The organism is Terriglobales bacterium, from assembly GCA_035487355.1.
GTDB lineage: Bacteria > Acidobacteriota > Terriglobia > Terriglobales > Acidobacteriaceae > QIAW01.
The window spans coordinates 1-41269 of record DATHMF010000042.1 but is presented as its reverse complement, the minus strand read 5'-3'; the positions used below and the strand labels follow the sequence as shown (position 1 = coordinate 41269).

Annotated in this window: 32 protein-coding genes; 15 read left to right on the top strand and 17 right to left on the bottom strand. The window is 55.6% G+C overall.

Annotation, left to right across the window (positions count from 1 at the left end; genetic code table 11):
• The 6 genes from VK738_09535 to VK738_09510 all read right to left on the bottom strand — a co-directional run.
• The coding region (locus tag VK738_09535; protein ID HTD22883.1) for a hypothetical protein at nucleotides 1-187 on the bottom strand (187 nt) is incomplete at its 3' end.
• A 139-nt stretch (nucleotides 188-326) separates the two neighbouring features.
• Nucleotides 327-1862: a zf-HC2 domain-containing protein gene (locus tag VK738_09530; GenBank protein HTD22882.1), complete on the bottom strand. Its 1536-nt coding sequence runs from the start codon at nucleotides 1860-1862 to the stop codon at nucleotides 327-329.
• Complete coding sequence (locus tag VK738_09525) at nucleotides 1855-2433, bottom strand: RNA polymerase sigma factor (GenBank protein ID HTD22881.1); 579 nt, start codon at nucleotides 2431-2433, stop codon at nucleotides 1855-1857. Before VK738_09525 ends, VK738_09530 begins: the two co-directional genes overlap by 8 nt.
• 119 nt (nucleotides 2434-2552) lie before the next feature.
• A complete protein-coding gene (locus tag VK738_09520) occupies nucleotides 2553-3182 on the bottom strand; it encodes a hypothetical protein (GenBank protein ID HTD22880.1) in 630 nt (209 codons plus the stop codon).
• Nucleotides 3183-3239: 57 nt separating this feature from the next.
• Nucleotides 3240-3920: a hypothetical protein gene (locus tag VK738_09515; protein HTD22879.1), complete on the bottom strand. Its 681-nt coding sequence runs from the start codon at nucleotides 3918-3920 to the stop codon at nucleotides 3240-3242.
• A gap of 162 nt (nucleotides 3921-4082) precedes the next feature.
• Nucleotides 4083-5888 (bottom strand): glycosyl hydrolase family 28 protein, encoded by a 1806-nt coding sequence (locus tag VK738_09510; protein ID HTD22878.1) that lies wholly within the window; start codon nucleotides 5886-5888, stop codon nucleotides 4083-4085.
• Between the two features lie 219 nt (nucleotides 5889-6107).
• Here VK738_09510 and VK738_09505 point away from each other — a divergent pair, with 219 nt between their 5' ends.
• Nucleotides 6108-7868: a 30S ribosomal protein S1 gene (locus VK738_09505; GenBank protein HTD22877.1), complete on the top strand. Its 1761-nt coding sequence runs from the start codon at nucleotides 6108-6110 to the stop codon at nucleotides 7866-7868.
• 98 nt (nucleotides 7869-7966) lie between these two features.
• Nucleotides 7967-8881, top strand: a complete 915-nt coding sequence (locus tag VK738_09500; GenBank protein ID HTD22876.1) for a DUF1684 domain-containing protein — start codon at nucleotides 7967-7969, stop codon at nucleotides 8879-8881.
• 833 nt (nucleotides 8882-9714) lie between these two features.
• Here the strand turns inward: VK738_09500 and VK738_09495 are convergent.
• A complete protein-coding gene (locus VK738_09495; GenBank protein ID HTD22875.1) occupies nucleotides 9715-10488 on the bottom strand; it encodes a hypothetical protein in 774 nt (257 codons plus the stop codon).
• Between the two features lie 296 nt (nucleotides 10489-10784).
• On the opposite strand from VK738_09495, the gene VK738_09490 reads away from it, so the two are divergent.
• A complete protein-coding gene (locus VK738_09490) occupies nucleotides 10785-10946 on the top strand; it encodes a hypothetical protein (GenBank protein HTD22874.1) in 162 nt (53 codons plus the stop codon).
• Between the two features lie 112 nt (nucleotides 10947-11058).
• Here VK738_09490 and tsaA read toward each other — a convergent pair whose 3' ends face one another.
• Nucleotides 11059-11496 (bottom strand): tRNA (N6-threonylcarbamoyladenosine(37)-N6)-methyltransferase TrmO, encoded by a 438-nt coding sequence (gene tsaA, locus VK738_09485; GenBank protein ID HTD22873.1) that lies wholly within the window; start codon nucleotides 11494-11496, stop codon nucleotides 11059-11061.
• 301 nt (nucleotides 11497-11797) lie between these two features.
• Between tsaA and VK738_09480 the strand changes: the two genes are divergently transcribed.
• Nucleotides 11798-16360: a hypothetical protein gene (locus tag VK738_09480; GenBank protein ID HTD22872.1), complete on the top strand. Its 4563-nt coding sequence runs from the start codon at nucleotides 11798-11800 to the stop codon at nucleotides 16358-16360.
• Between the two features lie 91 nt (nucleotides 16361-16451).
• Here VK738_09480 and VK738_09475 read toward each other — a convergent pair whose 3' ends face one another.
• A complete protein-coding gene (locus VK738_09475; protein ID HTD22871.1) occupies nucleotides 16452-16829 on the bottom strand; it encodes a DUF309 domain-containing protein in 378 nt (125 codons plus the stop codon).
• A 6-nt stretch (nucleotides 16830-16835) separates the two neighbouring features.
• Nucleotides 16836-18785 (bottom strand): OmpA family protein, encoded by a 1950-nt coding sequence (locus VK738_09470; GenBank protein ID HTD22870.1) that lies wholly within the window; start codon nucleotides 18783-18785, stop codon nucleotides 16836-16838.
• Between the two features lie 314 nt (nucleotides 18786-19099).
• Between VK738_09470 and VK738_09465 the strand changes: the two genes are divergently transcribed.
• A complete protein-coding gene (locus VK738_09465) occupies nucleotides 19100-20065 on the top strand; it encodes an IS1595 family transposase (GenBank protein ID HTD22869.1) in 966 nt (321 codons plus the stop codon).
• On the opposite strand, the gene VK738_09460 is transcribed toward VK738_09465, so the two are convergent.
• The gene (locus VK738_09460) at nucleotides 20062-20247 is read right to left on the bottom strand and encodes a hypothetical protein (protein ID HTD22868.1); all 186 of its coding nucleotides are present in this window, start codon (nucleotides 20245-20247) and stop codon (nucleotides 20062-20064) included. The genes VK738_09465 and VK738_09460 overlap by 4 nt on opposite strands.
• A complete protein-coding gene (locus VK738_09455) occupies nucleotides 20244-21074 on the bottom strand; it encodes a hypothetical protein (GenBank protein HTD22867.1) in 831 nt (276 codons plus the stop codon). The genes VK738_09460 and VK738_09455 overlap by 4 nt, the downstream gene beginning before the upstream one ends.
• Nucleotides 21075-22036: 962 nt before the next feature.
• On the opposite strand from VK738_09455, the gene VK738_09450 reads away from it, so the two are divergent.
• From VK738_09450 to VK738_09425, 6 genes are all read left to right on the top strand, one after another.
• The gene (locus tag VK738_09450; protein HTD22866.1) at nucleotides 22037-22714 is read left to right on the top strand and encodes a sigma-70 family RNA polymerase sigma factor; all 678 of its coding nucleotides are present in this window, start codon (nucleotides 22037-22039) and stop codon (nucleotides 22712-22714) included.
• Complete coding sequence (locus VK738_09445; protein HTD22865.1) at nucleotides 22707-22901, top strand: twin-arginine translocase TatA/TatE family subunit; 195 nt, start codon at nucleotides 22707-22709, stop codon at nucleotides 22899-22901. The genes VK738_09450 and VK738_09445 overlap by 8 nt, the downstream gene beginning before the upstream one ends.
• Nucleotides 22902-23083: 182 nt before the next feature.
• Complete coding sequence (locus VK738_09440) at nucleotides 23084-24418, top strand: vanadium-dependent haloperoxidase (GenBank protein HTD22864.1); 1335 nt, start codon at nucleotides 23084-23086, stop codon at nucleotides 24416-24418.
• A 124-nt stretch (nucleotides 24419-24542) separates the two neighbouring features.
• Nucleotides 24543-25658, top strand: a complete 1116-nt coding sequence (locus tag VK738_09435) for a hypothetical protein (GenBank protein HTD22863.1) — start codon at nucleotides 24543-24545, stop codon at nucleotides 25656-25658.
• 224 nt (nucleotides 25659-25882) lie between these two features.
• Nucleotides 25883-26932 carry a 3-oxoacyl-[acyl-carrier-protein] synthase III C-terminal domain-containing protein gene (locus VK738_09430; GenBank protein HTD22862.1) on the top strand — a complete coding sequence of 350 codons (1050 nt, stop codon included), beginning with the start codon at nucleotides 25883-25885 and terminating at the stop codon, nucleotides 26930-26932.
• A gap of 46 nt (nucleotides 26933-26978) precedes the next feature.
• Nucleotides 26979-28547 carry an iron-sulfur cluster-binding domain-containing protein gene (locus VK738_09425; protein HTD22861.1) on the top strand — a complete coding sequence of 523 codons (1569 nt, stop codon included), beginning with the start codon at nucleotides 26979-26981 and terminating at the stop codon, nucleotides 28545-28547.
• Between the two features lie 400 nt (nucleotides 28548-28947).
• On the opposite strand, the gene VK738_09420 is transcribed toward VK738_09425, so the two are convergent.
• The 4 genes from VK738_09420 to VK738_09405 form a co-directional block, all read right to left on the bottom strand.
• Nucleotides 28948-29382: an SMI1/KNR4 family protein gene (locus VK738_09420; protein ID HTD22860.1), complete on the bottom strand. Its 435-nt coding sequence runs from the start codon at nucleotides 29380-29382 to the stop codon at nucleotides 28948-28950.
• Nucleotides 29383-29868: 486 nt separating this feature from the next.
• Nucleotides 29869-30063: a hypothetical protein gene (locus VK738_09415; protein ID HTD22859.1), complete on the bottom strand. Its 195-nt coding sequence runs from the start codon at nucleotides 30061-30063 to the stop codon at nucleotides 29869-29871.
• A gap of 582 nt (nucleotides 30064-30645) precedes the next feature.
• Nucleotides 30646-31653: an L-histidine N(alpha)-methyltransferase gene (gene egtD, locus VK738_09410; GenBank protein ID HTD22858.1), complete on the bottom strand. Its 1008-nt coding sequence runs from the start codon at nucleotides 31651-31653 to the stop codon at nucleotides 30646-30648.
• 1 nt (nucleotide 31654) lies between these two features.
• Entirely contained in the window at nucleotides 31655-32935 is a 1281-nt protein-coding gene (locus tag VK738_09405; GenBank protein HTD22857.1) for an SUMF1/EgtB/PvdO family nonheme iron enzyme, read from the bottom strand.
• Nucleotides 32936-33318: 383 nt separating this feature from the next.
• Here VK738_09405 and VK738_09400 point away from each other — a divergent pair, with 383 nt between their 5' ends.
• The 3 genes from VK738_09400 to VK738_09390 all read left to right on the top strand — a co-directional run bounded on the left by VK738_09400 (nucleotide 33319) and on the right by VK738_09390 (nucleotide 34619).
• Complete coding sequence (locus tag VK738_09400; GenBank protein ID HTD22856.1) at nucleotides 33319-33786, top strand: GNAT family N-acetyltransferase; 468 nt, start codon at nucleotides 33319-33321, stop codon at nucleotides 33784-33786.
• A gap of 135 nt (nucleotides 33787-33921) precedes the next feature.
• Complete coding sequence (locus tag VK738_09395) at nucleotides 33922-34146, top strand: hypothetical protein (GenBank protein ID HTD22855.1); 225 nt, start codon at nucleotides 33922-33924, stop codon at nucleotides 34144-34146.
• Complete coding sequence (locus tag VK738_09390) at nucleotides 34143-34619, top strand: GNAT family N-acetyltransferase (protein ID HTD22854.1); 477 nt, start codon at nucleotides 34143-34145, stop codon at nucleotides 34617-34619. Before VK738_09395 ends, VK738_09390 begins: the two co-directional genes overlap by 4 nt.
• Before the next feature lie 53 nt (nucleotides 34620-34672).
• Here VK738_09390 and VK738_09385 read toward each other — a convergent pair whose 3' ends face one another.
• Nucleotides 34673-35170 (bottom strand): hypothetical protein, encoded by a 498-nt coding sequence (locus tag VK738_09385; GenBank protein ID HTD22853.1) that lies wholly within the window; start codon nucleotides 35168-35170, stop codon nucleotides 34673-34675.
• Between the two features lie 407 nt (nucleotides 35171-35577).
• Between VK738_09385 and VK738_09380 the strand changes: the two genes are divergently transcribed.
• On the top strand, nucleotides 35578-41269 hold a 5692-nt coding region (locus VK738_09380; protein HTD22852.1), incomplete at its 3' end, for a hypothetical protein.

The window sequence follows — 41269 nt, the reverse complement described above, 5'->3', positions numbered from 1 at the left end:
CGGTGAAGAAAGATGAAATCTTTTGCCCTCTCACCGCAGTGGTAGATGACTCATTCACAAAATAACCATTCGCCGAGTATCCGGCAAACAGTTCAAATTTGGAGCCATCGCTGCCACGCGCACTCTGCGCTACCACCGGCGAACAGCAGGCCCCTATCAGCAGCATGATCGTAAACCTTTGCAGCATAGCATTCTCCTTATCCATCCATTTCGAAGCAAGCGAGGTGGTTGAAGCGCGCAGATACACTTCACGCTCCGCTGAGTTCAGTAGCATTTCGGTTAAGGTTGAAAGGCCGCCAGCTAAAACAGTTGGCGAAGAGTTGCGGCTAGCCTCCCGGCTTGGAAGATGCAACCGGCTTGGTTTTTCTCTGCTTGAGGATGCCGAGCTTAGTTCCCAATGCCTTTAGTGGACAAAGATGCATCGGGGGCGGTGGCTGTGGGTTGGTGATAATTACCGTGGATGAGGTGAACGCCTTGAACGGCCGCGGTTTTGCAAGGTCAGGGACCAGCATCGGAGCTACTGTTGTCCCTTGCGGTTGCAATCCGGGTAGTAGTGGTTCAGTGTCGTCGGGTTCGAACGTCAGAGTAATACCTGTTGATGCATGCGTTCGAGGAACTGGCGATCCCGAAGCAGCCATGGCAGACGGCCATGCCGGCGCAGATGCTACGGCTCGGGCCGCTGGTAGAGTATGACTCGGTGCATCGGGTGTGTTTTGCAGAGTAGCAGGGGCCGCAACGTCGGTTGATGCTTTGCTGTTTGCCGCGACCGCTTGCTCAGGCACAAAAGCAGGTGTTAGGGCAGATGCGATCACAGGTGCAGAAATTTGCTCAACTGACTTTGGGCTGGCTGGTCTCAAGCTGGATGGCAGACTGCTGGGTGACAGAGTTGCCGCCGCCGCTGCAGCCCGCAGCAACGCTGGGGCTGATGTGCCAAAAAGTGAAGAGTCAAGCTGCGAGGCGGGTAACAATTCAGAACTTACTTGGCTGATCTCGTACTCACGGTCGCGAAGCCAAAGGTGCACAGCAATGGGAAGCCAGTCGGTTGCACTCACAACCAACTGCGCTTTTCCAATGGCATCCCCCTCGGGCTGGCCGCTGGCCACTGTGGTCAGGGTCAAATCCGCCGAACCGCTGCGCGCAACCGAATCATGTTTCTCGACCAGCGAGGTTTGCCACCTTGCATACGCCGTCGCTGAGAGTGGCGACTGCCAGTCAAGATTGTTGGTCTGATAAACGCGCTGCAGCTCGCCGGTAATTTCAGCCGAAGAAGAAGTTTCGTGGAAGCGGTGGTGTGAATCATCTTGCCACGATTCATAGTTGATGGTCTTGTCTTTATCGTTGTTCGCCGCGTCCTGGCCATGCGCTCCCGATTTGCGACGAATCTGCAGCCGTTCATGAATCACGCGTCCTTGCGCACCCGAGAGACTCTTGCTTTGGGCCACAGTTGCCCGTGCCAGTAGTTCATTCGCGGAAACAGTCTCATGCCAAGGTTGCAGGATGAAGCAAATTACCGTCAGCGCCAGCACAACCGCCATCGCTGCCAGGCCGTAGCCGGGCCTCAAGATTGCGCGCCAGCCCTCCAGCAGAGAGCCCACTTTCCAGCGTCTCTCCCATGCTTCGATTCGCACATCGAGCGGCTCCCAGCGGCCCGGCGGTGCAGGAGCGGGTACGAGCAGTGCGAAGTCACTGCGAAACTGGATTAATGTATTGATTCCGCTTTGCAGGTTTTTGAGTTCAGCCTGGCAGTCGGGGCAGCCGGTAATGTGCGAGCGCACCCGGTTGCAGACGCCGGTTGCCAGTTCGCCCTCCGCATAGAGCAGCAACTCGGTTTGATCAACGGGATGTATTTTCACGCTACTCATGCATAGCCTTCTTCAATCCTGCGATTGCTCTGCGCAGAAACTCGGCCACTGTGGGCAGGCTAACAGCGAGAATGTCCGCGATCTCACGATAGCGAAAGCCTTCGGCGCGCAGGTGCAGGCACGCCTGCTGTTGTGGAGAGAGCCCGCGAATCGCAGCCTCCAGGCGTAAAGCTTTCTCGCGATGAAGCAGTGCCTCTTCCGGCGTGCCTTGCGGGTCAGCTTCGGAGCGCAGCCAACGGGCCACGTCCTCCTCGCTTGCTGCTGGCCGGTAACGCCACCAGCGCCTTTGATTGAGTGCCAGGCGAGAGGCCACGGTGAACAGCCATGCCCGAACATTTTCAATCTGCGTGCGATTGCACAGCGCGACATACAACTTAAGGAATGTCTCTTGTGTAAGGTCCTGCGCCTCGGCTGGGTTTGTTCCCAGCGCGACCAGATACCGGTAGATGGCGTCGCGTTCCTCGCGGTAGCAGCGGCCGGCCAACTCACGCGCTCTCACGGCAAGCTCGGCCCGCGAAGCCGGAAACCCGGCAGCAATCGAACTCGCGATGTCAATGTAGAGGTCACTCATACGGTTCTGGATACCGTGCTATCTGGAATGACACGCGGAGCCAACGATTTTATGACACTTTGGTTCTTGATCTGGCAAAAACAGGCTGGGGAGGTCGAATCGAGTGAACGGTATTGGCGTCAGGCTTCCTCTTCGATGCCGTCATCCTTCCACTGATGCCCGCAAGCATCGCAGCTCCAGTTAAACTTCGAGTCATTCGTGGAGCCCGTTGCCGGTTCTGCGTCCCGGCCTTGAAAGACGATTTCGGAAGAATGGCACTTGGGGCACACGGCAACGTAGTCTTCTTCTTCTGTTTCCTCTGGTTCCGGTGGCGGGGCTAGATTGAGTGCGCGGACTGCGCGATCGAGGTCAACGGTGCAAACTTTGAGAGCGAGCCCATCGTCCAAGGAGGAGTTGAACGCGTCCACGTTTTCGAGATTGTCTGGGCCCCAGCAATATGGCACTCCGGCGGCGTCGAGGATATCCTGCAGCCTGTGTGCTTCTGACAAGTCCGATGCTTCCCGTACCGTCACCAGAGGAGAATCTAACAGGTCGTCGGATTCCAGCGTTTCGGCAGCGGGAGCCGGTGGGGGCGCATCTCTCAGTTTGATGTTCAGACCGCGTTGGGAAATCTCCGATTCGAGCGTGCTTCTGGCAATTTCCGTCAGTTCGTAGCCGTAGTCGGCCACCGCCTGAAGCTCATCTTCGTTCATCTGCGCGTACTGCTCTCTGAGCCTGCGCTCTTCTTCTCCCGGGCCAAGATGATTCATGGCTGGTAATGATACGTGGGCGGCTCACGCTCGGCAACACTCTGTGATGGGATCACGTTACGGCGACGGCTTCGCTGGAGGAGTGAATTTCAATCCCTCGATGGCCGATTGCAATTTGGGAAGATCAGCGGGAGTTGAAGTCGCCCCGACTAATAAAAGGATGTATCCGTTCGACTCCACCACATAACCAGCTTCGTGTGAAGCTTCCGCATCCGGATCACGCACCAGCAAACGATAGGCTGGTCTTCCTCCCAGTTGGATCGAAGTTAAGCTGTCCGCCGGAACCATGCCTGCGCTCCCCGTACTGCCGTTCAACATGACTTCCGCAAAGTTTTTCAGCGGATACTGGTCGCGATTGAGATACTGCGGCGCTAACTTGAACCCCGCCAGAAAAATCGTGCTCACGGCCGGAGCTGTTGCGGCCGCTTCCGGCTTCGTTTTTAGCGCGATATTGATTTCCGGAGTCCCACACAGCGGCCCCTGGCATCCGGAACGAGGAGTGGTTTGGCTGTCTTCTATACCTTCTGCCTGGCGCGTTGTCTCCTGGTCCAGAAACTCCCATTCGCCGGTGAGTGCGATGGTCATGTCGAGAGCGGGGTTCTTGTAAGTATTTCCACCCACAATGCTTCCCTTGTCGTCTGGAATGGAGGGAGGAGTCGGAGCGGCAGACTTCTTGTTCGCAGCTTGGGCGTAGAGCATCCAGGGGATACAAACTAAGAGGGCGATTCTGAACAGCATGATTCTCATGAATATATAAATGGTAGCACTTGGACAAAGCTCGCGATTCAGGCAAAGACCCTCAGAGAATCGCTAAAAGCCAATACGAACCCAACCTCAACGGCAACTTAGCACCATCTTCAAAGCCCGGCTGTCCCGTAATGGGAAGCCGAGCCTATTTATCTAAATACGCAGCTTCACAGCTTTTTGCGGAGCGTCGGCTTTGAAGGCCACCGGCGTTGCTGCTTTTGACAGATCGCCCCCGTCAACCGTGATGCCCTGGCTGTCCGCACCTTCCACCTGCAGGAAGACCGCGGCCGGCGTCAGCGCGCGCGCGGCGCTCAGCAAGACGTCTCGCGTTTCAATGAACCGCAGCAACGACTCAGCCCGCGGATTCGCTTGTGCACTGAACCCATTCACTGCGGCGTCTTCCACGTGGTCGAATACCATCGCCGGCCGCAGCTCAGGCGAACTTACGTCAAAGCGTACGTTGCTTAGAGTAAGCGCGCGCACGTTGCGAGCATAGAGGCCATAGGCCGGCAAGACGCCGGTTTCGTAATACTCTCCGGTGATCTTGGGTACGTCGCGCACTGCAGCCTCTTCTGCTGTGCCACCGCCCGCAAAGGTGACGTGAACATCGTTGAAGCTGATGTTCTCCAGCACGCCCTCTCCGGAGCGGTTGACCGCGATGCACGATTTGATCTCCCCCGGGTTGTAGCCGCTGGTGAACGGCACATCGGGGAACTGTACCGGAACGGTCACAGTAGCGCGAATTCCACTGAAAGTAATATTGCGGACAACCCCTCCTTGGCCCGGCGGCGTGCCTGAATCTTCGAGCTGCGCGCCGGTGGGAACACTGGGTGGTGTACCCGGCTGACCGTTAGCTTGGGCCTGGGTCTGAGATTCAGTCTGGGGCGGGCGCCGCCGGTTTCCTCCCAGGCCGATTGAGATTGGTCCGGTCACGTTCTTCATGACCAGATTGGAGAAGGAAATATTTTCGAAACGCGATCCCGGTCCGCAGCGCATCTTGACGGGGCAGCCGTAGGTGTCATAGATGAGGCAGTTGGAGACCGTAATGTTTTCCGCCTCGCCGCCGCCGAAGCGAAACACCGACCAGCGCGTGCTGAACGAGCAGTTGGTCACGGTGACGAACTTGCAACTGCCAAAGAGGGCGCAGGCGTCGTCCTGGCATTCCACCGTGCAGTTGCTGAGATGGACGTGTTGCGCGCTGATGAAGTGAAACCCATCATTGTTGTGGTTCACGCGGTTGTAGATGCGGATTCCATCCAGCTTCACGTAACTGCTCTGAATGATGCGGACCGAATGATAGGCGCCCTGGAAGAGATAGATGTCGCGTACCGTGAAATTCTTGCATTGATGAAATAGCAGATGATACGGACGATTGTTGCCCCCGCGACCCGACGGCGGCGGAACGCCGCGCGTAGGACTGCGAAACTGTGTGCCCTGGCCGTCAATCGTTCCCGGCCCTTCGATGGTGAAGTTCTCGGCCCCGACGGCGAAGATCAGCCCGACGTTTCCGTCGCCCAGCGTCGAGTCTCCACTGAGCGGGATAGCATCGGCGGCATGGTACTGCTTGCCGTCGTCACTGCCCATCAGCTTGCCTTGCGCCGCGATGTGCAGCGTAACGTTACTCTTCATCTCGACTGTTCCGATGACGAACACGCCCGCGGGTACCAGCACCGTGCCGCCCTGATCTTTATTACATATGTCAATCGCCGCCTGCACCGCAGCCGTATCCAGCGTCTTGCCGTCGCCTTTAGCGCCGAAGTCGCGGATGTTGTAAGTACGCGCACCAAGATCGTGGCCGCCAGCCGTTGTGTGAGTCGTATGAGCCGCTTGAGTTGTCTGCGGTTTCGTCTCTGCCGCTCCTGCTTTGGTCACGGCCAGCAAGCCCGAGCCCAGCGTGGCTCCCGCGGCCAGGTGAAGCCACTTGCGTCTTGAGAGGGATGGATCGTTTGAGTTAGTCATAGTCCTCGTTTTATTGTTTGAAACGGGTGAGTCAAAAAAAAGACCGACTGAGTATCGCACGATTGACGAATTTGGAAAGTAAAGGTGACAAATAAGTGTAAAGGCGACAAATAGACAAATAAAAATTCCGCAGCGCCCTGGGGCCCCGTCCGAAAGCGGATGCTCAGGCACGGTGTTATCCTATTGAGATAACCCCACAACAGAACTGTAACCTCTATTATGTCTAACCCAAACATTCCCGAATCCCAACCGATAACCGAATCAACTCAACCGGCCGCTGAAGCCCCCGCTGAAACCGGCGAGTCATTCAAAGACATTCTTTCTCAGTACGAGAAGAGCCGTTCGCGCAAGCCCGAAGAGGGTGGCAATAAAGGACGCGAAGGCACAGTGATTGCCGTCTCCGCCGAGTCGGTGTTTCTCGATATCGGATTCAAGACCGAAGGCATTCTGCCCTTGACGGCCTTCCAGGGCGGCGAAGCCGTGAAGCCCGGCGACAAGCTTACGGTCTCAGTGAAGGGACGCGATCCCGAAGGCTACTACGAGCTTTCGCGCTTCAAGGTCGAGCAGCCGACGGATTGGTCATCGCTGGAGAAGGCCTTCAACGACAAAGCGACCATTTCGGGAACGGTCATGGCAGTGGTTAAAGGCGGGCTCAGCGTGGATGTAGGTGTGCGCGCCTTCATGCCGGCCTCGCGCACCGGAACGCGCGATGCCGCCGAGATGGAAAAGCTCGTGGGGCAGGAGATCCGCTGCCGCATTACCAAGCTCGATGTCACGGAAGAAGACGTGGTCGTGGACCGTCGCGCCATTGCCGAAGAAGAAGAGCGCGCGACCAAAGACCGCCGCTACTCGGAACTGAAGGAAGGCGAGACCGTGAACGGCACAGTCCGCAGCCTGACAGATTATGGCGCGTTCGTTGACATCGGCGGCGTTGACGCGCTCCTGCACGTCGGCGACATTGCCTGGGGCCGCATCAACAAGGCGGCAGACGTGCTCACGGTCGGGCAGCAGATCGAAGCCAAGGTGCTGAAGGTTGATACCGAAAAGCGGCGCATCTCGGTGGGAACGAAGCAGCTTCAGCCGCACCCCTGGGATTCGGCGCCGGAAAAGTATAAGACCGGCGAGCGCGTGCGCGGCGCAGTGACCCGCGTAACCGACTTTGGAGCGTTTGTGGAACTCGAGCCCGGAGTCGAAGGGCTGATCCACATCTCGGAGATGTCGTGGGCAAAAAAAGTGCGCAGGCCTAGCGACCTTGTGAAACCGGGCGAAACCGTGGAAGCGGTGATCCTGGGAGTCAACCCGGCCGAGCGCCGCATCTCCCTCGGACTCAAGCAGGCACTGGGCGATCCCTGGGTCGAGGTTACGCAGAAGTTTCCCGCGGGTTCAGTGATCGAAGGACCGATCACCAGCGTCACCAAGTTCGGGGCCTTCGTGCAGCTCGCCGAAGGCGTCGAGGGCATGATTCACGTCAGCGAAATCAGCGCCGAAAAGCACATCAATCATCCGCAAGACGTATTGCGGCTCGGGCAAACGGTCAAGGCCCTGGTGCTCGAGATCAACAAAGAAAAGCGGCTCATGCGCTTGAGCATCAAGCAAATGGTCCCCAGCAGCCTCGATGAATATATCGCCGAACACAAGCAAGGCGATATGGTCACCGGCCGCATGATCGAAGTTTCCGGCGGAAACGCACGCGTGGAGTTGGGCGAAGGCGTGCAGGCCACATGCTCAATATCGAAGCAGAAGCCGGCAGAACAGCAACCCGAAACGGGAACATCATCGGCGAATCCCGAATTGAAACCTGATCTCTCTTCGCTGACTTCAATGTTGCAGGCGCGTTGGAAGGGCGGTGCATTGCCGAGTAGCGGCAGCTCTACAAGCGGTGCTTCCAAAGCGGAAGCCCTCCAGACCGGGCAGATTCGCAGCTTCCGCATCGCCAAGCTTGATCCGGAGACGAAGAGGATTGAATTGGAGCTGGCGTAAGGGCTGTTCACCACGGAGGCACAGAGGCACGGAGAAAAACGAATTCAACCTTCGTACAGTTTCATTCATGCTTCCGGGCCTTATACAATATTTCTACTATGAAGTTCTGGGCCACGGCTGTCTCTCTCTTGCTTGCCTCAAGTTTTCTGTTTGCGGCCACTCCGGCCGCGCCCGATGCCGATTATGTGCAGTCCTTTGAGAAATTTAAGGCGCACCGCATTGATTCGCTCAAGAAAAACTGGATCCCGCTGGCCGGCCTGTTCTGGCTCAAGCCCGGTGTGAATACCTTTGGCTCTGCTCCTGACAATATTGTCGTTTTCCCAAAAGGGGAAGCACACGCCGGGGAGTTTGATCTTGCTGCCGATGGCCAGGTCACACTCAAGCTGCTGCCGGGGGTGCACGTCACGGTTGACGGCAAACCTGCCGAGACGGCCACGCTCGTGCCCGACTCCGCCGATCATTACACAGATGTTGCAATGCAGGAGCTGCGCTTCCATGTCATCGTGCGCGGCAAGAGAGTGGGCATCCGGTTGAAAGATACCGCGAGCGAGGCAGCGCGCAACTTTCACGAGATTACATTCTTCCCGCCAGACCTGAATTATCGCGTGATCGCGCGCTGGATTCCCGCCGATGGCAAGCGAATGATCAATGTGCCCGACATCCTGGGCGACGTCACACATCAGAAAGTTACGGGCACGCTGGTCTTCCAACTCAACGGAAAAGAGCTGCACCTGACCGACCTGGGCGACGACCCTTCCAAGGGATTGTTCATCGTCTTCAACGATCCCACGCTCAAGACTGATACCTACCCTGGCGGCCGCATGCTCGATCTTGACCCGCCGGTGAAGGGCACAGTCGTGCTCGACTTCAACCGCGCCTATAATCCGCCGTGCGTGTACACGCCCTATGCGACCTGTCCGATAGCGCCCAAGGAGAACCGGTTGACGGTGCCTATTCTGGCCGGGGAAAAATTCGAGCGCGCGGCACATGCTGGAACAGTCCACAGTCGTTAGTCCTCAGTCCTCAGGAAAAGTCTTGGCTTCGCCATTTCGGGGAGATCGCGCCGGCCCCACTTGCTGGAATAGACCGTATTGAGACTAAGTCTCCAGTAATCAATGGCATGCCGAAGAAAAATGGTGTACTTGCAGCTAGTGGGAAGGCAGTTCTCAGTTCTCAGAAAGCTCGCCGCAGGTTTGTGCGGATTGGGGTACCCCCCTGCTCGCTTGGGGGTCTCGAAGAGAGTCCTCCGTCCTCCGTCCTTAGGAAAGTCTTGGCTTCGCCCCTTCGGAGAGATCGCCGACCCCACTTGCTGGGTTAGGGCTCCCACCCACTTACTGGCAGGTGTTTTGAGTGTCCCAAATCGCGTTTTGCCCGCGTCATTACTGACGAAAATCGATCTGGGGTGGGGGACTTGCTGAGGCAGTTCTCGGTTCTCAGTTCTCAGAAAAGCTTGCCGCAGATTTGCGCGGATTGGGGGGCCCCCCTGCTCGCTTGGGTCGTGAAGCAGTTCCGGGAGCCGGGGAGGAGTTGCTTTTAAGTTTTCAAAGACCTCTTGGGCGCAAAAGCCCCGCATGCTGGCATGCTGAATACACTTTCAGCCCAATAATGAGCCACGAGCCGGCAAGAATCAACAGTGTGATATCACTTTAGTGCCTTCCTTACGCAACTCTGCGATCCCATGCAGGGCAAAATCCAGGCACTTCCAGGCAAAGACGGCCGTCGAGATCAGCAGGAAAGACAAAACCCTACCGCGGATTGCGCGGATTCACGCGGATTTTGGCCGGGTTTGCGGGATTGGCTCACAAAAGAGGAATACTGTGGGTTCGGCCAAACTCCGGCCGCCTCCTTACAGCCACAACATCAATCCGGTAACGACGACCGGAAGAAATCCGAAAAACCTTACCCAACGCATGCGAGGCAGATTATCGGGATTAGCGCTGATGATGAAAAACATGGCCAAAGCAACCAGCAGCGAAAGCAGAAGGTTTACTGTAAGCACGCTCTTGCTGTGGGCAAAGAGGGGACACATGAGCGTAGTGCAAAACCCAAGCACTCCGACGAATTCCTCCCAATTTGGGGGCAGTGATTTGGTCATAATCGGTATGCCCATGGCAATAAGCTCGGATTTTGCTATTTCGCAGCTCTCGATTTCCCGGGGGATGAGTAGCCAGCGATAGCGGTTCGGTGTGCGCAGGTAAAATCCTCCACCCCCGAAAAGAGAGGCATCTTCGGCGCGCTGTATTTCACTTCGTTCAAGCTGCCTGACCGGCAGAGAAGAAGAGAACATGCTTATCCGTTCGGGAGAAATCTCAACTTTCATCTTCCTGAGCGATTCTTCCAGCTTCCCACGATAGTTTTTCCAGCTCCGAATGTAGTTGATAAGCGGATGAAGAAATACGCCGAGAAGCACGGGGACCACCCAAGTTGGGAGCCAATCATGTGCGCCAAAAAACCAGACTGAGACATAGAATGCCAACAGGCAAGCGAGCACAGTTAGGGCGATGACGCAAACCCGGCGGCGGATCATTAGATTGCGGCCAACCATGTTTTCGATGTGCTGCTCGCTGTAGCCGTAGGTCGCCATGCGGTGAATTTTAGCAGGAGGGAAGTTCGCCAACAATTTCGGGATCGTGAGGAGATGGCCTTCTTGAACAAATCCATTTGCTGAGACGTATCTAAATCCGGGGCCAATCATTGGGGAGGAGGCCACAAGAGTGAAACGGCTCGCGATCATCCTTCCGAGAATGATTCACTGAAAATAAACCGACTGGATGAACTGGTTTGTGGCATCTCCCTGCCTTTTTGCTGTACTCTGATTTCGTGAGCAGAGTTGATCGCCGCCGGTGCAAAAGCGAACATAGCCACGATAAGCCCAAGCGAAAGCTAACTCGCTTTCATCGTCTCGGACTGCTCATCATGGCGGCAATATTTCTCGGCACAGGCATCAGCACGCTCTTCAGGGGCCATACCACTTATCCAAATTGGCGGGGAGCGCCGGTGTTTGCTCCTGCTGTGATTGTCGGAGGGGTGCTGCTTCTTGTCTTCGCGTTGCGGCCGAACGACAGCGCGCGTCAGTAAACTGCGGTTTTCATGCATCTTCGAAAAACTATCATTGCGGCGGTCTGCTTGCGATGAACCCCAGGTCAGCTCCACGTAAATTATCATCCAGCCCCAGGCCCGCAGCGGATCTTCAAAAATCGCCTCTGCGTTCGAGAACCGGTTTGATATCAATGATCGGAGTGCCGTCGATTGCCTCCAGACCCTGCACCTGAAGCCAGCGGTCCCCGTCGATGCTCAGGACCTTTGCACGATGCAATCCTATCGGGTTGGGCCGGTCCGGTGAGCGAGTTGCAAACACCCCCATCATAGGGTTCAGCACCTCACCTCGCGGGTGCACCTTGAGAACCGAGCGCCGCGATTCATGGAGCCACGTGAGAATCCAAATTTCCTGTCCAGGCTTGATGCCGTCGAGGGCCTGGACAAAAGCCGGATGGATTTCCAGCCGTGCATCGGGCGCGCCCTCCTCCCATCCCTGACGGGGAGCACCGGAGCGCTTCTTGAGGGTGGAGTGTACATAGCCGATCGGAGAAATATCGAAGTTCTTTGGGATATCCATAATAGTGGGCAAAGATGGATCGCAGCCAACCTTATATCTTAGACCTGCTACTCGACGTACGCTTGCAGCCCACCCAGCACTTGGTGGCGGCTGGAGTTTCTACCGAAGAACAGTTTCAGTTTTTCGAGTCTCAAGTTTTCAGCAGCATTCATGTGAAAATCAGGTAAATGACCAAATTCCTGCCTGATTTTTTTCAGCTTGACTTACCACTCTCCTTAGGGCAGAGTACCTAAATCCCCCGTAAGCAATACCTCGTTGCTGCCTAGGCCCGAATCACAAGTCGGGGCCAAGCTGCCCCCTCAGGAGCGTGTGTATGAACACGAAGCAGAAGACTGGCCGTTTTGCGCTTTCCTTAACATCAACATCCACAGAGCACAGCCGTAGGATCAAATCAGCGCTGGTCGTCTTGGGCATCAGCGTTTTCCTCAGCATCATCATGGGGTTAAGCTATGGCCTTCCTATCGCGCTGCATCTTCCCGGTACAGCAGCACATACGAAAGCCGCCAAAGCTGAACCTGTGAAAACGCGCAGAGCTCTGCCCGTCCTGGTTAAATTTGCAACCCACGGCTTACATCCGCTTGGTGGGTCAGAATTGCCGGCCACGTATACGGGAGACCCGACGGCTGTTGCCGCGCTTCATTCCAGTTCGGTCCAGGCGCTTTCCCTTGCAACCGATGACCTTAATAACGATGGTGCTCCGGATTTGCTTGTGGGCTATGCCGCTGGTGGTCACGGGGTAATAGCCGTCTATATGGGGAATATTGACGCCTTTGCGCCAAGTTCGCCGGCCGTATACCAGGCCGTACAGTCGGGCCGGATGCCGGTCTCCTTCGACCCAGCCGTTCGACTCATGGATTTGCCCGAAGCGGCAGATTTTATGGTTATCGGCGACTTCAATCGCGATGGAAATAAAGACATTTTGGCTGCAGCGCATGGCGGCGGTCTTTACCTTCTGGCTGGTGATGGTCGAGGAGGGTTCGGCGCCGCACAAGCCATCTCTTTACCGGGAAAGGTGACAGCACTGGCTGCCGGCGAATTCAACCAAGCTCACGGAGCAGCCGATGTTGCTGTCGGGGTTACAGGTGTGGACGGCCCCGCGATCCTTATCTTCGACGGCGCGTCAGGCGGATTGGCCGGCCAGCCGATGAAGTACTCTCTAAACGCTGAAGCCACCTCACTAGCATTCGATACTTTAGATAACGATGCGTTTTTAGACCTGGCGGTTGCGGCCGGGAACGAAGTCGTTATCCTTCACGGAGGAGGCCAGACCGCTGGTTCCAGAGCAGAACATATAAATGTTGGATTCAATGTTCGCTCGCTCACTTTGGGATCATTCACCTGGAATCGCGATAACAAACGCTCGATGGCACTTTTGGCGGAAGACGGAACTGTTCATTTGCTTCAGCGCAGCGATCTGGATACGCGACCCTTTACCGCCGAAGAAGCGGCAGCCCTTAAACGCAATGCGGTCAATGGAGCAGAGCAGGCCGAAACGCAAGGAGTCGGCACCGGTCTGTGGCAATCCAGCGCGGATGTGCAATGGTCTTTGGCAAAGCAACTCGATTCTGGTTTGACGGCAGCCCCCGGCAATTCCGCCGGTCAATTATCGGTAGCGACGCAAGCGGACCTGGCGCAGATTTCGATGGATATGGAAGGCCAGCCGACCGCAGTTCTGGCAATGCCGAAAAAGGTGAATGGCGCGCGCGATTTGATCGTGTTGCTATCGGGCCAGGCGGCCCCGCTCTCTCTGATAGGTATGTCTCCGACAACGATTACCGTGGATCGGACCGATGATTCTCACACTTCGGCCTGCACGGCGGCGCCCAACGACTGCAGTCTGCGCGGCGCAATTGATTTTGCCAATGCCAATCCGGGCACAACGATTAACGTTCCCGCCGGCACTTATCCACTGACCATCCCCACAACTCTTGAGCAGGGTAACCTGAACGGCGACCTTGATGTGAATGCGTCGGGAACAACCATCGTCGGAGCAGGCGCGGGCTTAACCATCATTCAGCAGACTGTTGTTGATCGCGTTATGGATATTAATTTCTCCTCCGCTGCCAACTTCACATTCAGCATTTCAGGCGTAACCATCACGGGCGGTCAAGACGCCAGCGGTTTAGGCGGCGGCGGTTTCCTGACCGGGGGGTCGGCTAACTCTTATACGGTAACCAACTGCACGTTCGATACGAATGCAGTTACCGGCGTGGCAACCAATACGCCGGGCGGCGCGATCAGTCTGCGCGTTGGCGGAAGTCTGAGCGTAACCGGCAGCACGTTTACCAACAATAACGCCGGCACCAGCCACGGCGGAGCTATTTCCATGCTCCCCACCGCCGATACCAGCACGTCTTTTGTGGTCTCAAACAGCACATTTTCGAATAACCAGGCTTCCGGCGCGGGTGGCGCCATCACAGATCAACTGAATGGCGGCGCCTCCCCATTTACCACCACTATTTCCAACTCTACCTTTACGGGGAACACGGTGGTCAGTGGAGGAGCTTCAACCACGGGCGGCGGAGCGCTCGGCATTGATATTGGGACTGATTCAGCGACCATAATGCAGAGCACGTTTGTCGGCAACCAGGATACTGACCCCTCCGGACATGGCGGCGCTATCACTGTTATTAATGGGACGGTTACTGCCCAATTCAACAGGTTTGTAAACAACACCACGGCCACCGCGTCGAATGGGAACACTGTTTTCACATTGGGAGGAAACGAAGATTTCACAGAAAACTGGTGGGCTAATCTCGCCGGGCCGCAAATCAATGATGCCATAGGCGGTTTCTTGACGACAGCGCCGTCTCTGACACTGACGATTACACCGGGCTCTGTGAGCATTCCGGCACTGGGTTCGACAGGACTAACTGCCAGTTTCCTGACAGACACTCTGGGCGGTCCAATTGCAGCCGCCAATCTAACTGCGGTGGTCGGATTACCTGTTACATTTGGCGCCACGGGCGGGACTATCTCTGGCGCAGACGCGACCATTCAAGCCTCAGGCGCCGCCTCGGCTACATTTACTGCCACCGCGACGGGAACCGACACGGCAACGGCAACTGTTGACGGCGCAACTGCAACGGCTAACATTCAAGCTGGCGTTACAGGTCTGGCGCCATCCATCAGTAAGCTCTTCTTGCCCGATACCATTCAGGTGAATGGAACGTCAACATTGAGTTTCACCATTACCAATCCGAACAGCGATCCGAGCCCCGTGACGCTAACCGCGATTCAGTTTACTGACACCTTGCCTGCGAACGTAGTGGTGGCATCGCCCAACCTGCTGAGTAGCGATTGCGGCGGCACGGTTACGGCTATGCCGGGTTCTTCTTCCATCAGCCTGACCGGAGGCATCGTGGCGCCTTCTGTGGGGTTAAAGCCTCCACCGGCGTGGCTACCGTCAACTACTGGACGACGGCGTGGAGCATCCAGGTTTGCATCCAACGTTTCATCCAGGTCTGCGCTGTCACCGATGAGTACTGCCACCGGGGCATGCTTTATTTCTGTGAGGGTGCAGGCAACTGCCGCCGGGGTATTTAACAATATCACCGGACCGATCTCCGCCTTTGAGAGCGGAGCCGGCGCAACCAGCAATACGGCAACTTTGACCGTGAACACAGCGCCGATCGTTGTGCCGCCGACATTGGCCAAGGCCTTCACAGCCGCCAGCATTCCGGTGAACGGAACCACCTCGCTGGTCTTTACTGCTGCCAACCCGAACGCGACCACCGCACTGGTCAACACATCGTTTGATGACGTGCTGCCCAGCGGGCTGGTGGTGGCTTCGCCTAACAATGTGGCGGGCAGTTGCCTGGCCAGTGCGGACGTCGTGGCCAATCCGGGCAGCAATGACATCAGCGTCGTGGCATTGAGTCTGCCGGTCTCCTCGAGCTGCACGCTGTCAGTTGATGTAATGGGTGCCAGCTCCGGCGTCAAGATCAATACCACCGGCAACATCAACGCAAGCTACGACGATGGCTCGGGCAACTTCATTGGAATCACCGGTGGGACGGCCTCGGCCAGCATCGTGGTAGTTCTGCCACCCTCGATCAGCAAGGCATTTAATCCGACGCTCATCGCGCCTACTACCACCACCACCCTGACGTTTACCATCACCAACCCCGCAGTCAACCCAGTGGCAGAAACCGGAGTCGCGTTCTCTGACACGCTGCCTGCAGGACTGACGGTGGGTAGCTCCTCTGCCGCGGTGTGTGGCGGAACCTTGACCACCACAGCGCCGACTTCGATTGTCTTGTCGGGAGCGACGATCGCTAGCAACAGCCAATGCGTGTTCAACGTGACGGTCACCGGTGCGGTCGTGGGCAACTACACCAACATTACGGGCGCAGTAAGCTCCGACAATGGGGGAACCGGCAACACCGCTACTGCGAACCTCGTTGTGAACAATGCCTCTCTTACCATCACCAAGACGCATGAGGATGACTTCGAGCGCGACGACACCGGCGAATACACCATTACCGTGAGCAACCTCGCGACTGCGGGGCCAACCACCGGTACCGTAACGGTCACCGATACCCTGCCCAGTGTGCCACACACGCTGGTGCCGATTGCTCTAAGCGGCACGGGCTGGACCTGCAACCTGGGCACGCTGACCTGTACGCGCAGCGATGTCCTGGCTCCGGGAGCAAGCTACCCGCCCATTACGCTGAAGGTACATGTGCCTAAGAACATCCGGGCCAACGTTATCAACTCGGCCACAGTCTCCGGTGGCGGAGATCCCAACACCCACATCGCCAACGATCCGACCCACATTGAGGGAGACGGCGAAGGGGACGGAGGAGATAGAGATCGACATAAACATGATCATGATAAAGATAAACATAGACACAGAGATAACGACGAGGATTGAGAGATAGAGCTCCAGGAGCTCGCGAAAAACTCAATTTAGTTCGATCTTTTCGGAGGGGCGCGGCGTTAGCTGTGCCCCTTTCTGCATCCTTCTAGGAAAGTGATCCTTCCGGCGTCAGTTGGAGTTGTGGGAAGGGCGGCGGGGAAGACGGCGGAACGGCTTCGAGGGCCTCAAGCCACAAGCCGACCGCCGCGCGCAGCGGCGCAACCGCAATGCCGGCAAAGGCCTCTGGATATCCCTCCAGGCGGCGCATAGCCGATCGCAGCAGCGAAATAGTTCCCGCGCAGTTGCCACGCTGAAAATGGTGGAAGGAAGCAGTGACCTGAATCAACCCCTGCAAGAAAGTCTTTTCCGGTTCTTGCGCCTTGAGCCACACTAATTCCCAGTGTTCGTGAGCTTCGAAGAAAGCTCCGGAGTGGAAGCAGCGCAGACCTTCGTATAAATTTCCCTGAGTCCAATCGAGTGACATGCAGAATCAATGACTCGTGCCGGTGAGCACCGAGATTTCTACTCTGCGGTTCCTTGAGCGGTTCTCTTCCGTGTCATTCGGATACTTGGGGTTAGCTTTGCCATCGCCTTTCGATTGCAGCCTGGAAGCATCCACGCCGTGTTTTGCCAGCCAGTCGGCCACCGACTCGGCCCGCCGTTGAGAGAGTTTCAGGTTGTATTCAACCGATCCGCGGTCGTCGGTGTGGCCTTCCACCACCAGCTTGGCATTGGGATGCTGGTCGATGATGCTCGATTTAATCTGCTCCAACACGGCCTCGGCTTCCGGCTTCAAATCGTATTTGTCAAAGTCGAACAGGATCGCTCCCTGCATGCTGATACGGATTCGGTCGGCTTCCTGTGTGATCTCCGTAGTCTTCGCCTGGCGGAACGAACCGGCCAACCCTATGACAGTCCACATGGTGGGTGCGAACTCCGAAGGCCGGCCGCTTTGCGAGTTCATGGAAGGCCACGCGCCCGTATCTTTTTGCTTGGCAAGCAGAAACTGCACAGCATGTTCGAATTCGGGCGTTTCAACGCTCTCGCCCGCCTGCTTGAATGCGTAGAGCACCTGGCCGGTCGCGTATGCGTTAGCCTGCATGTCGGTGCGCTCACCCCATCCGCCGTCCGGGTGTTGTTCTTTCTTGAGCTGATCCACGACTCCGGGCACCAGTTTTCGCTGCAGCGGAGTGCCGTATTTCGATAATCCCAGGATTAAGAAGACCTTGTCTTGCGTGGTTTCGGGTTTCGTAGAGGAGATAAATACCAAACCTTGATCGGCGGCCCGCTTGAATCGCGGGTCGTGGGATTGCCGGTACGCCGCCATGAAGGCATAAACGCTGTTGGCGGTTATCATCAGCGAACCCTGGTCAATGGGCGGCTCGGTATGGTCGCTGGGCACCTCTCCTGTTTTTTGCTGCTGCTTCAGCAGCCACTCGGCGGCTTTCTTCAGCTTCGCATCTTTTTGTGCCGCAACATCTGCGTAGTAGCCTAGCGCCATGCTCGCGAACGAAGTGGCGGTAATATGCTGTGCGTCGTGGTAAGAGCCATCGTCGTGCTGGACGGTTTGGGTGAACTTCGCCAACTCATCCAGACATGCGCGATTGACCACGTACTTTCCCTTCTCCGCGACCGCCAGCCCCATAATGACCTGCGATTGCACGTGGCATCCAAAGCAGGAGTGCGACCTCTGCCAGTCGACCGCCGCAGTCTGCAGCCAATCAGCGCCCTTTTGCGCGGCGAAGCGCGGCGATTGGCTCCACGAAACCATCTCAGGGTTGCGGGTCCCGAGCAGCATGTAACCGGGCTGGTCGGTTTCGAGCACCTGTATTTTGCCGATCTGCAACGAGTTCGGCGCGTAGCCGGAAACAATGCGCAACTTTACATAACGCGCCTGCAGAGGAGTAAACGTGATCGTCTGGTCGCCGGCTGCCTGCGGAAGTGTCTGCGACGCGGTTTGCCTGAAGCCGGAATCCACCTGGTCTGAAGTCCAAACCTCTACTTCTTTGGGAGCGCTGTTGAGGTCCTTGGGTTGCGTGATCACCACGCTTGCGATCAGGGCGGGCTCGCGGTCGAAAAACGACAGCACAAATTCCTGCGGGAACTTCACCGGAGTGGGCGCGCTCCATATCGGATCGAGACGCTTATCAATCAGAAGGCTGGTGTTGAAAGCGCATTGTTCCCCCGTGCTCTCAATCTCGCCACCGCGTTCGGCAGCCGCGATGTTCTGGGTTGGGCCAGTGGCGGCCGGTTCGACCGTTGGTGTGGGCGATGGCGTTGGCGTGGGAGTTGGAGTCGATGGTGTGTTGGCTGCCATCACCGTTGGGGTTGGCTTGGCGGTGGGTTCCTGGGAAGCTTGCTTGGATTTTGAGCAACCCCATAGGCCAGCAAACAACAGAATGAAAGCCATTGCGGCGGCCGCAACTGTGCTCCGTCTCATGAGCGCTCTCCTAAATTATCTATGTGCGCCGGAATGGTACTCCTGCCCGGAGGGCGGGTCAATACAATTTCCGGCGGGCGCGGCTAAAAGCTAAGAGCTTAACCACAAAGGACACTAAGGTAAACACTAAGGGCACAAAGGAAAACCGCAGAGAACGCAGAGTCACGCAGAGACTCGTGAAGATTTCCTGAATCAGCATTGATCTGCGTTCCCCACAAATTCTCAGCGAAATGGCCACCCCACTTGCTAGGGCAATAATTAACTTGACTAACCAAACGTTTTCGGATATTCTTATCTTGTTTGGAGCTAAGACCATGACCCCAAAGACTTTGCAACAAGCCATTAAACACTTCAGCAACGAACAAACCTGCATTGATGCCGTTGCCGCTCTGCGCTGGCCAGAGGGTAAGCCGGTTTGCCCATCGTGCGGACACAAAGACCATTACTACCTTGCCATTCAGCGCCGCTGGAAGTGTAAAGAGTGCTGGAAGCAGTTCACTGTGAAGTTGGGAACCATCTTTGAAGACAGTCCGCTTGGTCTCGACAAATGGCTTGTCGCACTTTGGATGCTGGTCAACTGCAAAAACGGAATCAGTTCTTACGAGGTGGCCCGCGATCTTGGTATTAGCCAAAAGTCTGCATGGTTTATGCTGCATAGACTTCGCCTCGCTCTGCAAAGAGGTTCCCTCGTAAAACTTGGCGGCCCAGGTTCCGAAGTTGAAGCAGATGAAACTTACATCGGCGGGAAAGCACGCAACATGCATCTATCGGAGCGCAAGCGTCGTATCTCGTCCACTGGCCCAAAGGGAAAGCAGCCAGTTTGGGGAGTGCTAGAACGCGGTGGCGAAGTCCGCTGCGAAGTGATTCCAGACACAATGAAGCCACGCATCCTAAAGATCGTAAAGAAGCACATCGCTGCCGAGACTGCGCTCTATACCGACAACGCTGGTGCTTACCGTGGCCTGGATGCGGAGTACATTCACAAGATCGTAGACCACGCCGAGAAGTACGTTGATGGCCGCGTACATACAAACGGATTGGAAAACTTCTGGTCACTGCTAAAGCGCAGTATTGGCGGAACCTATGTAAGCGTCGAACCATTCCACCTTTTTCGCTATTTAGATGAGCAAACATTTCGTTTCAATAATCGCAAAGACCGAAACGGGAACAAGTTAACTGACGCTGACAGGTTCTCGCTCGCATTGTCCCAGATCGCCGGTAAGCGCCTTACCTTTGCCGAAGTAACAGGTAAAACCAACCCGAGTCCAGCGCCTTTCTAATCCCCTCTGGCGGAAGCGCCTTTTGCGCGGGAAGAAGCGCCGCGTTTAGGGTTGCGTTTCTTTCCCGCTTTCTCAGCTTCGAGCATGGCTTGCATGTCTGAATGGGAAACTTCTAACACTTTGCCAAGAGCTTTTGAGAACGCATCGTATTCAGGGTTTGGCTTCACTGCTCTTTTACTCATGGTTGCTCACTCAGACTGTTCTTCGCTAAATGTGTCATAAATTTTTGAATCGTATCTAGTAGATACTTAGCTTCGCCATCATCGTATTGAGCTTCAATGTGCATAGTTGGATTTCTCCAAGCAACCTTCATATGCCCAAATTGGGTTGCCGCCTCTGAATAAAATTTCTCCTCTGCCGTTCTCGGGCTAGCAGCGCTATATCGAGTCTTCAGTTCGCGTTCAATGTCTCTCAGGTGCGATTCCCAACTATTTCGGTCGAACCGTTGCCCTAGTTTTACCGCAAGACTCTTTAACCCTATTTCGAGTGCTCGTTGCAGATGGAAAGCGCACGCTGTTCCCTCCCCATAGGCGTAACACTTGCCAGCCCGTTGAAACTCTTTCCATGCAGACGGGAAACTGCTCTCGATTGGGCTGCCAACGAGCCAGAACGGATGCCAATAGTCAACCCTGTCACTGGACAAGCAGAAACAAACTTTGGATTGCAGTTCTTCTTGAATGCGGGTTTGCAATTCGCTGATCGCCGCCCGAAGTCGCTCCAGCGAAGCCCTCTCATTGGTGAGTTCACATATTCTGCGAAGCTGATTTAGAGACATGTGCAGCTTAAGCGATTTGCAATGCTCATACAATTTATCGACACATTCCTGAAACCTAACACGACCTTTCTCGGTGTTCACCAGTTGTGGCAAATGAACAAAATGCGTGAACTGTTCGGAAAGCTTATAGAAGTCCTCGGCTGTATACTTTAGCATCTCGAAAAGGGACACCACCCCATGCCAACTAAAAACATCGGCTCTGTGCTGCTTTTCGAGTCTATTTGCTAAGGGCATGGTTAGTCAAAGTAATTATTGCCCTTGCTAGCAGGTGTTTGGAGTGTCCCAAATCGCGTCTGACCCGCGTCATTATTGGCGAAAATCGAGCCGGAGTGTGGGACTTGCTGCTAGTAGCAGTCCTCAGTTGTCAGTACTCAGAAAAAGCAACCGCAAAAACCTCGCCGCAGATGGAACACAGATCAGCGCGGATTTTTGGAGGATGGCAGGGCCCCCACTTGCTAGCTAGTGATCGAAGCGCCCTAAATCGCGTCTGACCCGTGTCATTATTGGCGAAAATTAATCCGGGGCAGGGAACTTGCTGAAGCGGTTCTCAGTTCTCGGTTCTCAGTTCTCAGCAAAAACAACCGCAAAAGCTTTTCGCCGCGGATGAACGCGGATCAACGCAGATTTTTGGAGCATGGCAGGGGGACCCCAACCCCACTTGCTCGCAGGTGTTTTAAGCGCCACAAATCGCGTCCGACCCGCGTCATTATTGGCGAAAATCAATCCGAGGCAGGGGACTTGCTGGAACAGTTCTCAGTTCTCGGTTCTCAGTTCTCAGCAAAAGCAACCGCAAAAGCTTTTCGCCGCAGATGAACGCGGATCAAACGCAGATTTTCGGAGCATGGCAGGGGGCCCCCAACCCCACTTGCTCGCAGGTGTTTTAAGCGCCACAAATCGCGTCGGACCCGCGTCATTACTGGCGAAAACTAATCGGGGGCAGGGGACTTGCTGCTGGTTCAAACTCGCTGCTCCACGAATTTTCAAAGAGCTAAAAAGGACTACAAAAAAGCCCCGCATTCTAGAATGCATAACGTAAACACACATCTAGCACAATGATGACCTGCCGTTTCCAAAGAAGCAACATTTTGATATCAGATTGGTGCCATCAGCAGTCAGCACTTACCGCCGCCTTTTCCTGAGTTGTCTCCGGAATAAAGTACGCCTGGCTTTGTTAACCAATAGTGAAAGAGATTCGAATGAGCAAGGTGACGCCCAATCCGGTGCAAGTCGAAGCCGGCGACTTCGAACTGGTAGAGGCCAGCATTGCCGGCGATATGAGCGCCTTCGACGAACTCATACGAAGGCACGATGGCAAAGTCTTCCGCGCCGCCCAGTGCATCATGAAGAACCGAGAAGATGCGGAAGACGTAATGCAAGAGGCATTTCTGAATGCTTTTCGCAAGCTGCACCAGTTCCAGAAAAAGTCGAAGTTTTCGACCTGGCTGGTGCGGATTACCGTGAACCAGGCGCTCATGAAATTGCGCGACCGTCCCAAGACGATCATATTTTCCCTGGATGAAGAGCCTGAGGACCCGAACGAAACCCGGCCTCGGGAAATTGGAGATTGGGACCACAATCCCGAGCAACTCTGTTACGCCTCTGAATTGCAGGAGACACTCTCTGACATGCTGCACAGCTTGCGGCCGAACATGAGAATGGCATTCCTGTTGCGTGACATGGAAGGGTTTTCCATGGAGGAGATTGCCGACACCCTCGGGCTCACAGCCGCCGCGGTCAAAACCTGCCTCTTCCGGGCACGCCAGCAGCTTCGCAAGAAATTCAGCAAACACCTTAAAAAGAAACATGGGTTCGCGGGAGGCAGAAACTTCCGCATGCCGCGAATGATTGCCATAAGAAAGGAAGCGTATGTTTGAAGGTCTGTTTCAACCCCTCCATTTGATTGTTATTCTGGGGATCGCTCTGCTTGTATTTGGTCCCAAAAAGATTCCCGAATTGGGTAAGGGTCTTGGCGAAGCCATTCGCGGGTTCCGCTCCGCGATGAAGGAAGGCCAGAGTACGTCGGAGTCCAAGTCGCTGGATTCCAAGCCGCTCGAACCATGAGGGCCTGATAGCGCACGGCATTCCCAGCCGGTGCGGATCGCTAGGCTGCAACCACCCCACATTCTGGTTGGAATATTTTGCTTCATTTCCGGTTTTAGATGGTGATGAGAGTGTTCGAGGGCGACGGTTTCCTGTGTCCTGCCCTGTTACTCCTCCAAAAATAGAGAAAGAGATATTCATCAATGAAAAAGATTTTGGTTATTTTTGCACTCTTATGTGGAAGTCTGTCTCTTCCGCTCAGCGCGTTAACCCCGGCTGCCGAAGATGATCCAGATCAGCAGCCAGCGGCCTCTGCTTCTTCGGCAAGTAATCCGGTTGTGGAATGGAACAAAACCCTTCTCATGATTGTTCGCACTCCAGGCGCGCAACCGCGCACCATTCACCCAACCCGTAGCTTTGCCATCATGCACGCCGCGATTTACGACGCCGTCAATGCCATTGACAGGACGCACAAATCTTATCTGGTCCACCTTTCCGCGCCACCGCGGCATGCTTCTGAGGACGCTGCAGCCGATGCAGCAGCTCACGACGTGCTGGTGGCGTTGTATCCGAGCTTGCAGGCAGCGCTCGACAGCGAATTTCAGCGGCTCCTGGCGCAAATTGCCGATGGGGAAGACAAGATGGAAGGAATCAGCATAGGCCAGACGGTAGCGGGCCGCACCCTGGCGCTACGCAGCCACGACGGATCGGATGCGCAACCCATTCTTTTTGTTTTTGGGAACGCCCCGGGAGACTATCAGTCAACCCCGCCGAATTTTCCCAAACAGCCTCAATTCACACATTGGCCGCAGGTTACTCCATTCGCCCTGGAGCGCGCCAACCAGTTTCGGCCCGGCCCTCCCCCAGCTCTTACCAGCGATGCCTACAGCGATGCCTTTAACGAAGTGAAGTCGCTAGGAATCGCCAATGGCACAGCCAGCTCTCCAGACCAGGCCCTCACCGGACGTTTTTGGAATGGAGCAATTCAGAACTACTGGAACGAGATCACGCAGACGGCGGCAGTGGGGCACGATCTAACCACGGCGCAGAGCGCCCGTTTATTTGCCCTGCTGAATATAGCGTTGGCCGATAGTGTAATCGCTTTTTACGATGCCAAGTACACGTATAACCTGTGGAGACCAGTCACAGCGATTCGCGCCGGAGACATTGACGGCAATCCTGAAACGGCTGCCGATCCTAATTGGCTACCTGAGGTTGGCAACACCGCTCCCGACCCATCGTATCCCGGCGCGCACGCGGTCATCAGCGCAGCCGCAGCCGACGTGCTGGTTTCGTTCTTCGGCAGGAGCCGTTTCAATTTCAGCGTAACCTCCGAAGTGATGCCTGGAGTGCAGCGTTCTTTCGCGAACTTTCCGGCTGCGGCTGAGGAGGCGACACTGAGCCGTATTTTCGCGGGAGCTCACTTCCGCTTTGACCTCATCCGGGGCCAGCGGCTGGGCCATAAAGTGGCCGATTTTGTGGTTGATAACTTGTTAACTTCCCGTAACAGGAATGATGAATCTGAGGATGACAGGTAACGGTAAGAACTGTGAGCCGACATAGCGATCGATAGAGTCAAGGTCATGGTCATCTCCCTTCTTGATCCGAATTCGCGGTCGAAAACAAAAATAGCTGGTCTTGCACAAGAAAGGAAAAGGAGCCATGAAGCAATCTGAGAGTGTGCTTAAGAATGAGTCGAACCGCCGCTCGTTCCTGAAACAAGGAGCCGTGGCCGCGGGAGTAACCGTGGGCGCAGGGTTGTTGACCAACGGGATATCCGCCTTCGCCCGGGAGAGGGGTGACGGTGATGACGTTCTCACAAGAGGAGACATTGCAATCTTAACGTTCCTGGCGGCAGCAGAGCTGATCGAGAGCGACTTGTGGCAACAATACAACGAACTTGGAGGAGTCAATGCGACCGGCAGCAAGAGCCAGTTGTACCTCACGGCGCTGCAGGTTCTCGATGGCGACATGCCTCAATATGTCAACGACAACACCGAAGATGAATTCAGCCACGCAGCTTTCCTGAACGCATATCTGAAATCCAAAGGCCAGCAGGAAGTCAGCCTCGCGGGGTTCAGCAACTTAGAGCCAAGCCAAGTCTCGACTGTCCCGCAAACCGGGCGGCTTACCAATCTGAAACAGCTCAGTGTGGATACCAGGTGGTGGACCCGGTACCGCGGCAGGACCAACCCTGATTTGGGCGCGAAGTTCGCTCAAGCAGTCCCGAGCTTGAATATTGGACAGCACCCGGCAATTCCCCTGAAAGATGATGATCTTCAACCCGACCCCAACAGCCCAAACGGGGTTTCGAACCATCTGCAGGCGATTGCCAACACGGCGGGGTTCCATTTTGGATTCATTGAGCAAGGTGGCACCAGTCTTTACGCCGCTCTTGCCCAGAAAGTCAGCAGTCTGGAAGTTCTAAGGATCCTGCTAAGCATTGGCGGATCAGAGATCATGCACTTTCAGGTTTGGCATGACAAGGCAGGCAATGCCCCGGTTTTGACCGACGGCAGCCTATCGTTCCCGGATCTAGCCAACAGCACCGACCCGGTGTTGAAGGCCAATTTGATCATGCCTGAGCCCTGCGAATTCCTGGACGACGATCTACCTCTGTGCGCTGTCATTCGCCCTATTTCTGACCAACAGGGGGGTGCGGCGGCTACGATCCAGAGCTTTATGGATGACGGACTTTTTATCGGCCAGCCCAAACATTTCCTGCAACTGCTGTTCGAGCTGGCCCACGATGCAGATCACGCAAAGCGCGAGTTGTGAGCGGCATAACCACGACTGTAATCCACGCTAATGTTCCGAACCAGGAATTGCTGGCGAACTCAATGAGTTCTGAGGGGGCAACTGGTTCGGAGCGTTGGAGTGGCAAGCATTTCAATTAGTTCCCCGATGCCAGGCCCGGGAGTCAACGGCGGCAAATAACAAATAGGAGCGAAGCAAAATGGGGCGGGCATGGGAACCATAAAGGCCTCTTTCCAGCTATCGATATGAGAATTGTCAGCGTCGCAAGCGCGCTTCCACAGCACTATTATTCGCAGGCGGAAATCACCGACGCTCTCAAGGCACAATGGGCGGGCGAACTCAGCAACCCACAAGTGCTTGACCGCTTGTATCCCCGAGCGGGCGTTCAAGGGCGCGCCTTATCGCTCCCCTTGGAGGATTACAAGCGGGGTTACACCTGGGGCGAGAGAAATACCACCTGGTTACAGGTTGCCCAATATCTCGGCGAAGCGGCCATCGGCAAAGCCCTGGCTGCGGCGGGTGTTTCCAAAGATCAACTGGGCGCATTTTTCTTTGTCTCGGTTACGGGAATTGCAAGTCCATCCGTAGACGCGCGTCTCATCAATCGCATGGGGCTTTCTGCCAACATCAAGCGCGTTCCTATCTTCGGGCTGGGCTGCGTCGGCGGGGCAGCCGGGATTGCGCGTGCTGCCGATTATGTAAAAGCCCACCCCGATGAAGCCGCGGTCCTGCTTTCGGTGGAATTATGTTCACTGACCTGGCAACGGGCTGATGTTTCGGCCGCAAACGTGATCTCGTCGATGCTCTTTGGTGACGGGGCGGCGGCTGTGGTTGTTTGCGGCCGAAACATGAGTCACTCTGGCCCCGAAATTCTTGCAACTCGTTCCATCTTTTACCCAAACTCCGAGGAGTTGATGGGTTGGGACATTTCCGAAAACGGCTTCCGCATTGTGCTCTCCCCGGATGTTCCCAAGATAATCCTCGAACATTTGGGCAAAGACGTGGATGAGTTCCTGGGCGCACAAGGCTTGTGCAGATGCGACATCAAAACATGGATCATGCACACGGGAGGACCTAAAGTGCTCGAAGCCACTGAGTCGGCCCTAAAACTTCCCAAGGGAGCGCTTGACGTCTCATGGAATTGCCTGCGGAAGGCCGGAAACCTTTCTTCTGCCTCGGTGTTGTTGGTGCTGGAAAACTTTATGACAAGCAAACGTCCTAAATCGGGAAGTTACGGTCTGCTTGCCGCCATGGGGCCCGGTTTCTGTTCGGAACTGGTTCTGATTCGCTGGTGAAAGCATCCTCTACGCTGCCGGCATCTCTCGTGAGGTCAGACTCCCAATGCATACATCTCTGAGTGTCGCCTTGAGCTCTCTTTTCGTGCTCCTGGGCGGATTCAATACCTGGCTCATGCTTGGAACTCGTGGCAGTTCCAAATCAAATCGCCGGCTGTTGGTTCTGGCCCATCGTATCGCCGGATATCTCTTCATCGCGATTTACTCCGTCATGCTCTATTACATGATCTTGAGAATTAAAGGCGCTGTGGACGAGCTGCCTCCGCGCATTACCGTGCATATGGTGCTGGCTCTTCTGTTGATTCCTCTGCTGGTTATGAAAATCCTTGTCGCACGCCACCAAAAGGGCCTGCACGGCGTTCTTCATGCCCTCGGCATCGCGATTTTCGCAATTTCTTTTACGTTGGTAACGTTGAATATCGTCTGGCATGTGCTTCGCTCAGCAACCGAGCGGCCGGTCTCACCTGTAACTTCCGCCATTGTTCTCATTTTTATTTTTGCGTTATTTGGGGTGTTGTTGCTGAGAGAACCTGGAAACGCCACCCTTCATCAAACTGTGGTTCATCCCATTGAACACGAGCACGCCGATGGTCCGGCCCAGGCCATTGCCGATCACGAGCCGAAGGGCTTTCCGCTTATCCTGTCACGAATCCAGCGGCAAACCCATGACTCCAAGACCCTGCGCTTCATCGTTCCGCAAAATATGAGGTGGTCGGCCCGCGCAGGCCAGTTCCTGACTTTCGAATGGATGATTGACGGCAAGCGAGTAGCTCGCTCCTACTCCATCTGTTCATCTCCTACACAAACCGGATACGTCGAGATTACGCCCAAGCGGATGCCAAATGGTTGCGTCTCGATATTTCTCAATGATCGTGCACATCCTGGACTTGTGGTCACGGCGCGCGGTCCCTATGGTCAATTTTGTTTCGATGCGGAAAAACATAAGCGTATCGTGCTGATCGCCGGCGGCAGTGGTATGACTCCTATGATGGCAATGCTGCGTTATATTGACGATCTTTGCCTGCCGGTGGAAGTTACATTCATTTATTGTGTCCGCACCCAGGATGATGTCTTCTTCAAAACGGAACTGATGGAACTTCAGGGGAGCCTGAAGAAATTTCGCTACATCCTGGTCTTGTCACAACCCGATTCTCATTGGAAGGGACTCAGCGGACATTTAAATCGGCAGGTGATCGAAAGCAATGTTGAGAACATCGCAACCGCTACTTTCTTTCTTTGTGGTCCCCCGCCATTTATGGAAAATGCCCGAAAGATTCTCCAATCGCTGGCAGTAGACCCGGCGAACATAAAGCAAGAGAGCTTTGGCAGCGCCCGGCAGATTATGCAAACCGACCTTCTCCAGATTGATTTTGTTCGCTCAAACAAGACGTGCCCCAGCTCGGGGACGAGAACCATCCTGGAAATCGCTGAAATGAACGGGGTGAACGTGCCTTACGGTTGCCGCCAAGGCCAATGCGGAACATGTGCAACCAGATTATTGGCAGGGGAGGTTCACATGGAGCGAGAAGACGGATTGGGGACAGAGCTCAAAGCGCAGGGCTACATACTCCCGTGTGTAAGCCGGGCGCGTAGTGACATCCAGATGGATGCTTGAAACCTGCAATGGTTTGACCAGAACCCTGTGCTGTTTTCAGAACGGAACTTCAGGAGATTCTTGCCTACGCTTTACAAAAATGTACAAAGGCGGTGTTTGGCGTTACCGACTGCGCCCTGTAGGAAATTCTGGCAACTTTGGAGGCTGACCTTTCGGTGATAGCAACTGAAGGTGATGAAATGAAGCGGCGGGATTGCCGGAAGCGTTTCAGTCCCCAGGGCATGGTCAGAACTTTATATTAATGCGCCGTGGATTTTCCACTGCCAAGACGACCCCCCACCCTTCGCGAAATGCGCCACGTTGTCCAGTCTCATGACATCCTTTACAAAACGTCTCGGGACATCCTTTACACTCCCAAAATGCGCGAAAGGGTGGGCTACCCGGGCCGTGAGACAACGTCTCATCCCCCGTACGTTCGGCGCCTCTCAGGATCCTCGACATCGCGTCGGATCTCCTCCATGTACTCCCGGAACGTCGGGTTGTTTTGGGTGACGCTGTGACTCTCGTGCTGCCAGAACCAGAGCCCGCGCTCGCCGCCATCAGCATGAACAAACCAGTAATCCCCGCCGCCATTCGTCCCGACCACGACGTATCGGTCAGGCCACGGGATCTCGTCGGCTTCGCTCTCCCCGATCGTCATGACATCCGACGTCTCGCGCGCCAGTTGGTTCTCGCAAATAATCTCGTCAGCGTTGACCCACAAGGGCGCGCGGAACGGTAGCTCTCTGACAATACGTTGCGCCTCGTCCGCATCTGACAATAGGAATTGCCTGTAGTCACTCGGCAATACGACTCCGAGAGTCTCTTCGATTCTGCGAATATCGCTCTCCGTCACTCGCACCCCGCCAACTCGCTAGCGTCCGTCGAACACGCTAATAGACTGACCAGTCTAACCGGATAAGACTCGTTTGGATACTCTGGGCTTGGCGAGAGCTTGTTTCAAAAAATGGCTTCGCGAACTGACGAAAGGACAAACCTCAGGGGCTGAAGCCCAGGACTAATCATAAAGAAACTAAACGCACGGCTGAAAGCCGTGCTCTTCCACGGTAGTTCGTACATCCATCGCCGCACCGAGAAAGAGTGTGCCTCTGACGAACGCAGAGCAGAAAGTTTCGGCACAAAAGGGATTCCTCCGCTACGCGTCGGAATGACAAGAAAACAGAGTTTTTCCGCAACCTCTGCGGGATGCGCGCCTGCCTTCGGCACGGTCGAAATGTCAGCGTAAGTTATTGAAAACAGGCAACGTCGAAAAACCGCTGCATTTCATCACTTTGGGTGAGCCCTCAGGGGCTCATCCCGGACAGAGTGGAATTGTTCATTTTCAACAGCTTAGCGGCACGACTAAAGTCGTGCCCTGGTACACGTCTTTACGCTGGGCGTCTAGCGCGACTGGCTCGGTTTCGTTGACCTGGCGCGCGTGTTGAATCGGCTCAGCCTTACGATCGACCAGCACAATCATCGCTGGCGAATCACGATGCCGGATATCGCGCCTTCTGCTGCGCCATGACAAATTCATGATGAGGCAGTGAATCAATCGTGAACGGTTTGCGCCGGAGACGGTGATCGACGCCGCTGGGCGACGAAGCCGCCGCATGCACCGCCCACGAGTTTCAGCGCGTGGGCCACAATGTATGCGAAGGGTTCGGGCTGCGCGCGTCAAGACGACATAGATCAGCGCCGCGACCACTCCCACCAACGTCCCATGCAGAATGAAACGGGATTCGATCCGTCGACCCACCCAGAGCGCTCCCAGAAAGCACATGACGAAGGATCCGGGGGGAAGCAGTGTAATGCAGGAAATTCTCGCCAAGACGCAAGCCGAGAGGAACAATCGCGAGAATGAGAGCCAGTTCCGCGAGCAGCCCGCCGAGCAAAATTCGTCCCCAGTGGATTCTTGTGCTGCTCATTACCCTACTCCCGTGCCGCATGTAGAACGATCGGCGATTATAGCAATAGGCGCTACATATTAGCCTTTGAATGAATGTCGATAGCGACTGCCGTTTCCTGAATCAGCGTTGATCTGCGTTCATCCACGGCAAGCCGGGACAGGTCTGCGGCGAGTTTTTTGTTTTTGGCTGAGCGCTGATTGCTAGATCATCTACTCGACTACCCACAAATTCTCAGCGAAGGGCCACTCTTCATCAATCCACTGCGCTTCACAAATGAAACCGGCGTGCACTGCCATCTGCGACAGTTCATCTGGCATGAACTTGTGCGATGACTCGGTCCATATGGTCTCGCCTTGCTCGAAGGAAACGCGGCAGTCTGCGCCTGGGATGGTGACGACCTGGCTTGCCAGCGAGCACAGATGCATTTCGATTCGCCGCTCGCTTGCGCACCAGCGCGCCTCATGACTGAAGTTGCTGAGATCGAAGTCCGCTCCCAGCTCGCGATTGATTCGGGCCAGAAGGTTCAAGTTAAACGCGGCAGTGACTCCCGGCGGATCGTCATAAGCTTCGAGCAACTGGGGCACTGGTTTCACCAGATCAGCGCCCAGCAGCAGTGCGTCTCCGGGCTGAAGGTGGCTTCGGACCTGCGCCAGAAAAGCAGCCGCCTCGTCGCGCTCGAAGTTGCCAATGCTGCTTCCCAGAAAGAGCACCAGCAGGCGCTCCCCGCGGGAACGGTATTCGGCAATCCGCTCTAAGCCCTCTTCATAGAAACACTGCAGGGTGCGAACTTGCGCCCCTGGCACTCCGGCAAGCTCATGGCTGCAGCGCTCTAGGGCAGTCAAGGAGCCGTCAATGGCGTAGTAAGTAAGCGGACCTTGCAGCTCGCTGATGGCTCGCAGAATTGGCTTGGTCTTGCGCCCGCTTCCGCTGCCCAGTTCAGCCACGATGAGGTCGGGGGTCAGGCGCAGCGCGAGCGTCTCGGCATTGCGGCGCAACAGGCGCTCATCGGCGCGGGTGAGTCCGTATTCGGGTAGCAGCGTAATTACGTCGAAGAGCGCGCTGCCAATCTCATCGTAGAAATACTTTGCCGAGAGCTTTTTGGGAAATTTGCGCAGTCCTTCGCGAACATCGGTGGCAAACTGCTCAATTACGTTGGCAGTTTTTAGGCACGGGGCTTCGGTTGTTACTACTCGGGGTGTCAGTAAGGTTGCTGGCATCTTAGTTTTCCACGACTCGGAAAGTTGTGTAGGCATAGGGATAATCCCGGCGAAACCAATTGCGAAAGCTTGGCCGAATCAGGCGGGTGTCGGTTGCGCACGACGCGCCCTTCAAAACAAAATGATCATTATCAAAGAAGTTTGCTGAATACCCCGGATACGACGGGGATGCTGCGAAACCGGGAAATGGCTTGAACAAGCTTCGTGTCCACTCCCATCCGTTACCGATAAGTTGCGAGATTCCGAATGCACTGTCTCCCGCTGGGGTTGCGGTAACGGAAACCAAATCAGCGTTATGGAAGCTGAAGTTCCCAAAATGGGCACCGGCTGGTTCGTTTCCCCAGGGAAAAACTTGCTCGCCTTCCCGCATTCCAAAAGCGGCGCGATGGAACTGTTCTTCTGTGGGCAGGGATTTTCTGGTCCATTGCGCGTAGGCCTCGGCCTGCGACTGCGTGACATAAACCGGCCAGTCCAGCGGGAGCGGTACTTCGGCATTCATGCCGCGATAGGACCATTGATCGTTACGACAAAGCCAGTAATGCGGCGGCTCGCCGCCGGCTTTTACGAACTCCAGGTACTGGCCGTTGGTGATTTTGTGCTTGCTCATGGCAAACGCGGATACATCCCGCGTGTGTTGCTCAAACTCGTTGTCCCAGCCAAAGCCATCTTCGTGCTTCATGCCCAGGGTTACGGTTCCCGCGCTGACTTCCATCATTTGCAGTTGTGGGCTTTTTTGATTTAAAGACGGACCGCTGCCGGCAATGCTCTCGTTCTCTAAGATTTTGCGGGTGTAGGGTAGGTTGTGCAGGATGTAGGTAAATGTTTCGGCGTGCATGAGGCGGTGTTCGAGCGCCATATCAATCATCTCTGCGGGCGCTGCTTCCATCGCGCTGTCGAGTTTCTTGCGCACCGCTTCTACGTACTGGCGGGCATGATCGACGGATGGCCAGTCGCTGGGCTGGTCCTGGGGAAGCTGGCCGACCGGCGGATCAATCCCGAAGGCAAACAGATTGTCTAACTCTTCACTGATGGGGTTGGACCCGAGGCCGTTTTTTCCTATGAGGTTCCAGTCGAAGGCTTCCAGATGTCCCATGTAGAAAAGAATCCGGTGCCGCTCAGGGATAGGCCTGTCGAAGTAAGCTTCAGGGCGCACCCGGCGGAAGAGACGATCTGTCAAAGCGCGCACCCGGGCCATCTCTTGGCGCTGGTTCGGGGCCGATTTTTCGGAACGCGACTTTGTTCTCGTGGTGCTGGTGGGCGGCGTGATGACGGTAGGTGACATAGGCATGTATCCTCGTTGCGTCCGCTTTAAATAAGATGATTCTTCCGTGATTCCGTTGCAGAATGTACGAAATATTTGCGCCCGTTAGATTTGCCGATACAGCCAGGACTTATAGATGCCAAAGTTATGGAGGATGATTCTCAATATCACCCACTCAAGTTGCCGTGCATAATGCTAAGCTTGTGCCTGCTGTAAATCAAAGGCTTAAATAAAATAATTTGAACTTCCCCCATGCCTATCTTAAGATGCGTATTTACAGGAATTTAACAAAGATACGGCAATTTAGTAAGTTACAGGTAGGGATTTCGTCTCGAAACGCGTTCTCAAAACTGATCCACTGTATCCGGGCCCCCCAAAAGTTACAATGAAAGCCAAAGAATTCTATGAATGTACACCTGCGTCCGCAGCAGCCCGGGGACGATAATTTTGTTTATGGCGTCTACGCCAGCACTCGCCAGGAAGAGGTCTCCAAGTGGGGATGGGATAAGCCCCAGCAAGAAGCATTCCTGCGCATGCAGTTTATGGCGCAGACCCGCTGGTATGAAGCCGCCTACGCCGGGGCCGAGTACCAGGTTGTTCTCCGAGAGGAGCAGCCCATCGGACGAATGATCGTACTTCGCGGCCCACAGGAATTTCATCTTATAGATATTTCTTTGTTGCCGGAACATCAGAGCTGCGGAATTGGCACCGAGCTGCTCACCGCACTCATCATCGAATCCCGGCAGGCAGGCGTGCCGCTGCGGCTTCAGGTGTTAAAAGGGAACCGGGCGGTTAATCTTTACCAGCGCCTGGGCTTCTCCAGGTTCGGCGAAGATGAAATGTACTACCGCATGCAGTTGAATCCCGGGTAAACTGCGGAAACCGAAATTGATTTTCATCATACTTACAGGCGGCCCTCAATGACGGACAATCTAAGCAGCAAGATTTTTTCCGAACATCTGAATTCAGAATTCAAAATATTACTGCCAAACTCGGAACCATTAACGTTGCGTCTGACCGAAGTCAACGAGCGCAGCACTGCACCGCAACAGGAACAATTCTCGTTGTATTTTCGTGGTCCGCATACGCAGCGTCTGCAACAGCAGATTTACCGGCTGGAACACGAAAAGATCGGCTCCCTCGATCTTTTTATCGTGCCCATTGGCGTTGACCAGGAAGGCATGCAGTATGAGGTGGTCTTCAACCGGTTCCGCAAACCGGAGAGCCGGTGAGCGATCCGCAAAAGATTACGTTGCGTCCCGTGCAAGCCGACGACGAACCTTTTCTTTTGCAGGTATATACCAGCACGCGCGAGCAGGAGTTGTCTTTAGTCCCTTGGAATGAAGCCCAGAAAGAGGCTTTCGTCCGCATGCAGTTTGAGGCGCAGAAGCGTCACTATGACACACAGTTTCCCGGTGCAACCCACGATATTATTTGTCAGGATGAAAAACCCGTTGGCCGCATCTTCCTGGCCAGATTGCCTGAAGCTTTCCACATTGCCGATATCACTGTGCTCCCGCAAAGTCGCAACGCAGGAATCGGATCGTATGTTTTAAACGGGATTATTCGCGAAGCCACCCAGGCCGGCAAGCCCGTGAAGATTTACGTTGAGAACTTTAATCCTTCATTGCGTCTATTCGAGCGCCTGGGGTTCCGCAAAGCTGAAGAAAAAGGATTTCACTTCCTAATGGAGTGGAAGGGCTGACGGAGCGGAAGCGGGCAGGCCACTTCCGTTCCAGTCTGATCAAATTCCCACTCTCACCGCGGCACATGGCAAATGATCGCCGTGTACGTTGGTACACGCATACCACGTCTCGGCGGACCTGCGGGAACGATAAACAGTGCAATCTTGCCCACCCCGCCCTCGAAAACGTATGTGCCTTGGCTCAGCGCAGTACCTGGTTGTCCCCGAAAGCGAAGGGCATACGTCTCCGTTTGCGTTGTTGATGCAGACGGATTTCGACCCAGATTTTGCATTCCCACGTGAAGACCTCTGACGGGAGTTGCTACTTTGGTCTCGTCATCGACTGCGATAAGGGTAAGAAATACTGGTCTTGGTGAGGCATGCACCTGGAACCTGGTACCGATGTGAGGACGAAAAGTGTCAGCGCTCATGTACTGCAGAGGAATTTCTTGTGCTGCGTTAAAGGAAGGGATCCCGGTCGCGAGGGCCTTGTTGGCCGCTTCGAGCGGCGCAATGGCTGACGCGACAACAAGCCCTCCCATTCCAACGAATTGTCGTCTGGAAAGGGTCATCTATTCTCCAAGTTTGGAATACGGGGGGAGTGAACCTACTAACTGTAACTCTTATTGTGTTTTGTTTCAATATGAAAATTTTCCGGCATTGGGAAGAATGTGTAAAAATCTCGAAATTTTCTTGACAAATCCATGAGGCAAGGGCAGAGTAACAAAGCAGAACCAAGCACATTAGTACATTGCAGCAATAATCACCTCTGGCTCCCCCCAGGATTAACTACAAAGTTAACCAGAGTTTCGGCCCCTTGCATTGATACCGGGAGAAAGCAGTCTCACGCCAGTTTTATTAAATTCATGATCCCTCTGGCGATTGGGATTTCTGGAAGAATCAGGGGCCCGCAACAAAGTCATACCAGGTCACACGCACTACTTTCTACTGAAATGCATTTTGCAGGGAGATTGATCCTTTGAAATATTTACACCGCTCCAATCGTCCTACTTGGGCGCGGGTGAGTTCCCCCGTCTTCGTCTTTACATTCATCCTTTGCGCGCTAATTCTGGCTGGATTTCCCGTCTCTGTCGGCTCGCACCTCTACGCTCAGGGCAATCAGAAAATTTGGCTCCAGGATCCCCAGCCTCTGGCGGTGACCGCTGACTCTCCCGCCATAGGTGCGCCCACGCGCGCCGCCCAAGCTTTTGCTGCCAGCCAGGTGCAGCCGCTAACCCTGGCGAAGGGGCGCTTTTATGAGGAGGATGGAATCGAAGGTCTGGCGGTCGGTTATGCAACTGCCGGAGGCGGAGCTGTCGCCGTGTATCGCGGCAACCTGGATGCCTTCGCGCCACAGAGCGAGGAATCGTTTCGTGCCATTGGAGAGAGCCGCTTTCCTTCACCCTTTTTGCCGAACGCGCGGCTTTTTGAATTGCCGCAGCGGCCCGACTTCCTTGCTACCGGCGATTTCACTGGAGGCGACCATCTCGACATCGTAGCTGCCACGAAAGGCAGCAGCGCGCTTTACATTCTGGCCAATGACGGGCATGGAAATTTCACGCCGTATCCGGTGTTTACGCTGCCAGGAATCGTGACCAGCCTGGCCACGGCAGAACTTGATCCACATCAGAATTCCAGCCAGATCATTGTGGCCATTGAACGGCCGCAGGGACCGGCATTGCTGGTATACAGCACTTCCGCCAGCGGCTTATATCTCATTGGTGCATATCCGCTGCAGGCTCCGGCAACTGCCCTGGCAGTCGGCAATCTGGATGGAGATGCGATCGCAGACGTGGCCGTTGTTTCCGGCGGCAATCTCTTTATTCTCCACGGCAGAAATTTGACGCCGGCGGGAAATCTCACGCAGGGCCTGGAACCAGTGCCGTTGCCGTTCTCTCCGGTTGCAATTGCCCTGGGCTCATTCATTTTTGATCGCGACAACCGCTCGCAGATGGCGCTACTCGCCTCTGATGGCAGCTTGAATATTGTTGCGCGCAACGGCTTTGACGCGACCCCATGGAGCCTGGAAGAAGTCAGGGCCCGCAGGCAGAGATTGCTGAACGGAGAGCCTGACCCCTATGTGGAGCAACAGAAGACTTACAGGCCTGACACCTGGAAGGTGATTGAGAACATGCCGGCTGTGGCCTCATTGGGCAATTCCGGTGTGGCGCCCGTTCTCATGCGCACCCACATTACCAACTATGGCGCTGATGATTTGACGGTGCTGGATTCCAGCACAGGGCAGATGAACGTCATCGCTCATGATTTCCATTCCATAGAAGACAATACCTTGCCGCCGGGTACATTCCCGCAAGGTGTGCGTCTGAGCCGGCCGTATACCGCTACGTCTCCGGTTGCCGCGATTCCTATGCGCGTCAATGTGGATGGACGTCCCGGAGTGATTTCACTACACAAGGACCAGATGGCGCCTTCGGCCATGATGCCCACTCCCGATCCCACGTTCTTTCCCAATCGCTTTGATGACATAGCGCCTAGAGGCACGGGCGTAACCTGTCTCAACACCGGCGGCGTTGATGGATCTGGCGACTGTACGTTACGCGAGGCCGTTATCAAAGCCAACGGCGACAACATCAGTTTGCAGGCTGGGACCTATACGCTCACCATTGCCAAAGTCGCCAATGACTGCACCGGTAGTTTTGGCGCTCTGTCGGTGGACCGCACGATGAATATCACGGGCGCCGGGCAGAACTCCACCATCATTCAGGCAGGAACAGCCAGCTACAATCCAGGACCGGCCAATGGCGTTGACATGGTAATGAATGTCAATGAGGACCTCGGAACAGGAGCCTGTCCAATTACGAACGCCAGCGCCAGCCTCTCCAATCTCACCCTCCAAAACGGGCACAATCGCGGCACGCATGGCAACGATGGTGACGGTGGCTGCATGGAGTTTGACACCGGCTCAAGCGGGGCGGCCAACCTTACGCTGACCAACGTCACGCTACAGAATTGCGACACCACCCAGGGAAACGGCGCCGGACTGGCCAACTTCAATTTCACCGTTCCTGGCAACGGGCTCGCGACCATCACCAACAGCATCATTCAGGGCAACAAGGGAGCAGATAGTGTCGGCGGCGGCTCCGTCGGTGGCGGGATATGGGTGTCCTTTCCTTCGCGTATGTTAATGACCAACACCCAGGTCATCAACAATAGCGTGCCCATCGGCGTGGGTCAGGGTGGTGGTCTTAATATTTTTTCCAACGTGTCCGGCTCCAGGCAAACGATTATTCACTCGAGCACCATCTCCGGCAATCAGGCCAACGGATCGGGCGGCGGAATCTGGGCTGCCGCGAATCTGCTGATCGACCAAGGCACCATTATCAGCGGCAACACGGGCGGCATCGGTAACCTCGTGAACCAGAAAGACGGCGGCGGGCTCTTTCTGAATACGAAGAACCCCGACTCGGTCACACTTAGCAAAATCACTATCACCACTAACCATGCCCCGAACGGCAATGGCGGAGGAATTTCGGTAGGCAATCTCAGCGCCGGCTTTGGGACTCTGAATATGAGTTTCAGCCGCTTGGCGGGCAACACTGCGCTCTTAGGAAGCAACCTCAATAACATTAACGGTACCGTCACTGCAACCAACAACTGGTGGGGCACCAACGCGGCGGCGAGCACGGTAAACAACACCACGACTACAGCTACGATCGATCCATTCATCGTCCTGACTCATAACGCGACTGCAGCAATCATTCGTATTAATCAGAGCTCGACGCTGACTGGAGACATGAGCAAGGACAATCACGGCAACGGTGCCGCCCTGGCCGGCAATCTGAATGTGATCGTTGGCTTACCCATCACCTTTGACGCTCCCGTTTTGGGAACCATTCCTCAGGCCCAGCCGGAAACACTGGCCAACCCTGTGCCCACGGCCACGGCGACCTTCAATGCGGGTGGTGTATCAGGACGCGGCTCGGCCCATGCGACCGTGGACCAGGCGGTCGTCTCGGCCAACTCCAATCTCATTGCGACCGCCACTGAGGTGGGTACAACAGTTACCATCACCACCGTTGGTGCGCACAATTTCACGGCAGGCCTAGGCGAGACGGTCGTTATTTCCGGTGTCGGCATCGGTGGCTATAACGGTACATTCCCAATCCTCGCTACACCCACAGCAACAACTTTTACCTACACGGCTGCGGGGGGTCTGGGCGCGTCAAGCGGAGGCTTGGCCAATGTCGGCATCATCATTCTGCAGCCGCCCTCCATCACCAAGAGCTTTGGCCCGAACCCGGTCGCGGTGAATGCTGCCAGCACCATTACCTTCAGCATCACCAACGCTAACGTAATCGCAATTGACTCCAGCTTCACCGATACTCTGCCGGCCGGCATGGTGGTTGCCACCACACCGAGCGTCGTCAACGCCTGCGGAGGCACGGTGACCGCAACCGCGGGCACGGGCACGATCAGCTTTGCCAATCCGGCTTTGCCGATTGGCACGTGCACCATCAATGTGAACGTGCAGGCCTCTCCCGACAACGTCTACAACAACAGCGTCACCATTGATTCCGCCAATGCCGGCAACGGCAACACCGCTTCCGCGAGCCTCACGGTCATCAATCCGCCGCATATCGTCAAGGCTTTCGGCGCCGCCTCGATTCCGCTGAACGGTACCACCAGCCTGACGTTCACCATTGACAGCAACAGCAACCAGAACCTGACGCTGACCGGTGTCGCGTTTACCGACAATCTGCCGGCAGGCCTGGTTGTGGCCACACCTGGTAATCCAACTACCAACTGCGCTGGCGGAACAGTGACTGCGGTCGATGGGTCCTCGACTGTCAGCTTGAGCGGCGCCAGCGTTGCTCCGGTCTCTTCGTGCACCGTCTCAGTAACGGTTCAGGGAACAACCGCAGGCGTGAAGAGCAACAGCGTCACCGCCACCTCCACCAATGGCGGGACCGGCAACACCTCGATCGCAAACATCACAGTGGTAGGCCCTCCGACCATCAGCAAGGCCTTCAATCCCACCAGCGTTGCGTTGAACACCAACAGCACCTTGAGCTTTACCATCACCAACCCCAACACCGCCAGCGCGCTGAGCGGGGTAGCCTTCACCGACAACTTGCCTGCGGGCGTGGTAGTGGCGGCGACACCCAACATAACCGGCTCCTGCGGTGCTGGCACGATCACGGCGGTAGCGGGAAGCAGCACCATCACCCTCTCCGGTGGGACGCTGACCGCGTCACCGGCGGCCGGATCATCGTGCACCTTCTCGGTGGACGTGACAGGGACAATTGCAGGGAGCAACAGCAACACTACAGGCGCAATTACTTCGACCGAAGGCGGAACGGGCGCCACCAGCAACACCGCGGTCCTGACCGTAGTAGCGTCGCCTTCGATTTCCAAGGCTTTCGGCGCGGCCACGATTCCGCTAAACGGGACGACTTCGCTGACCTTCACCATTACCAATCCAGCAGCCAATACGGTTGCCGAGACCGGTGTTGCCTTTACGGATACCTTGCCGGTCGGCCTGGTAGTAGCGACGCCGAACGGGCTAACCAGCACCTGCGGCGGCGCAGCAACCGCAGTAGCTGGATCCACCAGCATCAGTCTGACGGGCGGGACTATAGCAGTGAACACCTCCTGCACCGTGGTCGTGAACATAACTGGAACAACAGCCGGCCAGTACCTCAACACCACAGGTCCGGTTAGTTCTACCAACGGCGGTAGTGGCGGGACGGCTTCAGCTAGCCTGACGGTGGTCGCGCCGCCGACGATCAGCAAGGTCTTTAGCGCACCGCTGCAACCCATCGGTGGTTTGACTACTTTGACCTTTACCATTCAGAACCCCAACGCGACCGTGGCCCTGACTGGGATTGCGTTTACGGACAACCTGCCCGCTGGCTTGATCCTTGCCAATCCGCCGAACGCGAACAGCACCTGCGGTGGCACTACGACTGCGGTTGCGGGGGCGACATCCGTAAGTTTGTCGGCTGGCACGCTTGCGTCCAGCGCTTCCTGCACGGTATCCGTAGACATAACCAGCACAACGGCTGGGGTGAAGAACAACAGCGTACAGGTGACTTCAACCGAAGGCGGCACGGGTAATACGTCGAATGCCACGATCACGGTTACATCACCGCCGGTGATCATCAAGGCGTTCGGTGCGGCCTCGATTCCGCTGAACGGCGTGACTTCGTTGACCTTCACCATTCAGAACAACAACACCACGACCACGCTGACCGGCATCAGCTTCAGCGACACGTTACCGGCGGGGCTGGTGGTCTCTACGCCCAACGGTCTGACGGGCTCTTGCGGTGGTGGAACAATTACCGCCACGCAAGCTACCAACGTCATCAGCCTGACGGGTGCAACTCTGGCGCAAAGCACCTCGTGCACCTTCGCGGTGAATGTGACCGGCATAGCGGCGGGCACGCAGAACAACACCACGGGCAACGTCAATTCGAATGAAGGGGGTGTGGGCGGGACAGCTTCAGCCAGCATTAACGTGGTAGGGCCACCTTCGATTGCCAAGGCGTTTGGAGCAGCGGCGATTCCGTTGAACGGCACCACGTCACTGACATTTACCATTACCAATCCGCCGGCCAATGCAGTGGCCGAGACCGGAGTAGCTTTTACTGACACGTTGCCGGCAGGACTTGTGGTGGCCACGCCCAATGGGCTGACCAATACCTGCGGCG

Excerpts from the sequence above, each read along its gene's own strand:
- VK738_09530 (HTD22882.1), bottom strand. The coding sequence starts at position 1,862 with ATGAGTAGCGTGAAAATACATCCCGTTGATCAAACCGAGTTGCTGCTC.
- VK738_09525 (HTD22881.1), bottom strand. The coding sequence starts at position 2,433 with ATGAGTGACCTCTACATTGACATCGCGAGTTCGATTGCTGCCGGGTTT.
- VK738_09520 (HTD22880.1), bottom strand. The coding sequence starts at position 3,182 with ATGAATCATCTTGGCCCGGGAGAAGAAGAGCGCAGGCTCAGAGAGCAG.
- VK738_09515 (HTD22879.1), bottom strand. The coding sequence starts at position 3,920 with ATGCTGTTCAGAATCGCCCTCTTAGTTTGTATCCCCTGGATGCTCTAC.
- VK738_09510 (HTD22878.1), bottom strand. The coding sequence starts at position 5,888 with ATGACTAACTCAAACGATCCATCCCTCTCAAGACGCAAGTGGCTTCAC.
- VK738_09505 (HTD22877.1), top strand. The coding sequence starts at position 6,108 with ATGTCTAACCCAAACATTCCCGAATCCCAACCGATAACCGAATCAACT.
- VK738_09500 (HTD22876.1), top strand. The coding sequence starts at position 7,967 with ATGAAGTTCTGGGCCACGGCTGTCTCTCTCTTGCTTGCCTCAAGTTTT.
- VK738_09490 (HTD22874.1), top strand. The coding sequence starts at position 10,785 with ATGGCGGCAATATTTCTCGGCACAGGCATCAGCACGCTCTTCAGGGGC.
- VK738_09480 (HTD22872.1), top strand. The coding sequence starts at position 11,798 with ATGAACACGAAGCAGAAGACTGGCCGTTTTGCGCTTTCCTTAACATCA.
- VK738_09475 (HTD22871.1), bottom strand. The coding sequence starts at position 16,829 with ATGTCACTCGATTGGACTCAGGGAAATTTATACGAAGGTCTGCGCTGC.
- VK738_09470 (HTD22870.1), bottom strand. The coding sequence starts at position 18,785 with ATGAGACGGAGCACAGTTGCGGCCGCCGCAATGGCTTTCATTCTGTTG.
- VK738_09465 (HTD22869.1), top strand. The coding sequence starts at position 19,100 with ATGACCCCAAAGACTTTGCAACAAGCCATTAAACACTTCAGCAACGAA.
- VK738_09460 (HTD22868.1), bottom strand. The coding sequence starts at position 20,247 with ATGAGTAAAAGAGCAGTGAAGCCAAACCCTGAATACGATGCGTTCTCA.
- VK738_09455 (HTD22867.1), bottom strand. The coding sequence starts at position 21,074 with ATGCCCTTAGCAAATAGACTCGAAAAGCAGCACAGAGCCGATGTTTTT.
- VK738_09450 (HTD22866.1), top strand. The coding sequence starts at position 22,037 with ATGAGCAAGGTGACGCCCAATCCGGTGCAAGTCGAAGCCGGCGACTTC.
- VK738_09445 (HTD22865.1), top strand. The coding sequence starts at position 22,707 with ATGTTTGAAGGTCTGTTTCAACCCCTCCATTTGATTGTTATTCTGGGG.
- VK738_09440 (HTD22864.1), top strand. The coding sequence starts at position 23,084 with ATGAAAAAGATTTTGGTTATTTTTGCACTCTTATGTGGAAGTCTGTCT.
- VK738_09435 (HTD22863.1), top strand. The coding sequence starts at position 24,543 with ATGAAGCAATCTGAGAGTGTGCTTAAGAATGAGTCGAACCGCCGCTCG.
- VK738_09430 (HTD22862.1), top strand. The coding sequence starts at position 25,883 with ATGAGAATTGTCAGCGTCGCAAGCGCGCTTCCACAGCACTATTATTCG.
- VK738_09425 (HTD22861.1), top strand. The coding sequence starts at position 26,979 with ATGCATACATCTCTGAGTGTCGCCTTGAGCTCTCTTTTCGTGCTCCTG.
- VK738_09415 (HTD22859.1), bottom strand. The coding sequence starts at position 30,063 with ATGAATTTGTCATGGCGCAGCAGAAGGCGCGATATCCGGCATCGTGAT.
- egtD (HTD22858.1), bottom strand. The coding sequence starts at position 31,653 with ATGCCAGCAACCTTACTGACACCCCGAGTAGTAACAACCGAAGCCCCG.
- VK738_09405 (HTD22857.1), bottom strand. The coding sequence starts at position 32,935 with ATGTCACCTACCGTCATCACGCCGCCCACCAGCACCACGAGAACAAAG.
- VK738_09400 (HTD22856.1), top strand. The coding sequence starts at position 33,319 with ATGAATGTACACCTGCGTCCGCAGCAGCCCGGGGACGATAATTTTGTT.
- VK738_09385 (HTD22853.1), bottom strand. The coding sequence starts at position 35,170 with ATGACCCTTTCCAGACGACAATTCGTTGGAATGGGAGGGCTTGTTGTC.